The following is a 57,671-nucleotide window of genomic DNA, read 5'->3' as shown; positions in this document are numbered from 1 at the left end:
CGGCATCGCGAATAGCCTGTTTACCTGCGTCATCAAAGCCGGTGGTGCCAATCACCATCCCTTTACCGTGCTGGCGGCAAAACGCCAGATGCGCCAGCGTGCCTTCCGGGCGGGTAAAATCGATGAAAACATCGAAATCATCTTTCACCGCTTCAAGACTGCTTTGCACGGTAACGCCCGTTTTCCCGGCTCCCGCTAACTCTCCGGCATCGCTTCCCAGTAAGGACGAGCCTTCGCGCTCTAACGCGGCACCCAATTGAACACCTTCCATCGCCATGGCGGCCTGGATTAACTGCCGTCCCATGCGGCCACCGGCGCCGGCAATGGCGACACGGATTTGTGCTTCATGCATAGCTATTCTCTTTTATAAAAATTGCGTAAACCGTTTTCAGAGTAACCAGCGCGCCCGGAGGCCGCTAGCTGAAAACACCCATAATTAGAATTTAATGATAAACAGAGGGGAATATCAGTAAAAGACATGATTCATCCCGCAGGATGAATCATTGCTGGATCACAGGAAAGAAGTCAAACTTACTCAGTATGGCGCAAAATGATGGGAAAACGACGGAAATACGAGCAGAAATCAGCCAGTCTGCGTAGATATTTTCGCGAGTGTGGTTTTATGGCACGAGCGTGTAGTTGACGATCATTTGCCCTTTTTTCATCTTCACCTGAGTAATCGTCACCGGTCCAATCTCAGAGAGATGGGCAACATGCGTCCCTCCGCAGGGATAAGCGAGGAGATGACCAAATCCAACCTGCCGCAACCCGTCGGTGAATGTCACTTGTCTGGCGAGATTGTCTGCCTGCCAGGCGTTGATTTTCTCCTGCAACGATAGCGTATCCGGTAACGTGCCGTTTTCACCGGCGGCGAAAGTAATGCGCCCCTCATTGGGCCAATGATGTGCTTTCACCGGGAGCCAGCCAAACGCTGTACCCGCCAGGCCGATAAGATGTCCTGCCGAGTGCAGGCGGGCGTGCAGTTGACGCAACGCGATATCCACACGCAGGTTCACGATACCGGGGAGGAGCGGTTTTGCCACGATGTGCACCACATCGTCACCGCGCGCGAGGACTGTTTCAACCCGCTCATCTTCAATCCAGCCCGCATCCGCAGGCTGCCCGCCTCCCTGCGGGTGAAAAAGGGTTCTATCCAGTACCACCGCGTACCGTCCATCCGGCTCAGCCGAGCAACTCAGTAAGTTAGCCTGGCCTTCAGTGTTATCGCTGGTGTAATAAAGACGTTCAGTCATGATTGCTCTCCTCTTGATGGGAAGAGTATATTCACTTTACTGACGTCGATAATCCTGCGCTGGTTCAATGCATCTTTGCCTGGTACGCACAAATGAACCCTAATCTTCTTCCCGACCTTGCCACCTTTGTGTTGATTATCGACCAGGGGAGCTTCTCCGCCGCCGCCAAAGCCTCGGGTGCTACGCCTTCCGCTATTAGCCGCAGCGCTTCACGCCTCGAGAAGGCGTTGGGCAGTAAGTTGCTGCACCGTACGACGCGCAAGCTGGCGCTCAGCGAAACGGGCAAAATTGTGTATGCACACGCGCAGGAAATGCTGCATGCGGCACAAATGGCTGTCGACTCAGGCAGCAGTCGACAAACCATCGCGCAAGGGCAACTGACCCTCAGCGTGCCGAAAGCGGTGGGGCGATTTGTCATTCATCCACTGATGGCCGAATTCTTTACGCGCTACCCGCAAGTGGACGTCTGCCTTCGGCTGGAAGACCGGTATATGGATTTAATCGACGACGGCGTCGACCTTGCACTGCGCATCAGTCAGTCGCCCTCCCCGGGCCTGTACGGGAAACCGCTGATGCCGGTCAGCCATGTGATATGCGCAACCCCCGAATACTTACGCAAGCACGGTACGCCCGAGCACCCGCAGGCACTGCGCGAGCATAGCTGTATCAGTCTTGGCGAGACACCTGCGGATTCACGTTGGAAGTTTCGACGCGGTGAGCGCATGGAGACTATTCAGACTCATGGCCGCTACGCCGCCAACCACACCGGTGTACGCCTGGACGCGGTAAAAAAGGATCTGGGAATCGGCAGCCTGCCACTGTTCACCGCCAGCGAGGCACTCGCCAATGGCGAGATTGTCCAGGTACTGCCAGAATGGGAATTTATCAGCGACTACAGCGGGGAACTGTGGCTGCTATGGACGCGCAATCAACATATGCCCGCCAGAATGCGGGCGATGATTGATTATCTCAGCGAGAAGGTGCCGTTGCACAACACCTGATTACAGCGCGCGGGCAAATACCTCTGCCACCCACTGCTGGAAACCTTCAACGTCCAGGCCCAGCGCAACCTGCGCATTTGCCGGATGCCCCAAGCGTCCTTCGATGTCCACCACCGTCGTACCCGAGGTATATTCGCCCTGGGTTTCAACCGCCACGAAACACGGCTGCAGGGTAAACAGTTCCGGGCGCACCAGCCAGGCAATGGCACACAGATCGTGCATTCGCAGCCCCGTATTCATACTGCCGCTACGGTAATGGCTAAACAGCGCATGCAGCATTTTCCCCGTCTGGTTAAGTTGGGGGAGCGTCGCCAGATAGTCCGGGGCAAGCATAGCCTGATTAGTGACATCCAGCCCACACATCACAATCTCCAGCCCGCTCTGGAAGACTTTCGCGGCGGCCTCGGGATCGATAGCAATATTAAACTCGGCGTTGGGTGTGAAGTTCCCGCGCCCGGCAGAGCCGCCCATAATCACCAGACGGTGAATGTTAAATACGCATTCAGGATAATGGGTCAGCAGCAGCGCAATGTTGGTCAGCGGGCCAATTGCCACCAGCGTCACGGGCTGCGGGGCATGCATCAGCGCATCGCGAATCGCCTGGAAGGCGGGTTTTGCCATCGCCTGGCGGTCATGTTCGACAAATTCATACCCTTCCATACCGGACTCGCCGTGCACGGAAGCGGCATCACGCAGCGGCCGCACCAGCGGCATTGATGCTCCCTGCGCTAGCGGAACATCCGCATTCCAGAAGTGCAGCAGTTGCAACGCATTACGGGTGGTTTTTTCCACCGACACATTGCCTGCTACCGTGGTCATTAGTTGCAGATCCAGCTCAGGGGCAAACAGCGCGGCGGCAATAGCGGCGGCATCATCAATGCCGGGATCGGTATCAAGAATGATCGGTAAGCGCATGGTTTCTCCATAAAAAAATGCCAGACGTTAAGTCTGGCATCTTCTCATAATCGTAACCGGAAAGACTTACTCTACTTCACGAACATCCACACGCAGCTCTTTCGGTACTTCGAAAACAATGTTTTCTTCACGGCCTTCCAGCGGAATAGCTTCTCCACCGCCAAGCTCTTGCAGACGAGCAATCACGTTTTGCACCAGGATATCCGGCGCCGAGGCTCCGGCCGTCACGCCTACGCACGTAGCTTCTTTCACCCACGCTTCCTGGATGTCGGTCGCATCGTCAATCAAATACGCTGCTTTCCCCATTCGCTGGGCCAGTTCAGCCAGACGGTTGGAGTTAGAGGAGTTTTTCGAGCCGACCACCAGCACAACATCAGCCTGTTCCGCCAGCGCGCGAACCGCTTCCTGACGGTTGGTGGTGGCATAACAGATATCGTCTTTGCGCGGCCCGACAATTTTCGGGAAGCGTTGGCGCAGCGCGTCAATGACGTCAGAAGTGTCGTCAACGGAAAGCGTTGTCTGCGTCATGAAGGATAATTTGCCTTCATTTTTGACGTCCAGTTTCAGCACATCTTCCGGTGATTCAACCAGATACATTCCCCCTTGCGGGTTGCTGTACTGGCCCATTGTGCCTTCGACTTCCGGGTGACCAGCGTGGCCGATAAGAATCGACTCTTCACCGCGACGGCTGGCGCGGGCAACTTCCATATGCACTTTCGTTACCAGCGGGCAGGTCGCATCAAAAACCGTGAGGTCACGGCCTTTGGCCTCGTTACGTACCGCCTGAGATACGCCATGAGCGGAGAAAATCAGGATCGCGCCATCCGGCACTTCGCTGATTTGCTCGATAAAAATAGCGCCGCGCTCGCGCAGGCTATCCACCACATAGCGGTTATGCACCACTTCATGACGGACATAAATCGGCGCGCCGTAAATAGCCAGCGCGTTTTCCACAATGCTGATAGCGCGGTCTACGCCAGCGCAAAAACCGCGCGGGTTGGCCAACAGGATCTGCATTTTACGCCTCCAGTGCCGGTTCGACTTCCAGCACTTCAATATCAAAATGAACGGTATGCCCGGCCAGCGGATGGTTGAAATCTACCGTGATCGAGTCACCGTTGATTTCGCGGATCACGCCAGGCATCTCACTGCCGTCCATTGCGGTAAAGAGCATGATAGCGCCAATTTCTGGCTCGCCCGCGTCCATAAACTCCCGACGCGAGAAATACTGAATTAAGTCCGGACTTGACACGCCAAAGGCGGCATCCGGTTCCAGAGCAAAAGTGGTTTTATCACCTTCTTTTAGCCCCAGCAGGTGTTGTTCCAGTCCTTCAGACAGAGAACCGTCGCCCAGGCGAAACAGCGCAGGCTTGCCGTTATTGCGGGTTGACTCTGCGGTTGAGCCATCGTCGAGCTTAAGGGTGAAGTGCACCAGCACCGCACTGTTACTCTGTACTGATTTAGACATGCAGGTTGCTCTTTAAAATTGCTGCCGCCTGTTTGCCCGGTGGCGATACGCTTACCGGGCCAACAAGGATCGCAGTATATTGTAGGCCGGATTAGCATAGCGCCATCCGGCATTTTTTTATGCGGCTTTTTTCTCTTTCGACGGCAGGAAGCCTTCGAGAACAATCAATGCCGCGCCGATACAGATAGCAGTATCGGCCAGATTGAAGGTCGCGAAATGCCAGTCGCCGACGTAAAAGTCAATCATATCAACCACGAATCCGTGCCACAGGCGGTCGAACAAGTTGCCCAGTGCACCGCCAATGATTAACGCATACGCGATGTTGTTCAGCTTCTGGGTCGCCTTCGAGCGATACATCATCACCATCAGGATGACGCAAATACCGATGGCGATGCCGGCAAAGAACCAACGTTGCCAGCCGCCGCTGTCGGCTAAGAAGCTAAACGCCGCACCATAGTTACGCGCGTAGTGCAGATTAAGCGACGGAAACAGCGACACCGTATCCCCCAGAGCAAAGTTCTGGAGGATCAGGTATTTGCTGCCTAAATCGATAATCAGCACGACTACCACCAGCCACAGCCAGCGTAGTCCTGTTGAACAAAGAGGCTTACTCATCAGGCAAACTTACGTTGTTCGCCATCACCGGCGATGTTGCTGACACAGCGTCCGCAGATATCTGCATGTTCCGCCACCTGGCCGACGTCGGTAGTGTAATGCCAGCAGCGCGGGCATTTCTCACCTTCGGCTTTGCTCAGTACGATTTTCAGACCTTTGAGCAGTTCGCTCTGCTGAGCATCAGCAGGAGCAGCCGCATAATCCGCAACCGTCGCACCAGAGGTCAGCAGTACAAAACGCAACTCTTCGCCCAGCGCGGTCAGTTTCGCCGCCAGCTCAGGTTCAGCGTACAGGGTCACTGCAGCCTCCAGAGAACCACCGACTTTCTTATCCGCACGCGCCTGTTCGATGACTTTGTTCACTTCACCACGCACTTTCAACAGCTCGTCCCAGAAGGCATCGTTCATCGCTTCGGTTTCGCCTAAGCCAAACAGACCTTCGTACCATTCACCGGTAAAGACATACTTCTCACGATCGCCCGGCAGGTAGCCCCAGATTTCATCGGCGGTGAAGGACATGATCGGCGCCATCCAACGAACCAGCGCTTCAGCGATATGGAACAGCGCTGTCTGGCAGCTACGACGCGCCACGCTGTCCGCTTTCGCGGTGTACTGACGGTCTTTGATGATGTCGAGGTAGAACGAACCCATTTCGACGGAGCAGAAGCGCATCAGGCGCTGTACCACTTCGTGGAAGTCATAGGCTTCATAGGCTTTCAGGATTTCATCCTGCGCCGCTTGCGCACAACCTACCGCCCACCTGTCCAGAACCACCATCTCTTCCGGTTTCACCATGTCTTTAACCGGATCGAACCCGTTCAGGTTCGCCAGCAGGAAGCGCGCGGTGTTACGGATACGACGATAGCTGTCGGCAGCACGTTTCAGAATTTCGTCAGAAACGGCCATTTCACCGGTATAGTCGGTTGAAGCCACCCACAGACGCAGAATATCCGCGCCCAGTTTGTTCATCACATCCTGCGGAGAAACGGTGTTACCGATAGACTTGGACATCTTACGGCCCTGACCATCAACGGTGAAACCGTGAGTCAGTACCTGGCGATAAGGTGCTTTGCCTTTCATGGCGGTGGAGATCATCAGAGATGACATGAACCAGCCACGGTGCTGGTCAGAGCCTTCCAGATACATATCGGCCGCATGGCCTGCAAACTCAGGACGCACGTCCACGACGGAGGAGTGGGTTGAACCAGAGTCGAACCACACGTCCAGCGTATCCGGGACTTTGACATACTGGTCAGCTTCGTCGCCGAGGATATCTTTCGGATCGAGATCCCACCACGCCTGGATGCCGTCAACTTCAACGCGTTTAGCCACTTCTTCCATCAGTTCGATAGCGCGCGGATGCAGCTCTTCGGTGTCTTTGTGAACAAACAGAGACATCGGCACACCCCACGTACGCTGACGGGAGATACACCAGTCAGGACGGTTAGCAACCATCGATTCAATACGCGCCTGGCCCCAGTCCGGGATCCACTGCACGCCTTTGATCTCTTTCAGGGACTGCGCGCGCAGGCCTTTCTGATCCATGCTGACGAACCACTGCGGCGTCGCACGGAAGATGATCGGTGACTTGTGACGCCAGCAGCATGGGTAGCTGTGCTGCATCTTCTCAACGTGCAGCAGCGCACCTTTTTCGCTCAGCAGCGCAACAATTTTGTCGTTGGCTTTAAAGACGTTCACGCCGTCCAGATCCGGATAGGTACCCGCCAGGTATGCGCCGTCCGGGCCAACCGGGTTAGCGATTTCCAGACCGTATTTCTGGCTGATGACGTAGTCATCCGGACCGTGACCGCCAGCGGTATGAACCGCACCGGTACCCGCATCCAGCGTAACGTGATCGCCAAGGATAGCCGGCACATCAAAGCCCATAAACGGATGGGTAAAGCGCAGCAGTTCCAGCTCAGCGCCTTTAACGGTGCCGAGAATGGTGTATTCAGCCGCGCCAATACGCTGCATAACACTTTCAACCAGATCTTTCGCCAGAATCACAGCCTGGCCGTCAATCTGCACCAGCGCATAGTCAAAATCAGGTGCCAGAGAGATTGCGCGGTTCGCCGGTAACGTCCACGGGGTAGTGGTCCAGATAACCAGAGAGATCGGGCCGTTGACGTCAGAAACGCCAAATTTCGCTTTCACCGCATCCTGATCGGCGGCGTGGAACGCCACGTCGATGGACGGGGAGGTTTTGTCATAATACTCAACTTCCGCTTCCGCCAGCGCGGAACGGCAGTCAACGCACCAGTGCACCGGCTTCGCACCTTTGTGCAGGTGACCGTTACCGATGATTTTACCCAGCGCACGAATGATGTTGGCTTCGGTTTTGAAGTCCATGGTCAGGTACGGATGCGACCAGTCGCCCAGTACGCCAAGACGGATAAAGTCTTTACGCTGACCGTCAACCTGGGTCGCTGCGTATTCGCGGCACTTGGCACGGAACTCAGCGGCGGTAAACTTCTCGCCCGGTTTGCCGTATTCCTGCTCTACTTTCAGCTCGATCGGCAGACCGTGGCAGTCCCAGCCCGGAACGTAAGGCGAGTCATAACCCGTGAGTCCTTTGGACTTCACGATAATGTCTTTCAGAATCTTGTTAACCGAGTGACCAATATGAATGCTGCCATTCGCATAAGGAGGGCCATCATGCAGAATGAAGGTTTTTTTGCCTTTTTTGGCCGCACGAATGATGCCGTACAGGTCATCATCAGTCCAACGCGCCAGCATTCCCGGTTCGCGCTTGGCGAGATCGCCGCGCATCGGGAACCCTGTTTCCGGCAAATTCAGGGTTGATTTATAGTCACTCATCAGATTCTCGGTTCCGTATTTAAAACTCGTATAGGCATTAAGCCGGTTTTGTTAGCCCAAAAAATTCACGGGCAGTCAACTCATCACGCGCAATCTGCGCTTTTAGTTCATCCAGCGAGGCAAATCGCTGTTCGCTGCGTATTTTTTTACGCAGTACTACATCTATATGGCGACCATACAGGTCCATTACAACGTCCAATAGATGCACTTCCAACTGTTGGCGTACGCCTGCTACCGTCGGGCGGGTGCCGATGTTGGCGACGCCGGGCAACGGTTTATCGCCCAGTCCCATCACTTCAACTGCATAAACCCCTTTCACCGGAGAAACCTGGCGACGCAGCGGTAAGTTTGCTGTCGGAAAACCGATGGTGCGCCCTAATTCATCACCGTGAACGACACGTCCTGAGATAGTAAAAGGATGCCCAAGCAGGCTTTCGGCCAGTTGCAGGTTATCTTCTGCCAGCGCCTGACGTACCGCGGTGCTGCTAATGCGCACACCGCCTTCGCAGAAGGTTTGGGTGCTGGTGATATCAAAACCATACTCAGCGCCCGCTTCCTGTAATAACAAGAAATCGCCCGCACGGCTAGCGCCAAAGCGGAAATCATCACCAACGGCAAGAAATTGTACACCAAGGCGCTTAACCAGCAGATCGCTGATGAAGGTCTGCGCCGTTAATGCCGCAAAGCGCCTGTCAAAACGCACGCACAGCACGTAGTCCACGCCGCATTCCGCCAGATAACGCAGTTTTTCGCGCAGGCGAGTGAGGCGCGCAGGTGACTTGTCGGTCGCAAACAGCTCCAGCGGCTGCGGCTCGAAAATCATCACCATCACCGGTAAATTGCGTTTGCGCCCTTCTTCCCGTAAACCCTGCAGCAACGCACGGTGGCCACGGTGCACGCCGTCGAAATTACCAATAGTCAGCACACACCCATGCGGGGCCTGACTGAGATTATGTATGCCTCGTATCAGCTTCATGTCTGGCTCAAAACAGTGAAAATCGTGAAAGTATACCCTGTACCGCGGTCAACGTTAACCGGCGATTGTTTCTACGAAACAGAAAGAGGATTGTTTTCATTGTTATGAAACAAATTGCAGACCTTCATGGGCACGCCAATGCAATTTTTCTCGTGGAAAAGCTGTATTCACGCCACGCAAGCTGGTAGAATCCTGCGCCATCACTACGCAACGAGTGCTGCAATTTAAACGGCGCTTATTTGCACAAATCCATTGACAAAAGAAGGCTAAAAGGGCATATTCCTCGGCCTTTGAATTGTCCATATAGAACACATTTGGGAGTTGGACCTTGGCTAATATCAAATCAGCTAAGAAGCGCGCCGTTCAGTCTGAAAAGGCCCGCAAGCACAACGCTAGCCGTCGCTCTATGATGCGTACTTTCATCAAGAAAGTATACGCAGCTATCGAAGCTGGCGACAAAGCTACTGCACTGAAAGCATTTAACGAAATGCAACCAATCGTGGACCGTCAGGCTGCTAAAGGTCTGATCCACAAAAACAAAGCTGCACGTCATAAAGCAAACCTGACTGCACAGATCAACAAACTGGCTTAATCGCCTGCTTGTTGTCGCTTTGTGAAAAAACCCGCGCAAGCGGGTTTTTTTATGCCTGCTATCTGACGTTTTTCTCTTTAGCCACTGATGTTGTTCTCGCTCGTTCACGCTCTTCCTGACCAGCCTGTTTTTTCAGCTATCCCTTCCTCAGTCGCGTCGCGTAATACGTGAAAGTTATTTTCTTTCACTGTTTTCCTTTTTTTATTTCATTATTAAAAAAACTGTGACCACCTTAGCAAATAGAAACATCGTTCATTCAAAAACGAATAAACGCAATCCTGATGTAAGATTTGATAATTGATTGCTGCGGTAAGGTTAACTACTTTTCATGTACACCTTACTCACTCATTTTAATCTGAGGTTAAATTCAGTAACGACATAAAAAATAATATTTAAAACTTGCTTGGAAAGTAGAAGCTGTTTTTCTGGGCGTATCGTTCCAGTATCGGAGTTATTATTATGAGTTCTGTTATTGAGGATACCCAGTCATGCGGGTCAACATCATTATCTTTACTACAGCGTATTAGCTACGGCTCTTTGGATGTGGCGGGTAATCTGCTGTATTGTTTCGGTTCAACTTACATTTTATATTTCTACACAGACGTTGCAGGTATTAGCCTCGCCGTAGCAGGCGTCATCCTGCTGCTGGCACGTATTGTCGATGGCATAGACGCCCCCATATGGGGGATCATCATCGATAAAACGCGTTCGCGTTACGGTAAATGCCGCCCCTGGTTTTTATGGTTGCCATTACCTTTTGCCGTATTCAGCGCCCTGTCATTTTGGTCTCCTGATATCAGTATGACCGGAAAAGCTATCTATGCAGCAATATCTTATATGATTGCTAGCATTCTATTTACCGGACTTAATACACCGCTCAGTGCAATATTACCTCTGATGACCTTATCGCCTAAGGAAAGACTGGTTTTAAATTCCTGGCGAATGACCGGTGGGCAGATTGGGGTTTTATTAATGAATGCGACTGCACTGCCGTTAGTTGCTTTTTTAGGTAACGGAAATGATCATGCGGGTTTTATTTATACGGCGATTATATTTGCCGTAATATCCTGTTCGCTAACGCTTTTCGCCTTTAAAAATATCCGTGAAATGGATACGGATAAAATACAGCAAGAACCTAAATTGCCGATGAAAAAGAGTTTTGCGGCAATGAAAGGCAACTGGCCATGGATCCTGATGGTGCTGGCAAACCTGATCTTCTGGATTGCCCTACAACAACGCTCCACAACGATTGTCTACTATCTGACCTACAATCTCGACCGCAAAGATCTGGTTCCGCTGATTAATAGCCTGGCGACAATTCAGATCCTGTTTATCATCGCTATCCCCTTCTTTAGCAAATACCTGGCTAAAACATGGATATGGGTAGGCGGTCTGCTGGTCGCCACGCTTGGCGGCATCATGATGTGGCTGGCAGCGGACAACATTCCTTTTCTCATCGCCGCCTGGGTACTCGGCAATATCGGCAGCGGTATCGCCTGCTCAATGCCGTTTGCCATGCTGGGCTTCGCAGTCGACTTCGGCGCATGGAAGACGGGTATTAAGGCTACCGGCATTCTTATCGCCTTCGGCAGCACCTTCTGCATCAAGATGGGTAGTGGCCTCGGTACCGCTTTCGCTGCCTGGATCATGAACAGTTTTGGCTATGTCCCCAACCATGCCCAGAGTGCTGCGGGTCTGGAGGGAATTACCTGGGCCTTTATCTGGGCACCCGCCCTACTCTTCGCGCTCGCAGCGATCCCACTACTTTTCTTTCGTAAATACGAAGCGATGGAAGAGAAGATTCGCCACGATCTGGAAACCATCAATTAAAAACGATCTTTACCTTCACCCTCGAAATATGGGAGGCACCACCATGCCATTTATGCAACATGACCCGCGTCGCCTGGTCTGGCAGCAAAACGATCGCTATTTATGGATTGAACCCTGGGGCGAGAACAGCCTGCGCGTACGCAGTGGCCGTCATCTGCCGGTAATGAGAAATGAAGACTGGGCATTGACTGAGCCAGTCGCAGAAAGCCACTGCCACATTGATTATGAGCAACACCAGGCGACGCTGACCAACGGCAAAATTATCGCTATCGTCAATCAAAAAGGACAAGTTACCTTTTACCGTCATCCACACAAACCTCTGTTGCAGGAGTTCTGGCGCTTGCGGGGCGAAATTGGCGAGGATGAATCTTCTCACGGCCAGTACGTCAGCGCACTCAACCTTGAAGGGCGCGAATTCCGACCTATTCAGGGTGGGAAATATTCACTTAAAGCCCGCTTCGAAGCCACCGAAGGGGAAAAAATTTATGGTATGGGGCAGTATCAACAGGCTAACCTGGATCTCAAAGGATGCGTTCTTGAGCTGGCGCAACGTAACTCCCAGGCCTCAGTACCGTTTATGCTCTCCAGTCTGGGCTACGGATTTTTATGGAACAACCCGGCAGTCGGGCGCGTAACCTTTGCCCACAACGTTACCGAATGGGAAGCACAGGTCAGCGAACAGCTGGACTACTGGATCACGGCTGGCGATACCCCGGCAGAAATTAGCCGGGCTTACGCGCTGGCTACCGGCACACCGCCGATGATGCCGGACTACGCCATGGGCTTCTGGCAGTGCAAACTCCGCTATCGGACGCAGGAAGAGCTGCTGGAGGTTGCCCGCGAATATAAGCGCCGCAATCTGCCTATCTCGGTGATCGTTATCGACTTCTTTCACTGGCCGAATCAGGGTGACTGGATGTTCGATGCACGAGACTGGCCCGATCCTGATGCCATGATTGCCGAGCTGAAATCGCTGGGAATTGAGCTGATGGTCTCCGTCTGGCCGACGGTGGATAACCGCACCGAAAGCTATCGGGAGATGCGCGAAAACGGCTGGCTGGTACAAACGGAACGTGGCTTGCCGATCAATATGGATTTCCTCGGCAACACCACTTTCTTTGATGCTACCCATCCGGGTGCGCGGGACTACGTCTGGGGCAAAGCCAAACGCAACTATTATGATAAAGGCGTGAAGCTATTCTGGTTAGACGAAGCCGAACCTGAGTTCAGCGTTTATGACTATGACAACTATCGCTACCATGCCGGGCCGCTACTGGAAGTGGGCAATATCTACCCGCGAATGTACGCCAAAACCTTTTTTGATGGTATGAAAGCCGATGGTGAAGACAAGGTTATCAACCTGCTACGCTGCGCCTGGGCCGGCAGTCAAAAGTATGGCGCACTGGTCTGGTCAGGTGATATTCACTCCTCGTTTAGATCGCTACGCAACCAGTGTGCCGCCGGACTCAATATGGGAATCGCGGGGATCCCGTGGTGGACGACGGATATCGGTGGTTTTCATGGCGGTAATATTCACGACCCACATTTCCATGAACTGCTGATCCGCTGGTTCCAGTGGGGCGTATTTAGCCCGGTGATGCGTCTGCACGGCAACCGCGATCCGCAGATTTTACCGGAACAACCGTACCGGGATGGTATCGCCCAGTGTCCTACCGGTGCACCGAACGAAGTCTGGAGCTACGGTGAGGACGTGTGCGACGTACTGACGGGTTGCCTGGCGTTGCGAGAGAAACTGAAGCCCTATATCAAAGCGCTGATGGAGGAAACCCATAAGTACAATACGCCAGTGATGCGCCCCCTGTTTTTTGATTTCCCCGAACAGGAAACAAGTTGGGCAATCACCGACCAGTACTGTTTTGGTCCTGACCTGCTGATTGCCCCCGTAATGCATGAAGGTATGCGCGAACGTGATGTCTGGCTACCGGAAGGGGAAACATGGACGGATCTTACGACCGGCGAGAGTTATTCGGGAGGGCAAACGTTGCACTATGCCGCGCCATTGAACAGAATTCCGGTATTTATCCGCGAAGGTGGGCAGTATCGTAGCTTATTGAGGCTATAGCATGAAACCGGCTGCGGGTGAGTACCGCAGCCGGAAGTATTACGGTAAGTATGTCTACTGTGGCTTGAACAATGCCGAGTAGTCCGCATTGCAAATACGCTGCACCGCCGGATGCTGGATCATTCTTTCCGCAAATATGGCGTGATACTCTTCCATCACATTTTCTACGCGTCCAATTTCAACAATAGAATCATCAGCATAGAAATTGTGCGAATACAGAGTAGGTGCAACAAAAATAGCATTATGCGTTGCCCCAAACGCTTTCATCAGCGCAGCGTCATCAAATTCGCCGAGGATTTCGACATTCAATCCTTGTGAGTTGATCCAGTTCAGCAGCTTACGTCCGAGCATCGAACGACGTCCAGGGATCAGCAACCGACGTTCCTCAAGGCAGGCCGGGAATGGTTTTTCAGGCAGCGGTTTGGTGCACCAAAAACTCACGCTGCACTCGCCTATCCGCACTGAGAACAACCCTTCCTGCTGCGTAGAATCAATCGGACAGTCGGAGATAATCATATCCAGCTTATGCTGGCTGAGTTGATCCAACAGCATCTCGTGCGTTGACTCAAAACAACGCAGATGGATTTGTTCATCTTCAACCACAGCGGCATCCAGTACGCTGCTGACCAACTGCTTCGATAGCGCATCCGCCACGCCGACATCGAACAGCAAATTAGACTCTTTGCGGTAGTTCACGATATCCAGCATTTCCTGGCTTAAGGTGAACATCTTATCCGCGTAACGAAAAACCAATTCGCCTAACTCACTGGGCTCCAGCCCACGCCCCTTCCGCTTAAACAATTTTCCCTGTAAGCGTTCCTCAAGCGCTTTAATCTGCCCGGTAATGGTCTGCGGTGTCAGATAAAGCGCTTCTGCTGCACCAACCACTGACCCTTCTTTATAGACATGCCAAAAGTAGTACAGATGGTTGTAATTTATATGAGACATACTCTCTCCCTGAAAATTGTCACGAAAGGGTTATCCCGTCAGGCTGATGCGTTCAACCGGGCACGTAACCAGCAGTAACCTATCACTGCCGACAACAAGGAGCCGATCAGGATCCCCAGTTTTGCCCAGTTAATCAGCTCAGGATCGACGTTGCCAAACGCCAGGCTGGCAATAAAAATCGACATCGTAAAGCCAATGCCGCAAAGAATACCGACCGCCATAATCTGCTGGAAATTCGTTCCTTCCGGCAATTGCGCCACCTTGAGGCGTAACGCCAGCCAGCAAAACAGACTGATACCCAACGGCTTACCGATCAACAAACCCGCAATGATCCCCAGCGGTAACACCGAGGTCAGTCCATCAATAGTGACGCCCTGCAGTGAAACGCCCGCGTTGGCGAAAGCAAACAGTGGCAGGATCAGGTATGCCACCCATGGATGCAGAACATGCTCCAGTCGCTTCGCCGGTGAACGCCCGTGTTTTTCCTTCAATGGAATGAAGAAGCCCACGATCACGCCCGCCAGCGTTGCATGCACGCCAGACTTCAGTACGGCAGTCCACAGCACCACGCCGACCAGAATATAAATACCGGTGCGTCTCACTCCGCACAGATTCAATCCTGCCAAAACAAGGATTGCGCACGCAGCAACGCCCAGCGACAGCAGCGAGAGATCGCTGGTATAGAACAGTGCGATGATTACGATAGCGCCGAGGTCATCAATAATCGCCAGCGCCATCAGGAAGATTTTCAACGCCAGTGGTACACGACTGCCCAACAACGCCAGCACACCTAACGCAAAAGCGATATCCGTTGCCGCCGGGATCGCCCACCCTTCACGGGTGATGGGATCGGCATAGTTGAATGCCAGGTACAGCAGCGCCGGGACAATCATGCCCCCGATTGCAGCAATGATCGGGAACGCCGCCTGACGCAGACTGGCCAGCGAACCTTGCATTAACTCGCGCTTTACTTCCAGACCAATCAACAGGAAGAACACCGCCATCAACGCGTCGTTGATCCACAGCAGCATATTTTTGTTGATCTCAAGCGCGCCAACCCGCAGTTGAACGGGCGTTTCCAAAAAGGCGTGGTACCATCCACTGGTAACCCCGATATTTGCCATCAGCATAGCGACCACGGCTGCGATGATCAGAATGATGCCCCCCGAGGCGTCACTACTAAAAAAACGATGCAGATGTTTCACTTTTATTCTCTCTATTGGGTGAATACTTCGTAAATACTATCTTACACCCTCAAAAAGCTCGTTAAAATTAGATTATTTGTGATTGATAGATCGGTTTTTACGATCTATACAGAGAAAGCCGATGAAGATTTTCCGAGCGGAAAACAGAAATAAAAAAGCCTGAGACTTTTCAGTCCCAGGCTTTTTATTCGAGATAAAACTGCGAATTAGCGCGTCAGATCGTCAAAAAACTTCTTCACACCGTCGAAGAAACTTTTGGAGCGCGGACTGTTTTGTTCGCCGGTCGGGCCGCCAAAGCTGTCCTGCAAATCTTTCAGCAGTTGCTTCTGCTTGTCGTTCAGGCCAACTGGGGTTTCAACCACCACGCGGCACAGCAGGTCGCCCTGAGCGCCACCGCGTACAGACTTGACGCCCTTTCCACGCATGCGGAAAAGTTTGCCAGTTTGCGTTTCGCCCGGAATTTTTAGCTTCACGCGACCATCCAGCGTCGGGACTTCAATCTCGCCGCCCAGCGCAGCCATCGCAAAGTTAATCGGTACTTCGCAGTACAGGTTATTGCCTTCACGTTCGAAAATTGGGTGCTGTTTTACCTGCACCTGAACGTACAAATCACCTGCTGGCGCACCATGTTCACCGGCTTCACCTTCGCCCGCTAAACGAATGCGGTCGCCGGTATCAACCCCTGCAGGGATCTTAACGGACAGCGTTTTGCTTTTCTCAACGCGACCATGACCGTGGCATTTGTTGCACGGATCTTTGATCAGCGTACCGCGGCCCTGACAGTGTGGACAGGTCTGCTGTACGGCAAAAAAGCCCTGACGCATCTGTACCTGACCAGAACCGTGACAGGTTGGACAGGTCTGTGGCTGAGTACCTGCCTTCGCACCGCTACCGTGGCAGACGTCACACTCTTCCAGAGTCGGAATACGGATCTCTTTGGTGACGCCACGCACGGCTTCTTCCAGAGTGAGATCCATGTTGTAACGTAAATCAGCACCACGTGAGGCGCGCTGACGACCACGACCGCCGCCAAAGATATCGCCAAACACGTCACCAAAGATATCGCTGAAGTCAGCCCCGCCGCCAAAACCGCCGCCGCCGCCCATGCCGCCTTGCTCAAACGCAGCATGACCGTACTGATCGTAAGCCGCACGTTTTTGCGCATCGGTCAGGATTTCGTACGCTTCTTTGATCTCTTTAAACTTGGCTTCGGCCTCTTTATCACCCTGGTTGCGGTCCGGGTGATATTTCATGGCCAGGCGCTTGTAGGCCTTTTTGATTTCACGCTCTTCCGCTGATTTGGAAACGCCTAAAATCTCGTAATAGTCTTGCTTAGCCATCTCTTTTTATCTGCCCCTAACATGCGTGCACGGGCGGAGAGGAAACCTCTTCGCCCGTGCCAGTAATTACCCGTTCAAAGGGCGATTATTTTTTGTCTTTCACTTCTTCAAACTCGGCGTCGACAACGTCGTCATCTTTCGCGTTGTTTGCAGAAGCATCAGCGCCTGCTGCACCAGCCTGCTGCTGTGCGTGCTGCTGCTGAGCGATTTCCATCAGTTTCTGGGAAACCTGTGCCAGCGCCTGCATTTTCGCTTCGATATCCGCTTTGTCTTCGCCTTTCAGAGAAGTTTCCAGTGCGGTCAGTGCAGACTCGATGGCAGTTTTGTCGTCAGCCGGCAGTTTGTCGCCTGCTTCTTCAACCTGCTTACGAGTGCTGTGCAGCAGATGGTCACCCTGGTTACGAGTCTGAACCAGCTCTTCAAACTTACGGTCAGATTCTGCGTTCGCTTCTGCTTCGCGAACCATTTTCTGAATTTCTTCTTCGTTCAGACCAGAAGAAGCCTTGATGGTGATCTTCTGCTCTTTACCGCTGTTTTTGTCTTTCGCGGAAACGTGCAGGATACCATCGGCATCGATGTCAAAAGTAACTTCGATCTGCGGCATACCGCGCGGAGCCGGGCTGATACCATCCAGGTTAAACTGACCCAGATCTTTGTTATCAGCGGCGCGTTTACGTTCACCCTGCAGCACGTGGATGGTTACCGCAGACTGGTTGTCTTCAGCGGTAGAGAACACCTGGCTGTGCTTGGTCGGGATAGTGGTGTTTTTCGCGATCAGTGGAGTCATCACGCCACCCATGGTTTCGATACCCAGAGACAGCGGGGTAACGTCCAGCAGCAGCACGTCTTTCACATCACCGGTCAATACACCACCCTGAACGGCAGCACCGATTGCCACTGCTTCGTCCGGGTTAACGTCTTTACGCGGCTCTTTACCGAAGAACTCAGCAACTTTCTTCTGTACCATCGGCATACGAGTCTGACCACCGACCAGGATAACGTCCTGAACGTCGGAAACAGACAGACCAGCATCCTGCAGAGCAACTTTCAGCGGCTCGATAGAACGGTTAACCAGGTCTTCAACCAGGCTTTCCAGTTTCGCACGGGTCACTTTGATGTTCATGTGTTTCGGACCAGTCGCGTCTGCAGTAATGTACGGCAGGTTCACGTCGGTCTGCTGAGCGGAAGACAGTTCGATCTTCGCTTTCTCAGCGGCTTCTTTCAGACGCTGCATCGCCAGCGGGTCATTACGCAGATCGATACCCTGATCTTTCTTAAATTCGTCAACCAGGTAGTTGATCATACGGCTGTCGAAGTCTTCACCACCCAGGTGGGTATCACCGTTGGTTGCCAGAACTTCGAAGGTTTTTTCGCCGTCAACTTCGTCGATTTCGATAATAGAGATATCGAAAGTACCACCACCGAGGTCATAAACCGCGATAGTACGGTTGCCGACTTCTTTATCCAGACCGTAAGCCAGTGCCGCTGCGGTCGGTTCGTTGATGATACGTTTTACTTCCAGACCTGCGATACGGCCAGCATCTTTGGTTGCCTGACGCTGAGCATCGTTGAAGTATGCAGGTACGGTGATAACCGCTTCAGTTACCGGTTCGCCCAGGTAATCTTCAGCCGTTTTCTTCATTTTTTTCAGCACTTCAGCAGAAATCTGCGGCGGTGCCATTTTCTGACCTTTTACGTCAATCCATGCATCACCGTTGTCAGCACCGATGATTTTGTACGGCATGATGGCTTCATCACGCTGTACTTCTTCGTCCTGGAAGCGGCGGCCAATCAGGCGTTTAATCGCAAACAGGGTGTTTTGCGGGTTTGTCACTGCCTGACGTTTAGCCGGCTGACCAACCAGAGTTTCACCATCCTGGGTATAAGCAATGATAGAAGGCGTGGTGCGATCGCCCTCGGCGTTCTCCAGCACACGTGCAGTAGTGCCATCCATAATCGCTACACAAGAGTTGGTAGTACCCAGGTCGATACCAATAATTTTACCCATCTAAACGTCTCCACTAAAAATTCGGTCATCATGTGGTTGTGAATCTGTAATAAGGGCGAAACGTGCGGTTTCAACTACCCTGAATCGTTTTTTTTCAGACTCACCACTGCGGTTGTCTACAAGATGGGGTCGTAACCCACGTCATCAAGGGGGGCATGAAAATTTTTTTTAGCACAGTGGCGATAAAATTAAGGTAAAAAGGCAGAAAGGCAAAAAAACGAATAGTTTCCAATCAAAATCAATTCACAAAACAAATCAAAACCAGCACGGTCATTCATGTGAAAATTGTAATAAAAAGAAAAGATTACGACCATGAAACGGTTTCCCGTCGGCGGTAAGATGGTCTGATGTCACACACTTTTACAGCCGTCAAAGAGAAATTCCATGAAATCCGTGTTAACCCTTTCCACCAGCCTGCTTATGGGCCTGCTGCTGAGCAGCGCCGCGCACGCTAACGATCATAAAGTTCTGGGTATGATTGCGATGCCCCGCAACGCAACCAACGATCTCACGCTGAGAATTCCCGTTTGCCGGGTAGTGAAGCGCATTCAGCTCACCGCCGATCGCGGCGATATTAAACTTAACGGCGCATCCGTCTACTTCAAAGCAGTACGCACTTCCAGCCAAAGCCTGAACGTCCCGTCATCCATTAAAGAGGGACAAACGACTAATTGGATCACTATTAATAGCGATAACGACAATAAACGTTGCGTGTCTAAAATCACCTTCTCAGGCCAGTCAGTAAACTCCTCTGACATGGCAACGCTGAAAGTTATTGGCGACGATTAATTCTGCACATTTTGATTCAGAAGCCATAGAAAACATGCGGGGCCGACACGCGGTTGATGCGAAAGCCTTTGAACTGGAATAACCACTGCCGCGCCCATGACGCAGCGCAATCTGGCGATGGGTATTTCTCACCAGATCGTCCACCAAATCTCTCAGATCCCGGCGGCACTTCAAATCGTCTGTCTTAGCAAAATGATCAACCACGCGTAAGCGTGATGTCCATCACAGGGAAAATAATTCATTTTCCCTTCGTTAGATCATAGACAGTGCCCTCTCCCCTGATTATCATGCCGCGCCCCGAAGACAGTGATCGTTATTTGGGGAAACTATTTCACCATTCAATCAATGATGATTTTGAGGAATTATGGGCAACACTAAGTTGGCTAATCCGGCACCGCTGGGCCTGATGGGCTTTGGCATGACCACCATTCTGCTTAACCTGCACAACGCGGGTTTCTTCGCCTTTGACGTTATTATTCTGGCGATGGGCATTTTCTACGGCGGTATCGCGCAAATATTTGCCGGTCTGCTGGAATATAAAAAAGGCAACACCTTCGGTTTAACCGCCTTTACCTCCTACGGTTCGTTCTGGCTGACGCTGGTTGCAATCCTGATCATGCCGAAAATGGGCCTGGCGGATGCAACCAATGGTCAGTTCCTGGGCGTATACCTGGGTCTGTGGGGCGTGTTCACACTGTTCATGTTCTTCGGCACGCTGAAAGCTAACCGCGCGTTGCAGTTTGTCTTCCTGAGCCTGACAGTGCTGTTCGCACTGCTGGCGGTCGGCAACATTGCAGGTAACGAAGCGATCATTCACGTTGCTGGCTGGATTGGCTTAGTGTGTGGCGCAAGCGCCATTTACCTGGCGATGGGTGAAGTGCTGAACGAACAGTTTGGCCGTACCATCCTGCCGATCGGTGAAGCGCACTAATCTGAGGCTATCCCCCCGAACGGGGGGATATTCCTTACAAGCGCTGTAACTCTCCCTGCACGCTCGTATCGCGATGATAAATATCCTGTCGCAGCCAAATCCCCAGACCTAATCCCACCAGCGATAACGCCAGCACATACCAGGCCGGAGCCATTGGCGACACGCTCATTAACATCGTCACGGCGATTGGCGTCAGACCACCAAAAATGGCGTACGACACGTTGTAAGAAAAGGAGATTCCGGTAAAGCGGACCTCCGCCGGAAACGCCCGCACCATCACATAAGGCACAGCCCCCACCACGCCAACGCACAACCCTACCAGCCCGTATAACAAGAACAAGTGCTGAGGATGGCTGCCGGTCAGATGATAGAAAAACCAGCTTGAACAGGCCAGCAGCAGGCTGCCGACAATAAAGGTTTTGCTGGCGCCGACCCGGTCGACAATAAACCCGGCCATCAGACAGCCGACGCACAGCATAATGGTCGCGACACTGTTGGCTTGTAACGTCAACGCCGGTGCAAAACCATACTGCTTCTGCAACCAGACTGGCGACATCAGGATCACCACCACAATCCCGGCCGATAACAGCCAGGTCAGCAGCATGGAAATAACCACCGCTTTTTTATGTTTGCTCACCACCGACTTCACCGGTAGCTCTTGCGCCAGCGCTTTACGCTGCTGCATTTCGAGGAAGATGGGCGTTTCCTGCAACCAGCGACGCAGGTACATCGCCACCAGCCCAAACACGCCCCCCAGCAGGAACGGGATACGCCAGCCGTAGTCATGCACCGCCTGTTGCGTCAGGCTGGTATTCACCAACGTCGCAACCACCGATCCCAGCAGAATCCCCACCGTCAGCCCGGCGGTCAGCGTGCCACAGGCAATGCCGATGCGGCGCTCCGGTACGTGCTCTGCCACGAACACCCACGCGCCCGGCACTTCTCCGCCGATGGCAGCGCCTTGCAAAATGCGCATCAGGAGTAACAGCAGCGGCGCGAGGATCCCCATTGAGGCGTAGGTAGGCAAAAGACCAATCGCCAGCGTCGGTATCGCCATCAGCAAAATGCTCAGGGTGAACATTTTCTTACGCCCGACCAGATCGCCAAAGTGCGCCATGATGATGCCACCCAGTGGACGCGCCAGATATCCGGCGGCAAAAATGCCGAAGGTTTGCACCTGACGTAGCCATTCAGGAATGTCTGCCGGGAAGAAGAGTTCGCCAACAACAGCGGCAAAGAAGACGAAGATAATGAAATCATAAAACTCAAGCGCACCGCCGAGGGCAGCAAGCGTAAGAGTTTTATAATCCTGGCGATTCAGCGGTCGAGTGTGTTGTGACATAGCAAACCATGAGTCAGTGGAGTTATTGAATCTGTCTGTCGATATATGTAAAGCAAAAATTACTATATCGTAAACAATTCAATACTCCACTGTCATTGGCACTTATGTCGCGATCGGGCTACTTTCAGGCGTTTGTATCGCGGATTGCGCTTTTAGGACGAAAAGATGCTACAACAGCCGGTGCAGTTTCCACATACGGCCCATCCAGCAGCTGTATACAATACGGTACACTTGCAAATATACCCGGCACGATAACCTTACCGTCGCCATCTTTCACGCCTTCCAGCGTTTCTTTGATCGATTTCGGCTGCCCTGGCAGATTCAGAATCAACGCCTGTTTACGAATCACACCAACCTGGCGGGAGAGAATAGCCGTTGGCACAAAGTGCAGGCTTATCTGGCGCATCTGCTCGCCAAAGCCCGGCATCTGGCGGTCGGCTACGGCCAGCGTGGCATCAGGCGTTACATCGCGGCGGGCCGGCCCCGTTCCGCCGGTAGTCAGCACCAGATGACAGCTCATTTCATCCACCAGCTCGCATAAGGTCTGTTCGATGATCGCCTGTTCATCCGGGATCAGTCGCGTTTGCAGCTCAAAAGGGGTGGTAAGGGCAGATGCCAACCACTCTTCAAGGGCCGGGATACCTTTATCCTGGTAAACGCCGCTGGAAGCACGGTCAGAAATGGAAACCAGGCCAATGCGTAAAGTATTCATGATTATTCCGTTTAAACAGTCTCGTTAAACAGAATGATACACTGCGAAGGGAAGGACAGACAGGTTTCAGAAGAGGTAGCGTGACCCATATCAGGGCCACGCATTAATGATTACAGCAGATCGCCGATCATTTTTTCCAGTTTACCCTGGTCTACAGCAAACTTACGGATACCGTCCGCCAGTTTGTCTACAGCCATCGGATCCTGGTTGTGCTGCCACAGGAACTCAGCTTCGGTGATGCGTGCAGGACGCGCTTTCACTTCACCAGAGAAGGACAGTTTACGTTCGATAGTGCCTTCGCTTTCCGCCAGTTCTTTCAGCAGTGCCGGTGCAATCGTCAGACGATCGCAGCCTGCCAGCTCAATGATTTCGCCGACGTTACGGAAGCTCGCACCCATCACCACGGTTTCGTAACCGTGCTGTTTGTAGTACTCATAGATTTCCGTTACGGAAACCACACCCGGATCTTCTGCCGGTGCATACTCTTTCTTGTCAGTGTTGGCTTTGTACCAGTCCAGAATACGACCAACAAACGGAGAAATCAGGTATACGCCAGCTTCTGCACATGCGCGCGCCTGCGCGAAGGAGAACAGCAGAGTCAGGTTACAGTTGATACCTTCTTTTTCCAGCTGCTCAGCGGCACGGATGCCCTGCCAGGTTGAAGCCAGTTTGATCAGAATGCGATCGTTGCTGATGCCAGCATCGTTGTACATTTTGATCAGACGTTTTGCTTTCGCGATGGACGCGTCGGTGTCGTAGGACAGACGAGCGTCAACTTCAGTAGAAATACGACCCGGAACCAGTTTCAGGATCTCCAGACCGATATTTACTGCCAGTTTGTCGGTCGCGTCGACGATCTGCTGTGCGCGGTCGTTGCTCTGCTGCTTAGCCCAGGCTACAGCGTCATCAATCAGCTTGCGGTATTCTGGGATCTGCGCTGCGTTAAGAATGAGAGAAGGGTTAGTTGTGGCATCCTGAGGCTGATACAGCTTCATTGCCGCGATGTCTCCGGTGTCGGCCACTACTGTGGTGAACTGACGAAGGGAGGTCAATTTGTCCGTCATGATAGCGATTCTCTTTAAACAGCTTGTTAGGGGGATGTAACCGATCTTCCCTGATGATAGCACGACGCACTCTCAGCGCAACCGCCTGGATCGTCCGACCCGCCGCTCAGCCCTGATTACGCATCTCACAGCTCGTGATGCGCAATTAAGGATATACCCATTGTTATGGTAAACTCCCGCAATCAATCACCTTATAAGGTATATACTGGTCGATAATTGGTAGCGCTTACACGGGATTATTCGCGCTTACCGGCATCAACAAGAGGGATGTTAATGCCTGATTTTTTCTCATTTATTAATGAAATACTCTGGGGATCGGTGATGATCTACCTCCTGCTTGGCGCAGGATGTTGGTTCACCTGGCGTACAGGGTTCGTGCAGTTCCGCTATATTCGCCAGTTTGGCAAAAGTCTTAAAAACAGCATCAGCCCGCAGCCGGGCGGTTTAACTTCTTTTCAGGCTCTGTGCACCAGTCTTGCCGCGCGCGTCGGTAGCGGAAATCTGGCGGGTGTGGCGTTGGCGATCGCTGCCGGTGGCGCGGGAGCCATTTTCTGGATGTGGGTCTCGGCGGTCATTGGTATGGCAACCTCATTCGCCGAATGTTCCCTTGCCCAGCTGTATAAAGAGCGCGACAGCAAGGGACAGTTTCGCGGCGGTCCTGCATGGTATATGGCCCGTGGATTGGGCATGCGCTGGATGGGCGTGCTGTTTGCCATCTTTTTACTCATTGCCTATGGCCTGATTTTTAACAGCGTGCAGGCAAACTCAGTCTCTCGTGCGTTGACCTTTGCTTTTGACATCCCTCCCCTCTTCTCCGGTATCGCACTGGCAATAGTGTCATTACTGGTCATCGTCGGCGGCATTAAAGGCGTTGCCCGCCTGATGCAATGGTTTGTTCCGATGATGGCGCTGCTGTGGATCGGTTGTAGCCTCGTCATCTGCCTTTGGCATTTCGGACAGCTCCCCGGCATTATCATGACCATCATAAAAAGCGCCTTTGGCTGGCAGGAAGCCGCGGCCGGTGCAGCCGGGTATACGCTAAGCCAGGCCATTGCCAGCGGTTTTCAGCGCGGTATGTTCTCTAATGAAGCCGGAATGGGCTCAACTCCGAACGCGGCTGCCTCGGCAGCATCCTGGCCGCCACACCCTGCAGCACAAGGCATTGTGCAAATGATTGGTGTATTGGGCGATACGCTAATTCTTTGTACGGCCAGCGCAATGATCATTTTACTGGCGGGTAATGGCACCACTTATGTGCCAATGGAAGGCATCCAGTTGCTGCAACGAGCCATGGTCTCGCTGACGGGTGAATGGGGGGCCGGATTCGTTGCCTTAATAGTGATTCTGTTTGCCTTTAGCTCTATCGTCGCCAACTACATTTATGCGGAAAACAACCTCATTTTCCTGAAACTGGACAACATCCGGGTTATCTGGTTATTACGTATTGCCACCGTTTGCACCGTCATTGGTGGTACGTTAATCAGTTTTCCGCTGGTCTGGCAACTTGCCGACATCATCATGGCCTGTATGGCCATTACTAACCTGACGGCGATTCTGCTGCTTTCTCCGGTTGTACATACCATCGCCAGCGACTATCTGCGCCAGAGAAAACTCGGGGTGCGCCCGGAATTCGATCCGCGCCGTTATCCTGATATCAGACAACAGCTTGCGCCCGATAGCTGGGATGAAACGCCGCGCGAATAGCGCGGCAATCGCAACCATCGATCAATTCAGTCGTTTTTTTTGCTAAAGTCGCAGTAAATTTCCTGCAAGGACTGGATATGCTGATTCTGATTTCACCTGCAAAAACGCTCGACTACCAAAGCCCGCTGGCAACGACACGTCATACGCTGCCCGAGTTGCTGGATCACTCTCAGCAGCTTATTCACGTGGCACGCCAACTCTCTGCACCGCAGATTGGCAAGCTCATGGGGATTAGCGACAAGCTGGCGGATCTGAACGCCACCCGTTTCCATGACTGGCAGCCTGACTTCACGCCGGACAATGCACGTCAGGCCATTCTGGCGTTTAAAGGCGACGTCTATACAGGGTTGCAGGCTGAAACCTTCAGCGAGGCGGATTTCGACTTCGCTCAACAGCATTTACGGATGCTGTCCGGGTTGTACGGCGTTTTGCGTCCGCTGGATTTGATGCAGCCATACCGTCTGGAGATGGGCATTCGTCTGGCCAATGCGAAGGGTAAAGATCTCTACCAGTTCTGGGGAGATACCATCACCGATAAACTTAACGAAGCGCTGGAAGCGCAAGGCGACAGCGTGGTGATCAACCTCGCCTCGGATGAGTATTTTAAATCCGTGAAGCCGAAAAAACTCAACGCTGAGCTTATCAAACCGGTCTTCCTCGACGAGAAGAACGGTAAGTTTAAAGTCATCAGCTTCTATGCCAAAAAAGCGCGCGGCCTGATGAGTCGCTACATTATTGAGAACCGCTTAACGCAACCGGAGCAGCTGACCGCATTTAACAGCGAAGGCTACTTCTTTGATGAAGAAGCATCAGGAAACGGCGAACTGGTGTTTAAACGCCACGAGCAATAGTAAAAAGGCCGGATGACGGCTAACGCCTTATCCGGCCTACAGGTTTTGTCGGCCCGCTATGCAAAGCGCCAGCGGGCACAACCGTTAACCGCGGGTCATCATCAGCTTGCGCAGTTCAGCAAAATCAGCTGGCAGGTGATGAGAAAGCAGCGGCAGGTCCGCACGTTCCGCCAGTTCTTTTGGCAACGCCAGCGTCAGGTCAAGAATCTCTTCAACGCTTTCTTTAAACTTCGCCGGATGCGCAGTACCAAGGAACAGGCCGTACTCGCCAGGATTCAGTTGGTCACGCAGCGCTCGGTAAGCCACCGCCGCATGCGGTTCTGAGGTGTAGCCTATCTCATGTAACTCACGCATCGTGTCCTGAGTCGTCGCATCGTCAACAGCGGCATAACCCAGCTCATTCAGACGCCAGATTTTACGGCGGAACAGTTCTTCCACGCGCGGCCAGTTGTTCGGCTGGCTGACATCCATCGCATTCGACAACGTTGCCTGAGTCGCTTTTGGTGCCCACTCACCTTCTGCAAGGAAGCGCGGAACCGTATCATTAACGTTAGTCGCCGCGATAAAACGCTTCACCGGCAAGCCCAGTGATTTCGCCAGCAGCCCGGCGGTCAGATCGCCAAAGTTACCGCTGGGAACGGAAATCACCAGTTGATTACGCGCCTCTTGCGGCAGTTGGGCCACAGCCTCAAAGTAGTAACAGATTTGCGCCAACAGACGGCTGATGTTAATTGAGTTAGCCGAGTTCAGCCCCAGAGCCACCTTCAGCTCTTCGTCATCAAACGCCTGTTTCACCAGCGCCTGGCAGGCATCAAAATCGCCATCAATCGCCACAGTTTCAATGTTACCGCCCAGCGTACAGAACAGTTTTTCCTGTAATGGGCTGATCTTGCCGTTCGGGTAGAGGATCACCACGCGCACATTTTTCAGGCCATAAAAGGCATGCGCAACCGCCGCCCCGGTGTCTCCGGAGGTCGCCGTCAGAATCGTTACCGGTTTGTCACCACTGATGTGCGTCAGCATCTGCGCCATAAAGCGCCCGCCAAAGTCTTTAAATGCAAGCGTAGGGCCGTGGAACAGTTCCAGACAGCCGACATCCTCGGCAACCTGGGCAACCGGAGCCGGAAAGGCAAATGCCGCACGCACGCGCTCTTCCAGAATTTCCTGAGGGATCTCATCACCAATAAATGCGGACAGGATCTTCGCGCTGCGGCTAACGAAGTCCTGGTTCAGCATCTCATCCACTTCTGTCAGATTGAATTCCGGTAGATCGTGCGGAAAAAACAATCCCTGATTCTTGCCCAGTCCTTGCGTAACAGCCTGTGCAAAGCTGACCTGTTCGTTGTGATCTTTCAGATTATACAGTTTCATTGATTATCCCAGTACCCGTGCGCCCGCCGTGTCCAGCCGGCAAATATGAACAAAGCCTTCCTGATTTTGCAGGTAATTTTTACCCAGCCAATCTGCTACGCGCTGTGCCGTATCCGGCTTATCGCACAAAGCGAACAGCGTCGGCCCAGACCCAGATATACCGCTGGCCAGCGCGCCAATTTCTGCGACCGCCTGACGCGCCTGGCTAAAGCCTGGCAGCAAGCGGGTACGATACGGCTCAGCAATGACATCTTTCATCAGCTTCGCGGCCAGAAGAGGCTGACGGGAATAGCAGGCATGGATGAATCCAGCCAGATGCCGCCCGTGAGCGATACAGTCCTGACGGCGATACTGCGCTGGGAGAATCGCCCGCGCTTCAGCCGTCGACACTTTAATCCCTGGATACGCCAGTACCCACAGCCACTCATCAAAGCCTGGCACCTGCTGGCTAATAATGCCGTTTTCTTCAATCATTAACTGCATACCGCCCAAAAAGCACGGGGCGACGTTATCGTAATGAATACTGCCGGAGATACGCCCTTCAAGTTCGCCCATTATCGCTAACAGGCGCGTATCGTTGAGCGGCTTACCGCAATGTTCGTTCATAGCGACCAGCGCCGCCACGACGGAACAGGCGCTGGAGCCTAACCCGGAGCCAATCGGCATATTTTTTTCCAGTGTCATCGCCACCGGAACGGTTTTACCCAGCTCCTGGCAGAATCGCTCCCAACACTGGTAGACAATATTTTCACGTGGCTCGGACGGCAGTTTGTTGGCAAAGCGCCCAAGGTTGTTCAGGCTGAACTGGTCAGCCGCCTCAACGGACACCACATCACCCAACAGCGAACCGTCCACCGGAGTTACCGCCGCACCGAGTACATCAAACCCGACGCTCATATTGGCACTGGAAGCCGGGGCATAAACTCTCACCATGTCAGACTCCTAACTTCCATGAAAGGGTGCGTAGCAGGTCGGCAAAGACGCCCGCCGCCGTCACATCGTTACCTGCGCCATATCCGCGCAGAACCAACGGTAACGGCTGATAATAGTGGCTATAGAACGCCAGCGCGTTTTCACCGTTTTTCACTTTAAACAGCGGATCGTTGCCGTCTACTGCATCAATTTTCACGCGACAAACACCGTCCTCTTCGATATTGCCAACATAGCGCAATACTTTTCCCTCATCACGGGCTTTCGCCACGCGCGCGGCAAAGACGTCATCCAGCTGCGACAATTTCGCCATAAACGCGGAAACATCACCGGAGTCATCAAACTCTTTTGGCAGGACCGGCTCAATGACAATGTCAGAAAGCTCCAGCTCACGACCAGTTTCACGGGCCAGGATCAGCAGCTTACGCGCCACGTCCGTACCGGAAAGATCGTCACGCGGATCGGGTTCGGTATAGCCCATCTCACGCGCCAGGGTGGTGGCCTGCGAGAAGCTCATGCCTTCATCCAGCTTGCCGAAAATAAACGACAGTGAGCCAGAAAGGATGCCTGAAAAACGTTGCAGTTCATCACCTGCGCTGAGCAGATTTTGCAGGTTTTCAATAACCGGCAAGCCCGCGCCCACGTTGGTGTCGTACAGGAATTTACGACGAGACTTCGCGGCGGCAAAACGCAGCTGATGATAGTAATCCATCGACGACGTGTTGGCCTTTTTGTTCGGCGTAACCACGTGGAAGCCTTCACGCAAGAAGTCGGCATATTGATCCGCTACCGCCTGGCTTGACGTACAGTCGACAATCACCGGATTGAGCAGATGGTATTCTTTCACCAGACGAATTAAGCGCCCAAGGTTGAAAGGCTCTTTCGCGCTCTCCAGCTCCGACTGCCAGTTTTCCAGATTCAGACCGTGGACGTTGGTCAGCAGGGCCTTCGAGTTCGCCACACCGCACACGCGCAGATCGATATGCTTCTTTTTGAGCCAGGTTTGCTGACGTTTAAGCTGCTCCAGCAGCGCACCGCCCACGCCGCCTACGCCAATCACAAACACTTCAATCACCTGGTCGGTGTTGAACAGCATCTGATGGGTCACGCGTACGCCGGTGGTCGCGTCATCGTTATTCACCACCACCGAAATAGAACGCTCAGACGAGCCCTGGGCGATCGCTACAATATTGATGTTCGCACGAGCCAGCGCGGCAAAGAACTTCGCCGAGATGCCGCGCAGGGTGCGCATACCATCACCAACAACAGAGATGATGGCCAGACGCTCAGTCACCGCCAGCGGCTCCAGCAGGCCTTCTTTCAGCTCGAGGTAGAATTCATCCTGCATAGCGCGTTGTGCACGCGCGCAGTCGCCCTGCGGGACGCAGAAGCTGATGCTGTATTCAGAAGAGGATTGGGTGATCAGCACTACCGAGATGCCCGCACGCGACATTGCGGCAAAAACGCGCGCCGCCATGCCCACCATGCCTTTCATTCCAGGGCCGGAAACGCTAAACATCGCCATGTTATTGAGGTTAGAAATACCTTTTACCGGCAAATCATCGTCATCACTGCTGGCACCGATCAGCGTACCGGGCGCTTGCGGATTGCCGGTATTTTTAATCAGGCACGGGATCTGGAACTGGGCAATAGGGGTAATGGTGCGCGGGTGCAGCACTTTAGCGCCGAAGTAAGAAAGCTCCATCGCTTCCTGATAAGACATCGACTTAAGCAGTCGGGCGTCGGGTACCTGACGCGGATCGCAAGTATATACACCGTCGACATCGGTCCAGATTTCACAACAATCGGCACGCAAACAGGCGGCCAGTACGGCGGCAGAGTAGTCAGAGCCATTACGCCCCAACACCACTAACTCACCTTTTTCATTTCCAGCGGTAAACCCTGCCATCAGAATCATGTGGTCCGCAGGAATACGGCTGGCGGCGATGCGGCGCGTAGATTCGGCGATATCAACGGTAGATTCGAGGTAATGGCCGACAGCCAGCAATTTCTCCACCGGGTCGATGACCGTTACGTTATGCCCGCGTGCTTCCAGCAGGCCGGCCATGATAGCAATCGACATTTTTTCACCACGGCAGATAAGCGCGGCGTTGATACTGTCCGGGCACTGTCCCAGCAGGCTGATGCCGTGCAGGACGTGCTTAATCTGGGCAAATTCTTGTTCAACAAAGGCTTTGAGCTGCGCCAGCGGAAAACCTGGTTGCTCGGCGGCAAGACCCACCAGCAGCTCGGAGAAAATGCGTTCGGCGTCGCTGATATTAGCTAATGCATCCTGACCACCGATGGTCTTCTCAATCATTGCCACCAGATGGTTGGTAATTTTTGCGGGGGCAGAGAGAACGGTCGCGACCTGCCCCTGTCTGGCATTGCTTTCCAGAATATCGGCAACCCGCAGAAAGCGCTCTGCATTTGCCACTGATGTACCGCCGAACTTCAACACTCGCATGGTTTACCTCATTGCCTTTGGTCGAAAAAAAAGCCCGCACTGTTTAGGTGCGGGCTTTTTCTTGTGTTTCCTGTACGCGTCAGCCCGCACCGTTACCTGTGGTAATGGTGATGGTTGTAGTAATGGTGATGCTGATGCGTTTCATGATGTTGTGTGCTCTGTAATTATTTATTATCTGTCCTGTATTCTTTTAGGGTTAAAGTATCTGCTGACCTAAGTCAATAAATTTTTAAATTGATCACATTCCGAAACTTGTTCATGAGCAACTGCTTGCCCTTTTACTTTCAACCAATACAGCATGCCGAACCCACTTGAACCAAGAACAAAACACTACACAACAAAAATTGTTCGACATTTTATTTTGTGATGTTTTTTTCAATATCATGTAAAAAACGGTGCAACATTGCCGTGTCTCGCTGCCCCAACAGACCCATTCGCTGTTGCAACCAGTCCGTCAGCTTGATGTCGTCAGAAACGTTCAGCGTGGCTAATAAACGCAAAACGCGTGCGCGCAATGCCTGCAGCTGAAGCTCATCCGTCACCTCAACGTTTTTGGCCGGTTGTTGTATTAAACCTGCTAATTGATAGCAATACACCATCACCGCCTGCCCCAAATTGAGTGAAGGATAGTCAGCGACCATCGGTACACCAGTGAGTACATCTGCCAGCGCTAATTCTTCATTGGTCAGCCCCGAATCTTCACGACCAAACACCAGCGCTGCATGTTCCATCCACGTGGATTTCTCCTGTAACAGGGGAACCAGTTCGACCGGGGTGGCGTAATAATGGAACTTCGCCCGGCTACGCGCGGTGGTCGCAACGGTAAAATCAACGTCGTGAAGCGCATCGGCTAACGTTGGAAAAACGTTAATATTATCAATAATGTCGCCAGATCCATGCGCGACCCATCGCGTGGCGGGTTCCAGGTGCGCCTCGCTGTCAACGATACGTAATTGAGTGAATCCCATGGTCTTCATCGCACGGGCAGCCGCACCAATATTTTCCGCTCTGGCAGGGGCAACCAGAATAATTGTTAAACGCATTTCGATACTCTTTTTGGTCAGTCTGCAAGTAATAATGTGACGCAAGTCAACATATTACGCAGCGCGAATTTACATTTTTTTAACAGAAGTCACTGAAAAAGGATTTCGCATCCGGTAAAAAATGCTAAACTATTTCCAAACTGTACTATTGCTTTTTATGTTAACAAAAGTTGTATATCCCTCTGTTTATCCATGACAATTTATTTTAAAATGGATCGCATTGGTTGGATTCATTACATTTATTAATTAGCTCGTGCAACTAGTTGTAATATTGCAATTTTGTGATGAAAGCAAACATTTGGATACGTTGATTTCATCAAACTGTTAACGTGCTACAATTGAACTTGATATATGTCAACGAAGCGTAGTTTTATTGGGTGTCCGGCATGTCTTAGCCTGTTATGTTGCTGTTAAAATGGTTAGGATGACAGCCGTTTTTGACACTGTCGGGTCCAGAGGGAAACTACCCACGACCAAGCTAATGATGTTGTTGACGTTGATGGAAAGTGCATCAAGAACGCAATTACGTACTTTAGTCATGTTACGCCGATCATGTTAATTTACGGCATGCATCAGGCAGGTCAGGGACTTTTGTACTTCCTGTTTCGATTTAGTTGGCAATTTAGGTAGCAAACATGCAGACCCCGCACATTCTTATCGTTGAAGACGAGTTAGTAACACGCAACACGTTGAAAAGCATTTTCGAAGCAGAAGGCTATGATGTATTCGAAGCGACAGATGGCGCGGAAATGCATCAGATTCTCTCTGAATATGACATCAACCTTGTGATTATGGATATCAATCTGCCTGGGAAAAATGGCCTCCTGTTAGCGCGCGAACTTCGCGAACAAGCTAACGTTGCGCTGATGTTCCTGACGGGCCGTGATAACGAAGTCGATAAAATTCTCGGCCTCGAAATCGGCGCAGACGATTACATCACCAAGCCGTTTAACCCGCGCGAACTGACTATCCGTGCTCGTAACCTGCTGTCCCGTACCATGAACTTGGGTACTGTCAGCGAAGAACGCCGTAGCGTCGAAAGCTACAAGTTCAACGGCTGGGAGCTGGACATCAACAGCCGCTCTCTGATTGGTCCTGACGGCGAGCAGTATAAACTGCCACGCAGCGAATTCCGTGCAATGCTTCACTTCTGTGAGAATCCGGGCAAAATCCAGTCTCGCGCAGAACTGCTGAAAAAAATGACCGGTCGCGAACTGAAGCCGCATGACCGTACCGTTGACGTGACTATCCGCCGCATTCGTAAACATTTCGAATCTACGCCGGATACGCCAGAAATCATCGCCACCATTCACGGTGAAGGCTACCGTTTCTGCGGCGACCTGCAGGATTAATTCAATCCTTACAGGTAAAAAAACGGCGCATTATGCGCCGTTTTTCATTTCCCCACCGCCCTATTTCCATAAGCGAAACTCGTCACTCTGCGCAGGCAGAGGCTCCGGAATTTCTGTCGGCTTTGGTTTTGGCTGTGCCAGCGAGTGCCAGTCAAGATGACGCGTCAGGAACATCACGCCACACAACGCGACCAACAGCACGCCGGTTCCCAGCAGTAAAGAGCTGTCCTGTGAACGTAGCAGCACCCACATCACCCCATCCAACCCCAGCAGCGCCACGGTGAATAAAATACTGTTCCGCCAACTCTGTAATATCGCCTGCAGATACACCCCGTTCATCAACGCCCCCACCAGGCTTGCCGTAATCCACGCCGCCGTAAAACCAATGTGCTCAGACAATGCCAGTAGCAGCAGATAAAACATCACCAGCGATAGCCCCACCAGCAGATACTGCATCGGGTGCAGACGCAGGCTGGTCATACTTTCAAGCACGAAGAAAGACATAAAGGTCAGTACAATCAGCAGGATGGCATACTTGGTAGCCCTGTCCGTTAACTGATACTGATCCGCTGGCGTGGCGACGGCAACGCTAAATGCAGGCATTCCCTTCCAGCCAATCTTTTCGCCATCAAAGCGTTCGCCGAGGTTATTCGCGAACCAGCTGCTCTGCCACTGGGCCTTAAATCCTGATTCGCTGATTTCGCGCTTCGCCGGGAGGAAATCCCCCAGAAAGTTGGGATGCGGCCAGTTGCTGGTTAAGGTCATTTCACTGTTACGGCCAACCGGAACAACGGAGAAATCTCCGGTTCCGCTCAAATTCAGCGACAGCGCCATGCTCAGGTTTTGCTCCGCCCAGCTCACGTCAGGTAGCGGAATGTGGATCCCTTGAGCTCCTCCATCCAGCCCCGTCCCTGGCTCAACGGCCAGCGATTCCCCATTGACCTGCAGCGCTTGCACCACACCAATCCCGCGCGCATCCCCCACGCCAACCACGATAAACGGTTTGCCGACGCTGACGTTGGGATGGTTTAAATCGCGCAAGCGTTCGGCGTTAAACTCAGCCTTCACCGAGAGGTCATTGTGCCAGACCTGGCCTTCGTAAATACCGATTTTACGCGCTTCAACGTTCTGATTCCCCTCAACCACCAGCGACTCCGGCAGCCAGAAATGGATATAGCTGCGCTTACGCTGGATCTGTTTGTCGCCTTCCAGCTCGATATACAGTTCCGTCACCGGGACGGCAATCAGCGGCCCGACCATCTTTTGCGGCCCGCTGGTGCTCTGACGAATAGCATCTTCGACTTCATCACGATAATCCGATCGCTCAACGATTATCTGCCTGACCATCGTCAGTGGAATTAACAGCAGTAATATTGCGCCGCCTAAGGTGACGATTTTCCAAAACAGGGGTGATTTAAACATAGCGTTCTCCTTTGCAATATCAGCAAGGTAGAACAGCTATGTGCGGAGAATTTGAAGTTATGTGAAGTGACGGTGAAGCGTAAACGAGGCCTGTGCACCGCCCTCTGGTCGGTTAGATAATGTCACCGTACCTTCATGCAGTCGTGCAACTTCACTGACAAACGCCAGCCCCAAACCGCTGCTCTTGTGTCCATTCTTGCGAGGCAGCGAGTAGAAGCGCTCAAAAATACGCGGCAACGCAAAATCAGGGATCCCGCTACCGCTGTCGGTAACCTGCAATGTGACCAGCTCCTCCTGCTGATGCGCGCTTAACGTAATCGTCCCGCCCTGTGGCGTGAAGTCGATAGCGTTGTCGAGCAAGTTCCCCAATGCCTGCTCCAGTAACGCGGGATCGGCAGCGACGCTAAGCGATGAAGGCAGAATGGTCAGCGTAATGTTTTTTGCCGCCAGCTGCACGCTACGCGCCTCTTTGAGCTGAGCAAAAAGCGTATCTACTTCCACTGCCGTCAACGTAATGTCCTGTCGATTCTCCAGTCGCGCCTGGCGCAGCAAAGTTTCGACCAGCGCCTGCATACGCGCATTTTGCGTCAGAATATTATCGGTAAAACGCGCTACCACGTTTGGCGGCGGGCCTTCGCGCAATATCTCTGCCGCGCCACGAATGGCCGCCAGCGGACTTTTCAGCTCATGCGTTAACGCGTAGACATATTGCTCAATGTAGTTCTTGCCTTCGAGCTTCAGACGCATACTTTCCAGCGCCTGCGCCAGTTTGCGTAACTCGCTGCTGCCTAAATCAGGCAGTGGGACGGGGCGATTCTCGGTAACGGAGTCGGCATAACGCGCCAGCCGGGCAATGGATCGGTTTATCCACCATACCATCCCGAAGCCAATCACCAGGGCAATGCCCAGCAATACGGCGCTGGCCCACAGCATTCGCCGTTCACTGCGTTTAATCACCGGTGCCATCGCCGCATTTGGTTTGCCGACACTGAGCACGCCGATAATACGCCCACCGTCTACGATCGGCGCGGCAACGTACATCACCGAGCTTTCCGGATCGTTCGGGTTTTGCGGCGTGCTGCGGGCGCCATACTGCCCACGCAGCGTTAACCACACATCGTTCCAGCGGGAGTAGTCCTGACCGACGGCCTGGTTAGCTGAATCAAACAACACCTTGCCCTGCGCGTCCGTCATGTAGACATGGTATTCATTACGCACTTTGTTAATGCCGCTGATGTTGGCATTAAATGGGCGGTTATGCAGCTGCGCAAATGCCTGCGCCAGCTTGCCGTTAGCCGGTGAGTCAGAGAGCACGTCATCACGCGCCAGTGCAGCCAGCAGCGTGGCGGTATCAATTAGAGTACCTTCGGTCGCCCGACGAACGCCTGGCTTAATTTCCTGCACAAAGATCGACAGAACAAACCAGGCGGCGACCGCGACAATCAGAAAATAGCCGAGCAGCAAACGCATGCCAATGCGCATCAGCAGTTCCTCAGGCTGTATCCCATACCGCGATGTGTATTGATGGGGGAAAGTTCCGGATTGATAGCCCGCAGCTTGGCGCGCAGCGTTTTGATGTGAGTATCAACCGTTCTGTCAAAGGTATCCTGCGCGTCTGCCCAGACTAAATCCATCAGCTGCTGGCGAGAGTAAATACGTCCCGGCGACATCAGCAATGTTTTCAGCAGCAGGAATTCATAACGCGTCAGGTTCAACGGCATGCTGAACCAGGTAATCTGCGCGGCCAGCTCATTAAGTTCAAAATCCCCACAGCGTGTCATCGATGAAGGCGTGGAGAATTTTTGCACCCGCCGCAGCAGCGTACGCACACGAGCGCACACCTCGCGCGGCGAGAAAGGCTTGGCAACATAGTCATCTGCGCCAATTTCCAGCCCCAACAGGCGATCCACTTCATCGCTGCGCGCGGTCAGAAAGAGGATCGGCAACGCCGGGTGGCGTTCCAGTAAACGTCGGCACAGTTCAAAACCGCTGATATCCGGTAGCCCGACATCCAGAATGATGGCATCAGGGCATTGCTGGCGAGATTTCTCCAGCACGGGAAATCCGCGCTCAAACGCCTCTACGCTAAACCCTTCTTGTTGCAGCATGTAGATAAGCGTATCAGCGATTCCCTGCTCATCCTCAACCAACCAGATCAACGGCTGTTGCATTGTGCTTCCTTGTTATTGCCGCCACGGCATGATGGGTACCGCACTGATGGCATTTTTGGGCGATCCATCGACAACTTTATCTGAATACGCCAGATAGGCCAGCGCATTACGTTTCGCATCGTAAAAACGCACGACCTGTAAAGATTTAAACACCAGCGAGGTACGTTTCTTAAATACCACTTCGCCCTGAGCTTTACCGTTCTTGATTCTGTCGCTCAGTTCTACCGGCCCAACCTGCTGGCAAGAGATAGCGGCATCGGAGGTATCTTCCGCCAGCCCCAGTCCACCTTTGATGCCGCCGGTCTTCGCACGACTCACGTAACAGGTCACATTGGTAACATCCGGATCGTCAAACGCTTCGACCACAATTTTATGATCCGGCCCAAACATTTTGAACACCGTATCGACAGATCCAATCTGCTCCGCATGGGCGACCTGCGCCAACATCAGCAGAATTGAGGAAATGACTAAGCTCTTATATTTCATATTGTTACCATTCTTAAAAGTTGTTCTGCGTAATTATTAAACATTCTAAGATAAAATGTATACAGATCACAGGATTACAATAATCACGCTTTCGTATGTCCGAAAAAAGCACTTATGAGCAAAAAAAACACTGAATGCTAAAACAGCAAAAAATGCTATTATCCTCATACCTGACGTCAGGTACTCGTTGTTGAAAGGATGAGGATATTTTATGGATCAGGCTGGCATTATTCGCGACCTATTAATCTGGCTGGAAGGTCATCTGGATCAGCCTTTGTCGCTTGACAATGTGGCGGCAAAAGCGGGCTATTCCAAGTGGCACCTGCAGAGAATGTTTAAGGACGTGACGGGCCATGCTATTGGCGCCTATATCCGCGCCCGTCGTTTATCGAAATCCGCAGTGGCGCTGCGCCTGACTGCGCGTCCAATTTTGGATATTGCGCTGCAATATCGCTTCGACTCTCAACAAACTTTTACTCGCGCATTCAAGAAACAATTTTCGCAGACACCAGCGCTGTATCGCCGTTCACCGGAATGGAGTGCGTTTGGTATTCGCCCGCCAATGCGACTGGGTGAATTTGCGATGCCTGCGCACGAGTTCGTTACGCTGGAAGATACGCAACTGCTCGGCACCACGCAAAGCTATTCCTGCTCGCTGGAACAGATTTCAGATTTCCGTCATGAAATGCGTATTCAGTTCTGGCGCGACTTCCTTGCTCAGGCTCCGGCGATCCCGCCAGTGCTGTACGGGCTTAACGAAACGCGTCCGAGCATTGAAAAAGATGACGAACAGGAAGTGTTTTACACCACAGCACTGACGCCGGAGCAGGCCAATGGCTATGTGCCGTCGGCGCAGCCTATCCTGTTACAGGGTGGCGAGTACGTGATGTTTACCTACGAAGGGCTGGGAACCGGCGTGCAAGAGTTTATCCTGACGGTTTACGGCACATGCATGCCGATGCTGAACCTGACGCGCCGTAAAGGACAGGATATCGAGCGATACTACCCGGCAGAAGATGCCAAAGCGGGAGATCGCCCGATCAACCTGCGCTGCGAATTCCTGATTCCGATTCGCCGCTAGCGCTGTAGTTCATCCAACGCAGGGGCGTCCAGATGTGAGATGTCCCCTGCAGTTTCAACGACCCATCCCGGCGCCAGCCATAAGCTTTCCTGGTAATCAACGCGAGAAATAGAACAGTTGCGCAGACGCAAGCGACGTTCAGCCCATGCCGGTAATCCCAGAATTGTGCTCACCAGGCAACCCAGCGCGATACCGTGGCTGACAAGCAGTGGACGACTTCCCGGCGGCAGCCCCAGACAGGATGCCAGCGCCGCATTGACGCGATCGCTCAGCTCCTGCATCGATTCCCCTTCCGGAATACGACCATCCACCGTGCCGTTCACCAACTGGCGACGCCAGCCCTCTTCCTCTGGCGTCAGCGTATCGATGTGACGTTTTTCCAGCACCCCCATATTCAGCTCACGCAGACGAGAATCATAGGTGATATCACAGCCGCAGGCCTGGGCGATGATTTCTGCGGTGCGTCGTGTACGACCAAGATCGCTACTGATGACATGCGTAATACCAAACGAGCGGGCGCGTTCTCCCACCTGCATGGCTTGTTGTTCACCTTTAGCGGTTAGTGGGCTGTCTGACTGGCCTTGAATACGTCGCTCGGCGTTCCACTGCGTTTCGCCATGGCGAACAAGGTATACCTGTAACATGCTTTTTTTCCGTTATATACTCGTCATACTTTGAGTAGACTCTGCGATGAATTTTCAAACTGAGCTTAATTATGCACAAGGTTATCTCTGCGACCACCAATCCTGCCAAAATTCAGGCAATTCTGCGGGCATTTGAAGAGATTTTCGGGGAAGGATCCTGCCATATTGAACCCGTCGCCGTCGAGAGTGGCGTGCCGGAACAACCTTTCGGAAACCAGGAAACGCGCACTGGCGCACGAAATCGCGTTGATAACGCTCGCCGCCTGCACCCGCAGGCTGATTTCTGGGTCGCCATTGAAGCAGGAATTGACGATGATGCCACCTTCAGTTGGGTGGTGATTGATAACGGCATTCAGCGCGGTGAAGCCCGTTCAGCCACGCTGCCATTGCCGACTGTCATTCTCGACAGAGTCCGTAAAGGTGAAGCGCTCGGCCCGGTGATGTCGGACTATACGGGTATTGATGAAATTGGCCGTAAAGAAGGCGCAATCGGCGTTTTTACCGCGGGCAAGCTGACGCGCTCAAGCGTCTATCACCAGGCGGTGATTCTGGCGCTCAGCCCGTTTCATAACGCGGTGTATTTATAGCATTGTGCCGGATGTTCAATCGTAGGCCGGATAAGGCAAAGCCGCATCCGGCGGATCAATTTTTCCCGAGCAACACCTGCTCCAGCCACTGACGCAAATCCACCGGTGCGGATTTGAGGCTGTTCGACCCTCGCGTAATAGTGGCAATCCCCGCCCCGAGCTCGTTTTTAAGCTCACGCTGGCTCATCTCGCCGCGCAGCAGCTCTTCAATGATACGCACACGCGTGCCCAACGCTTCACGCTCATCCGGCGTTAACATCAAATTGAGCAGCGGCAGGTGTAAATCTTGTTCGTAGGCGTGTTTAAGCAGATCGACAAAACGTAACCACTCCTGGTGACGTTGTTCTGCCATCTCTGCTGAATAGGGTGATTGCTGAGTCATAAGATATCGCCATCGTTGCGGGGGAAGCGTGCTTGCTTCCCCCTTTTGTACTCTTTAACGAGTACGATAGCATAACACAATCGACACGATCAGTAACGACGTTGCCATTCTGCGTCGCTCATCAACTCCGGTTTATCGCCGAGGAAATAGCGATAGTACGCATCATAAGCCAGCACATTCTTCACGTAACCACGCGTCTCTGAGAATGGAATACTTTCGACAAACGCCACAGCATCAATGCGGCCAGCGCTATTGCCAAGCCAGGTGCGAACGCGTCCAGGACCGGCGTTATAGGCTGCCGACGCAAAGATGCGGTTATTGCCGAATTGCTGATATACGTACTGCAAATAGCTGGTACCAATGTTGATGTTGGTATCAGGATCCAGTAGCTGGCTCGGACTGCTGTAACCTGGAATCGAGAACATTTTCACCGTATGCGTCGCCGTGCCTGGCATAATCTGCATCAGCCCGCTGGCGCCGACCGGTGATTTCACTTTCGGGTTCCAGGCGCTTTCCTGACGCGCTATCGCCATCGCATAGCTTGGCTGAATATCTTTGTCGCTGGTGTAACGGGTAAACAGATCTTTATAGGCCAATGGGAAGCGCTCTTCCAGATGATCCCACAGCTTACCGGCGATCGTCGCCTGAACGCTCAGATCCCACCAGTGATTGTTGAACGCGTAACGTGCCAACTGAGCCTGCTCGGACTTGGTACGGCTGGTAACCAGATTCGCCCATTCACTGCGCGCGGTATTATCCATGTTCCAGTACATTAGCTCGCGTACGCGTGCCATTTCTGGCCCCTGAGTCAGCGCAGAATCAACGTTCGCTGGCGCTTTATCCACTTTCAGCTCGTACTCTTCGCCCAGCCGCTGTGCCGCCACCATCGGATAGAAACCTCGCTGCTGCATGAGCTGGTGCAGTATCTCTTTGGCTTCCGCATCACGTCCGCGCTCCAGCAGCAGATCAGCCTGCCAGTAGCGCCACTCGTCTTTTTCTTTTGCTTCCATTGGCAGACGCGCCAGCCACGTATTCAGGCCACGACGATCGCCGGTTCCCAGCGCCATGCGCACGCGACGCTCCACAAGCGAGGTGGAATTGGAGCGCATAATCGCATCATCACGCCATTTGGCCTGCTCGTCGGTGACGTCATTGCCCATCAGGCGCCAGGCAACAATGTCGCGCAGCTCCTGGGTTTGCTCGTCATTGAGCTGTTGCGCCTGCACCAGGGACGGGATCATCAGGCGGGCGTTTTCCACATCCTGACGCGCCACGCTGGCAAAGGCGACCGCCGCCATCTGTCGGGTGAAATCCGTGGCGCCGGTGGTACGTGCAAAAGTCATCACCGAATTCGGATCGTTGGCCAGCGAGATGATCGCAGAGGCAATGGTTTGGTATTGCGCGGGCATCTGTCCGGCCAGCGCCGTCACCAGACCGGTATTCCCGGCTTTCATCGCCAGACGAATACGCTCCAGATACGCCAGCGGATCCTGAGTGCCTGAGGCGCGCCATACGCCAAATAATTTGTCACAGGCATTCGGCTGACTTTTCCCGGTCAACCACAGCTCTTTCGCGCCCTGCCAGGCTTCTTCGGTTTGCCCGGTACTCCATTTCGCGAAGTAATAGTTACATTGCGCTTCCGTGGTACCCGGTTTTTCCGGGCTGAACGCCAGCAGTCCGCGCCAGTCTTCGCGGCGCGCCAGTTCATTCACGAAACGCGATTGCAGCGTACGCGCAGGGGGCAGTGTCGGATTGGCACGCACAAAATTGGTAACGGTAATGGTGGGCTGATTCATCAGATCGTCAGTGATCTGACGATATTCCAGATACGGGTACAGAGGATAGTTCTTCAGGCCGGGCATCATCTGCTCTACGACATCCATCTGTCGGTTGTCCCAGGCTTGCTTGATTTGCGCATAACGATTGCGCTGCTCATCCAGGGAGTCGGCTCGCGCCACCTGACTGACCGTCAGCAGACATACGCTGGCTGCCAGCAGGCGCCAGGTAAATTGATTGGCTTTGTCCACAAGCTCTTCCTCTTCTCATGTTACGTCTGTGCAGCATCATGCCGCTTAATTAATTCATGCTAACCAGACATTGCAGAATGCGCCACGTCACGGACACTTTTTTACTTTTGTTGCGAGTGGGATCTGCTGGCTGGGATTGGGCAATGAAAAAGGCTACACTTCGCCTTTGATAACTATTTACCAATAATTAGCCCTAAATAATTCAAGTTGCAGCAAGGCGGCGAGGAAGTGAATCCCCTGAGCGTACAAAAGTACGTGACTGGGGTGAACGACACAGCCAACGCATCTGCGGCTTGAAGTATGACGGGATAAACATAGAGGCGAGTCCAACGTGGCCCAATTCGTTTATACCATGCATCGTGTCGGCAAGGTCGTTCCGCCGAAACGTCATATTCTTAAAAACATCTCACTGAGCTTCTTCCCGGGCGCCAAAATCGGTGTTCTCGGTCTGAACGGTGCGGGTAAATCTACCCTGCTGCGCATCATGGCCGGTATTGATACCGATATCGAAGGTGAAGCTCGCCCACAGCCAGGCATTAAAATCGGTTACCTGCCGCAGGAACCAAAACTGAACCCAGAACATACCGTTCGTGAATCCGTTGAAGAAGCGGTTGCCGAAGTGGTTAGTGCACTGAAAGGTCTGGATGAAGTTTACGCCAAGTACGCCGAGCCGGACGCCGACTTCGATAAACTGGCCGCACAACAGGGCAAGTTTGAAGAAATTATCCAGGCGCACGACGGCCATAACCTGAACGTGCAGCTTGAGCGTGCCGCTGACGCCCTGCGTCTGCCGGACTGGGACGCTAAAATTGAGAATCTCTCCGGTGGTGAACGCCGCCGCGTTGCGCTGTGCCGCCTGCTGCTGGAAAAACCAGACATGCTGCTGCTCGACGAACCGACCAACCACCTGGATGCAGAATCCGTCGCGTGGCTGGAACGCTTCCTGCACGATTTCGAAGGCACCGTAGTGGCGATTACCCACGACCGTTACTTCCTCGACAACGTTGCGGGCTGGATCCTGGAGCTGGACCGTGGTGAAGGTATTCCGTGGGAAGGTAACTACTCTTCCTGGCTGGAGCAGAAAGATCAGCGTCTGGCCCAGGAAGCTTCTCAGGAAGCGGCTCGCCGTAAATCCATTGAGAAAGAGCTGGAGTGGGTGCGTCAGGGCGCTAAAGGTCGTCAGTCTAAGGGTAAAGCCCGTCTGGCACGCTTTGAAGAGCTGAACAACACCGAATACCAGAAACGTAACGAAACCAACGAACTGTTTATTCCACCTGGAGCACGCCTGGGCGATAAAGTCGTTGAAGTCACCAATCTGCGTAAATCCTACGGCGATCGCGTTCTGATCGACGATCTGAGTTTCTCCGTACCGAAAGGCGCAATTGTCGGCATCATCGGTCCGAACGGCGCGGGTAAATCTACCCTGTTCCGTATGATGTCCGGTCAGGAACAGCCTGACAGCGGCACCATCACGCTGGGTGAAACCGTCAAACTGGCCTCCGTTGACCAGTTCCGTGACGCCATGGACAACAGCAAAACCGTGTGGGAAGAAGTTTCCGGCGGGCTGGATATCATGCGAATCGGCAACACCGAGATGCCAAGCCGTGCCTACGTGGGCCGCTTCAACTTCAAAGGTGTGGATCAGGGCAAACGCGTCGGCGAGCTGTCCGGTGGTGAGCGTGGTCGTCTGCACCTGGCGAAGCTGCTGCAGGTTGGCGGCAACATGCTGCTGCTCGATGAACCAACCAACGACCTGGATATCGAGACCCTGCGCGCGCTGGAAAACGCCCTGCTGGAATTCCCGGGCTGCGCGATGGTTATCTCGCACGACCGTTGGTTCCTCGACCGTATCGCCACCCACATTCTGGATTACCAGGATGAAGGTAAGGTTGAGTTCTTCGAAGGTAACTTTACCGAATACGAAGAGTACAAGAAACGTACGCTGGGCGCCGATGCGCTGGAGCCGAAACGTATTAAGTACAAGCGTATTTCTAAGTAATTAGCGTTAAGTGCCGGATGGCGGCGTTACGCCTTATCCGGCCTACGAGGTTAGTGCGACTTGTAGGTCGGATAAGCGCAGCGCCATCCTGTCTATGAGGTTAGTGCGACTTGTAGGCCGGACAAGCGCAGCGCCATCCTGTCTACGAGGTTAGTGCGACTTGTAGGCCGGATAAGCGCAGCGCCATCCGGCATTAAAACCTACCTCTGCTCGCCCATCAACTCTTTCACCAACTCCACGCAGCGCAGGAAGCGACCGTCGTAGTCAGGCTCCTGAACGTGCACGAAATTGATATTGTTTTCCTGCAGCATCTCGACCAGCAGCGTCTGAAACGCTTTTCTGTCAACTGAGCTTCCAAGGCTGCGTAAGCCATCCGCCACCCACGGGGTGTTGTTTTCCAACAGGATCACCAGGTCGAAGCGATACTCATCAATAAGCGCTTGCACAAACGGATGTTCACGCCCTTCATACTTTTTACAGAAGGCCTGAGTGGTTACGAAATCGGTGTCGATGAACGCCACTTTATTGGCGTACTTAACAGCAAAGTCAATGTATTGCGCTTGTCCTAAGGCGATTTTATCGTAGTCAGAATACTGCAACGCCATCTCATCGCCGCCCAAATGGGAGAAGACATAATCACGCCCGTATTCCCACGCACTGGTGGTATTAAAAATATTGGCGAGCTTGTTCACCAGCGTCGATTTACCGCTCGACTCCCCGCCGAGGATCGCCACGGTGCGCACGAAAAACGGCTTCACTTCGGTCGGAATGTACTCCCAGTAGCGAAACGGGTTTTCACGGATTTGCCCGCCGCTGATGCTCATGAACGTTCGCTTGGGATCCACCAGCACAGTTTCGATCCCCAGATGTTCGAGATACTGCGGGGCATCTGATTCTTCAGAGGTGTAGATCCAGTTTGGCTGGATCCCTTTCTCCTGCATAAACGTTTTGATCCCGTTGCTCCACACGTCCCAGCCGTGCGGATACGGCTCCATGCCTTCTTCGTTGAAGGCATGAATACGGATATTTTTCTGATACTTAAAGGTTTGCAGCAGCCAGCGTAAACGATCGGGCACCGTAGGCTGTTGCGACATGGCACTGTCTTCAAACAGGCTGCGATCGCGCGTGTCGTCATAACCCATGATGATATGCAGTTCATCGACCTGACTACAGGCGCGCTGGATAAGATAGATATGGCCGGTGTGCAGCGGATAAAACTTGCCGAATACCACACCGATATTTTTCTGCTGGCGCGGAAACTCCAGACCGAGAAAGCGGTGCAACGCCTCCAGCTTCTGCGCGCTGGGGCTTTTGATTTTGGCATTCAGCAGTTGGCTTAGGTATCCCTTGGTCATGCCACTGGCATCCGCCACCTGTTGCAGGGTACAGCCCTTTTGCTTTATGGCGGTTTTCAGATATTCAAATGACACAAGAGCCTCCTGCTGGAAAAATCGCGTAACACTGCCTGATGGCGCTTCGCTTATCAGGCCTACAAAATCAGTATGTACGGGTATTTGATTATAGGTCGTCAAACACGCTTAACGCATCCGCAAGCTTCTTAACGCCAAAGACCTGCATGCCTTCCGGTACTTTTTTCGGTACGTTAGCGGCAGGGACAATCGCCCGGCGAAAGCCGTGCTTCGCCGCTTCCGAAATACGCTCCTGCCCGCTGGGTACCGGACGGATTTCGCCCGCCAACCCCACTTCGCCAAAGACCACTAAATCCTGTGGCAGCGGTCTGTCACGCAGGCTGGAGACCATTGCCAGCAGCAACGCCAGGTCGGCGCTGGTTTCGGTGACTTTTACGCCGCCGACTACGTTAACAAACACGTCCTGATCCGCCATCTGCAAGCCACCGTGACGATGTAGCACCGCCAGCAGAATAGCCAGACGGTTCTGTTCCAGACCGACCGCCACGCGACGCGGGTTCGCCATCATTGAGTGATCGACCAGCGCCTGAATCTCTACCAGCAGCGGGCGCGTACCTTCCCAGACCACCATCACCGAACTGCCGGAGGTGACCTCATCGCCACGGCTTAAGAAGATAGCGGAAGGGTTGCTGACTTCACGCAGGCCCTGTTCGGTCATGGCAAAGACGCCCAGTTCGTTCACCGCGCCAAAGCGGTTTTTATGGCTACGCAGAGTACGGAAACGAGAATCGGCGTCACCGTCGAGCAGTACCGAACAGTCAATACAGTGCTCCAGCACCTTCGGCCCGGCCAGCGAGCCGTCTTTGGTGACGTGGCCGACCATCACAATCGCCACGCCGCGCGTTTTGGCAAAACGCGTCAGGTAAGCCGCCGTTTCACGCACCTGCGCCACGCTGCCCGGCGAAGACTGAATATCCGCCATGTGCATTACCTGAATGGAGTCGATCACCATCAGCTTCGGCTGTTCTTCTTCGGCAATCAGGCAAATTTGTTCGATACTGGTTTCCGACAGCATATTCAGATTCGCTGTCGGCAAACCGAGCCGGTGCGCACGCATCGCCACCTGCTGCAGTGACTCTTCACCGGTGACGTACAGAGTTTTCATCTGCTCAGCGAGCTTGCACAGCGTTTGCAGCAGCAGCGTTGATTTCCCCGCGCCGGGGTTACCGCCAATCAGAATAGCGCTGCCGGGTACCACACCGCCGCCCAGCACGCGGTCAAACTCTTTAAATCCAGTGGAAAAACGCGGTAGTTCTTCAAGGCTGATGTCAGACAGCTTCTGCACTTTTGCCACGCCTGCATTCCCGGCATAGCCACTGAGCCGCTCGTTACGCGCCACCGTTGGCGATGCGGCAAGGCGCACCTCGGTAATGGTATTCCATGCCTGACAGGCGCTGCATTGCCCCTGCCAGCGCGGGTAATCGGCCCCGCATTCATTACAAACAAAGGCGCGTTTTGGAGCTTTGGCCACGTTTTACCTCTTTCGTTAACGCTTTTGCCGGATGGCGCAGGCGCTTATCCGGCCTACGGACACCTTGCCATCGGGCAATTTAATCATTTCTGGTTCATGCTGCCGGAGAGAATGCAGAACACGCCCATCAGGTCAGCGTGGCGGATAGTAATCTCCGTCTTTTCATTCACTTTCGGTTTAGCATGATACGCAATACCCAGCCCAGCCGTTTTGATCATCGGCAGATCGTTAGCACCGTCGCCGATCGCCACCGTCTGCGCCATCGGGATCTCATATTCTTGTGCCAGGCGGGTCAGGGTATTGGCTTTGTACTGGGCATCGACGATATCGCCGATCACGTTGCCGGTAAATTTACCGTCCATGATCTCCAGCTCGTTTGCTACAGCCGCCGTCAGACGCAGTTTATTACGCAGGTAATCGGCAAAGAAGGTAAAGCCGCCAGAGGCAATAGCCACTTTCCAGCCGAGCGTTTCCAGTTTTAACACCAGCTGTGTCAGGCCTGGCATCAGCGGTAGCGTTTCGCGCACCTGGTGCAGAATATTGGCATCAGCGCCCTTCAGCGTCGCCACGCGACTACGCAGGCTGGCGGTAAAGTCCAGTTCGCCGCGCATTGCGCGTTCCGTGACTTCCGCAACCATCTCACCGGTTCCAGCCAGTTTAGCAATTTCATCAATGCATTCGATCTGGATTGCCGTTGAGTCCATGTCCATCACCAGTAAACCCGGTGTGCGCAGATGCGGAATTTTGCCTAACGGGGCAACATCCAGTTTGGCATCATGCGCCAGTTTTGCCGCGCGCGGCGTTAACGAACCCGCCAGGCGAATCACCTGATAATCCTCGACGCACCAGGCAGCAACAATCACCATCGCTGCACCCAGTTTGCTCTGGTATTGCGTTAAACGTTGTTTATCCAGCCCACGACCGTACAGCAGCCAGCCACTGCGGCCCGCGTGGTAGTCCAGCGGCATGACTTCATCGCCACTTAAAGAGAGAGGCAGACCTGGCCACAGAGAAACATCTTCAGGTAGATCGCACCAGGTTATGTTAGGCATTAAAGCTCCTGTAAAATCGTTCGGGTCGGAATCATCAGGGGAAAATAACGCATGAGGCTACCCTGTAACCAGCGCTTCTGGCAACATTAAGTCTCAAATTTTCAGCAGGTGGAATATGGCTCGCGCAAAACTGAAATTCCGACTTCATCGTGCAGTGATTGTATTGTTCTGTCTTGCTCTGCTCGTCGCCCTGATGCAGGGCGCATCCTGGTTTAGTCAAAGTCACCAGCAGCAGCGTAATCCGCAGCTCGAAGAGCTGGCCCGTACGCTGGCCCGCCAGGTGGCGCTAAATGTTGCTCCGCTAATGCGTACCGAAACGCCGGATGAAAAACGCATCAAAGCGGTACTCACACAGCTGACGGAAAGTAGCCGTATTCTGGACGCTGGCGTGTACGATGAACAGGGAGACCTGATTACGCGTACCGGCGAGAGCGTCAACGTTCGTGACCGACTGGCGCTCGACGGCAAAAAAGCCGGGGGTTATTTTAACCAGCAGATTGTCGAACCCATTCAGGGGAAAAATGGTCCACTGGGCTATTTGCGTCTGACGCTGGATACCCACACCCTCGCCACCGAGGCGAAGCAGGTAGATAACACCACCAATATCTTACGCCTGATGCTGCTGCTGGCGCTGGCGATTGGCGTCGTGCTCACCCGTACCTTATTGCAAGGCAAGCGTACCCGCTGGCAGCAATCCCCTTTCCTGTTGACCGCCAACAAACCGGTGCAGGAAGAAGACAACGAGAAAAAAGAGTAAAAGCAGTAAAAACTGTAAAACAGAAGGGAAATCAACCATGACTACACTACGCCTGCTTATCTCAGACTCTTACGATCCGTGGTTTAACCTCGCGGTCGAAGAGTGCATTTTTCGCCAGATGCCCGCCACGCAGCGCGTCCTGTTCTTGTGGCGTAACGCCGATACGGTGGTGATTGGCCGGGCGCAAAACCCGTGGAAAGAGTGTAATACCCGCCGTATGGAGGAAGACAACGTGCGGCTCGCCCGCCGTAGCAGCGGCGGCGGCGCGGTGTTCCATGACTTAGGCAATACCTGCTTTACCTTTATGGCCGGTAAACCGGAATACGACAAAACCATTTCCACCGCGATTGTCCTCAACGCATTGAATTCTCTGGGTGTGACGGCAGATGCCTCCGGGCGTAACGATCTGGTTGTGAAAACGCCAGACGGCGATCGCAAGGTTTCAGGCTCTGCTTATCGGGAAACGAAAGATCGCGGATTCCACCACGGCACGCTGCTGCTAAATGCCGATCTCAGCCGCCTGGCAAATTATCTCAATCCCGACAAAAAGAAACTCGCGGCAAAGGGGATCACCTCTGTCCGTTCACGGGTGGCGAATTTGACGGAGCTGTTACCGGGCATCACCCATGAACAGGTCTGTCAGGCCATCACGGAAGCCTTTTTTGCTCATTATGGCGAACGCGTTGAAGCGGAAGTGATCTCACCAGATAAAACGCCGGACCTGCCAAATTTTGCCGAAACCTTTGCCCGCCAGAGCAGTTGGGAATGGAATTTTGGTCAGGCACCTGCTTTCTCGCATCTGCTGGACGAGCGTTTCACCTGGGGTGGCGTTGAGCTGCATTTCGACGTCGAAAAAGGTCATATCACGCGCACACAGGTGTTTACCGACAGTCTCAATCCCGCGCCGTTAGAAGCGCTGGCGGAGCGGCTACAGGGCAGCCAGTATCGCGCCGATGTTTTACAGCAGACTTGCGAAGCGCTGGTTACGGAATATCCGGATCAGGAAAACGAGCTGCGTGAACTGGCAGCGTGGGTGGCGAAGGCCGTGCGTTAAGCGATTAGTGGCGAATTGCCGGATGGCGGCTGCGCCTTATCCGGCCTACAAGACCGCTCCTGTAGGCCTGACAAGCGAACCGCCATCAGGCATTAATAGCGGCATTCCCGTAGGCCCGGTAAGCGAAGCGCCACCGGGCCACAACAACCCTTACTCTTTATCGCCCAGCAGAACGGATTCCAGCGCGATTTTGATCATGTCGTTGAAGGTCGTCTGACGTTCAGCGGCAGTGGTCTGCTCGTGAGTACGGATATGGTCGGAAACGGTGCAGATGGTCAGCGCTTTTGCACCAAATTCCGCAGCAACACCGTAGATGCCCGCCGCTTCCATTTCCACGCCCAGCACGCCGTATTTTTCCATCACGTCGAACATTTCACCGTCCGGAGAGTAGAACAGGTCAGCAGAGAACAGGTTGCCCACGCGCGCGTCTACACCCAGTGCTTTTGCCGCATCAACCGCGTTACGCACCATGTCGAAGTCAGCAATAGCAGCGAAGTCATGATCTTTAAAACGGATACGGTTCACCTTGGAGTCGGTGCAAGCGCCCATACCGATAACCACGTCACGCAGTTTAACGTCCATACGCACAGCGCCGCAGGAGCCTACGCGAATGATTTTCTTCACGCCGAAATCGGTGATCAGCTCTTTGGTGTAGATGGAGCAGGACGGGATACCCATACCGTGACCCATAACGGAGATCTTACGGCCTTTGTAAGTACCGGTGAAACCTAACATGCCGCGAACGTTGTTCACTTCACGAACATCTTCGAGGAAAGTTTCAGCAATATGCTTTGCACGCAGCGGGTCGCCCGGCATCAATACGACGTCAGCGAAATCACCCATTTCTGCATTAATATGTGGAGTTGCCATTTTTTGTCCTTATTTCGTTGTTATTGCCTGATGGCGGCTACGCCTTATCAGGCCTACAAAACGTATGCAAAACAGTGAAATACCCTAAGGATTTCGCGTTGTAGGAAGGCGACGAATTCGTGAATCCCCGGGAGCATAGATTCACTATGTGACCGGGGTGATCGAATGAAGTCAACGCATCTACAGCGCGAAAGACAACGGGTATTACAGCATGTTTTTACCGTAGTCCATCGGTGACGTACCAAAGTAGCTCGCCAGCGTCTGACCGATATCCGCGAAGGTTTCACGGTGACCTAAAGAACCTGGTTTCACTTTCGGGCCGTAGACCAGTACCGGGATGTGTTCACGGGTGTGGTCAGTGCCGGTCCAGCTTGGGTCGCAGCCGTGGTCAGCGGTCAGGATCAGAATGTCATCTTCACCCACCAGCTCCATCAGCTCAGGCAGACGGCGGTCGAACAGTTCCAGGCCCGCAGCATAACCGGCGATATCGCGACGATGTCCCCAGGAAGAGTCGAAATCAACGAAGTTGGTGAAGACGATGGTCTTATCACCTGCTTCTTTCATCTCTTTGATGGTGGCGTCGAACAGCGCGTCCAGACCGGTGGCTTTCACTTTTTTGGTGATGCCGCAGTTAGCGTAGATATCCGCAATTTTACCGACGGAAACCACGTGACCGTCTTTTTCGTCGACCAATTTCTGCAGCACGGTCGGTGCTGGCGGCTCAACGGCCAGGTCGTGACGGTTACCGGTACGCTGGAAGTTACCGGCTTTATCACCGATGAACGGACGTGCGATAACACGACCGATGTTGTAACCACCTTCGGTCAGCTCTTCACGTGCGATTTCGCACAGCTCGTAGAGTTTATCCAGGCCAAACGTCTCTTCGTGGCAGGCAATCTGGAACACGGAGTCAGCGGAGGTATAGAAAATCGGCTTGCCGGTTTTCATATGCTCTTCACCCAGCTGATCCAGGATCACGGTACCGGAAGAGTGGCAGTTGCCGAGGTAGCCTGGCAGGTTGGCACGTTTTACCAGTTTATCCAGCAGTTCCTGCGGGAAGCTGTTTTCATGATCGGAGAAATATCCCCAGTCAAACAGAACCGGGACACCCGCGATTTCCCAGTGGCCGGACGGCGTGTCTTTCCCGGAAGAAAGTTCATGCGCCCATGCGTAGGCACCAATCACTTCCGCGTTACCGTCCATACCAGCAGCAATTTTACCGGTAGAACCTTCGTGAGCTTTCACCAGGCCCAGACGGGTCAGGTTAGGCAGATTCAGTGGACCTTTGCGACCATTGTCAGCTTCACCTTTCGCACAGGCTTCTGCAATGTGTCCCATAGTGTCTGAACCTACGTCGCCAAAGCGATCCGCATCTTCAGTCGCACCAATACCAAAGGAGTCCAGCACCATAATAAATGCACGTTTCATCTTGTTCTCCATACATCTGCGCCGCAAAAAAGCGATCAGATCAGTATACAGTTATTCGGTAATACGACGATAGACTGTCGGTGTAATTTCTGGCGCTTTATCGTCAAGGCTAATTGCCGCTTTGACCGCTTTCGCCGCTTCCTGCCAGCTGGCTTCGTCTTTCGCGTGGATCACCGCCAGCGGGCGTTGTCCGTCTACGCTGTCGCCCAGACGCGCCATATCGCTAAAGCCAACGCTGTAATCAATGGTGTCCGAAGCCTGACGACGACCGCCGCCCATGGAAACGACCGCCATCCCCAGCGCACGGGTATCCATCGCGCTGACAAAGCCTTCGGTATCAGCATATACCGCTTTGCTGAGCATTGCCGTCGGCAGATACTTCGCATAATTTTCGACGAAATCGGTCGGGCCTTTTTGCGCCGCAACCATGCGACCAAAAATCTCTGCCGCTTTACCGTTGTCCAGCACGGTCTGCAATTTCGCACGGGCTTCGGCGTCATCTTTCGCCAGATTGCCGGAGATCAGCATTTCCACGCACAGCGCCATGGTGACGTCTAACAGACGTGGATTGCGGTATTCACCGGTCAGGAACTGCACCGCTTCGCGAACTTCGACCGCGTTACCTGCGCTGGAGGCCAGCACCTGATTCATATCGGTTAACAGCGCGGTGGTACGTACACCCGCACCGTTTGCCACACCGACAATCGCTTCAGCAAGAGCTTCAGAAAGCTCGTAGGTCGGCATAAAGGCGCCGCTGCCCACTTTCACATCCATCACTAGCGCATCCAGCCCTTCCGCCAGTTTTTTCGCCAGAATGGAACCGGTAATCAGCGGGATGGAATCCACCGTCGCGGTAATATCGCGGGTGGCATAAAAACGTTTATCCGCCGGTGCGAGCGAGCTGGTTTGCCCAATAATCGCCACACCCACGTCTTTAATAATTTCACGGAAGCGCGCGTCGTCCGGGAAGATGTCAAATCCAGGAATCGCTTCCAGTTTATCGAGTGTACCGCCGGTATGCCCCAGGCCACGCCCGGAGATCATCGGAATATAGCCGCCGCACGCTGCGACCATCGGGCCTAACATCAGTGACGTTACGTCACCTACACCGCCGGTAGAGTGTTTATCCACAATCGGGCCGTTCAGCTGCAGGCTTTTCCAGTCCAGCACGGTTCCTGAATCACGCATTGCCATGGTCAGCGAAACTCGCTCAGGCATTGTCATATCGTGGAAGAAAATGGTCATCGCCAGGGCGGCGATTTGCCCTTCAGAGATGGTGTTGTCGCGAATACCATTGATAAAGAAACGAATTTCTTCATCGCTCAGCGCATGACCATCACGTTTTTTACGAATAATTTCTTGTGCGAGAAACACGGTAACCCCCAGGGGAAAAGAGTAGAAGGCCGTTGTAGGCCGGGTAAGCAACGCGCCACCCGGCAGTCGTCTTAATGCCGGATGGCGGCTACGCCTTATCCGGCCTACGTCGCTACAGCTCCGGCAATATAAGGCTTAGTAGCTGCTTGCGCTCTTACCGTCGCCGTGACCCAGCGCTTTCAGCAGGCTCGCCAGCAGGCTGGATGCGCCAAAACGGTAGTGACGAGAATCAGCCCAGTCAGCGCCAAACAGTTCATCGGCAATCGCCAGGAACTGCTGTGCATCTTCTGCAGTGCGCACGCCACCAGCCGGTTTGAAACCTACAGTTTTAGAAACACCCATGTCGCGGATCACTTCCATCATGATGCGTGCGCTTTCCGGCGTCGCATTGACCGGCACTTTACCGGTAGAAGTTTTGATGAAATCAGCACCGGCTTTGATGGAGATTTCAGACGCTTTGCGAATCAGTGCTTCTTCTTTCAGCTCACCGGTTTCGATGATGACTTTCAGCAGCACGTTTGCCGCCGCACACGCGTCTTTACAGGCTTTAACCAGATCGAAACCAATCTGCTCGTTACCGGCGATCAGCGCACGGTACGGGAACACCACGTCAACTTCATCTGCGCCGTAAGCAATCGCCGCGCGGGTTTCAGCCAGCGCAATCTCGATGTCGTCGTTGCCATGCGGGAAGTTGGTTACGGTTGCAATGCGGATGTCCGGCGTGCCCTGCTCTTTCAGGGTCTTACGCGCAATAGGGATGAAACGCGGATAGATACAGATTGCGGCAGTGTTGCCAACCGGGGTCTTCGCCTGATGACACAGCGCGATCACTTTTTCATTGGTGTCGTCGTCATTCAGGGTGGTCAGGTCCATCAGTTTCAGTGCACGCAGGCTGCTTGCTGTTAAATCGGTCATAACATTCTCCAACGGCATCGCCGTATAAAATTTCACCTTGCGAGTTTGTTAGTATTCTAACATCCGCTCGCTATTACACTTCGATATACATCACAGTTAATGAAAACCACATACAGATTTGCATTACTCTAATGAGATCTACTTCAAATAAATCACCTTTTCTAAAGGGATGCGGTGGCATCAGGCGCATCCGGATCAAAGGTTGCGGCGGCGTTGCTTTCTACAATGGAGTTACACCTTCGGGATAAAAAGGAATCAACGATGCCCACTTCAAGCGAACTCGCGCTGCAACAGCGTTGCCAACAAATCGTGACCAGCCCAGTGCTCAGCCCTGAGCAGAAACGCCACTTTCTGGCGCTGGAAGCTGAAAACGCGCTGCCTTACCCGCAACTGCCTGCACAGGCACGTCAGGCGCTGGATGATGGGGTAATCTGCGATATGTACGAAGGTCATGCCCCGTTCAAACCGCGCTATGTTTTACCCGATTACGCGCGTTTTCTGGCCAATGGCTCATCGTGGCTGGAGCTGGAAGGCGCCAGGGATCTTGATGACGCGTTGTCCTTACTCACTATTCTTTACCACCATGTTCCGTCAGTGACGTCGATGCCGGTTTATCTCGGTCAGCTCGATGCCCTGCTGCAACCGTATGTTAGAATTCTAACACAAGACGAGATCGATATTCGAATAAAACGTTTCTGGCGTTATCTCGACAGAACCCTGCCAGACGCGTTTATGCATGCCAATATCGGCCCCGCCGATACACCAGTCACCCGTGCAATTTTACGCGCAGATGCAGAGTTAAAGCAGGTTTCGCCTAATCTGACATTCATTTATGACCCGCAAATCACACCTGACGATCTGCTGCTCAACGTGGCGCAAAATATCTGCGAGTGCAGTAAGCCGCATATTTCCAATGGCCCTGAAAATGATAAAATTTTCACAAAAGGTCAGTATGGCGTCGTCAGTTGTTACAACTCTTTGCCGCTCGCCGGGGGTGGAAGCACGCTGGTCAGGCTTAATCTGAAAGCCATCGCAGAGCGCAGCACCTCTGTCGATGACTTCTTTACTTGCACCCTACCGCACTACTGCCAGCAGCAAATCGCCATCATTGATTCACGATGTGAATTCCTCTATGAGAAATCACATTTCTTTGAGAATAGCTTCCTCGTGCAGGAAGGGTTGATTGATCCCGAACGTTTTGTGCCTATGTTCGGGATGTATGGTCTGGCGGAGGCGGTGAACCTGCTGTGCGATAAGGCGGGACAGAATGCGCGCTATGGGAAAGATGAGTTCGCCAATCAACTCGGCTATCGTATTAGCGCCTACCTGGCGGAGTTTGTCGAAAATACCCCGGTGAAATATGGCTGGAAGCAGCGCGCGATGCTGCATGCACAGTCGGGGATCAGTTCTGACATCGGCACCACGCCAGGTGCACGCCTGCCTTACGGCGATGAGCCGGACCCGATCACCCATCTGCAAACCGTCGCACCACATCACGCGTTTTATCACGCCGGAATCAGCGACATTCTCACGCTGGATGAAACCATCAAGCGTAATCCTCAGGCGCTGGTGCAGTTGTGCCTCGGGGCGTTTAAAGCCGGAATGCGCGAGTTTACCGCCAACGTGAGCGGCAACGATCTGGTCCGTGTCACCGGGTATATGGTGCGCCTGTCGGATCTGGAAAAGTATCGCGCCGAAGGGTCGCGAACCAACACCACCTGGCTTGGCGAAGAAGCCGCGCGCAATACGCGCATTCTGGAACGACAACCTCGCGTGATTAGCCATGAACAGCAGATGCGCTTTAGTAAGTAGGCTTATTCCTTTCTCCTGCGTCGACGGGCCGGGCAGTCGCCTGGCTCTGTTTCTGCAAGGATGTAATCTGCGCTGTAAAAATTGCCACAATCCGTGGACGATGGGACGCTGCAACGACTGCGGGGAGTGTGTGCTGCATTGCCCGCATGAGGCGCTGAGCCTGAGCGCAGGGAAAGTGTGGTGGCAGTCCGATGTGTGTCAGCAGTGTGACACCTGCCTGCACATGTGCCCCCAGCAGGCCACGCCGATGGCGCAGAGTATGAGCGTTGATGAAGTGCTGCAACATATTCGTAAAGCGTCACTGTTTATCGAAGGGATAACCGTTAGTGGCGGTGAAGCGACTACCCAGCTCCCCTTTATTGTGGCGCTATTTACCGCGATAAAAACCGATCCGCAGTTGCAACACCTGACCTGCATGGTCGACAGCAACGGCATGCTGAGCGAAACCGGCTGGCAGAAGCTGCTGCCGGTGTGCGACGGCGTAATGCTGGATTTAAAAGCCTGGGACAGCACGTGTCATCGGCAGCTTACCGGCCGCGATAACACGCTGATTAAACAAAGCATTACCTTTTTGTCCGGGCAGAGAAAACTGGCGGAACTCCGCCTACTGGTTATTCCTGGTCAGGAAGATTATCTACAGCATATCGATGCGCTGGCGGCGTTTATCAAACGCACCGGTGACGTACCGGTACGGCTGAATGCCTTTCATGCGCACGGGGTGTATGGCGAAGCGAAGGACTGGCCGAGCGCCACGCCGAAGGATGTGGAACACCTGGCGCAAAGATTGCGCGAGCGCAGAGTGGATAATTTGATCTTCCCGGCGCTGTACCTGTGATTGCCGGATGCGGCGACATCATTTGCAGGCCGGAGAAAAAACAGCCGCCATCCGGCAAAGTTATGCCTGATGCGCTTTGCTTATCAGGCCTACGAAACACACACTTTTGTAGGCCGGATAAGACGCAGCCGCGATCCGGCGAAGTTATGCCTGATGCGCTTTGCTTATCAGGCCTACGAAGCACACACTTTTGTAGATACTGTTATCGCCTGCAAGCCTTTTCAGGTTCCGCGGTTACGGATAGCAGGCACGACCAGTCACAGCGCCG

The 57,671-nt window shown here is 53.2% G+C and carries 52 protein-coding genes, 1 pseudogene and 1 other annotated feature (1 of these 54 running past the window's edge); of the genes and pseudogenes, 17 read left to right on the top strand and 36 right to left on the bottom strand.

The window, feature by feature from the left end; translation table 11 throughout:
- Window positions 1-352 carry the 5' portion of a 4-hydroxy-tetrahydrodipicolinate reductase gene (gene dapB / locus OGX83_RS01375; protein ID WP_286587246.1) on the bottom strand. The gene continues 470 nt to the left of window position 1, outside the view, so only the first 352 of its 822 coding nucleotides appear in the window; its start codon is at window positions 350-352; its stop codon lies beyond the left edge, outside the window.
- A 268-nt stretch (window positions 353-620) separates the two neighbouring features.
- Window positions 621-1,253 (bottom strand): alanyl-tRNA editing protein, encoded by a 633-nt coding sequence (locus tag OGX83_RS01370; RefSeq protein WP_286587245.1) that lies wholly within the window; start codon window positions 1,251-1,253, stop codon window positions 621-623.
- 92 nt (window positions 1,254-1,345) lie between these two features.
- On the opposite strand from OGX83_RS01370, the gene OGX83_RS01365 reads away from it, so the two are divergent.
- Window positions 1,346-2,254, top strand: a complete 909-nt coding sequence (locus tag OGX83_RS01365) for a LysR family transcriptional regulator (protein WP_032942336.1) — start codon at window positions 1,346-1,348, stop codon at window positions 2,252-2,254.
- Here OGX83_RS01365 and rihC read toward each other — a convergent pair whose 3' ends face one another.
- The 7 genes and pseudogenes from rihC to OGX83_RS01330 form a co-directional block, all read right to left on the bottom strand.
- Entirely contained in the window at window positions 2,255-3,169 is a 915-nt protein-coding gene (rihC, locus tag OGX83_RS01360; RefSeq protein ID WP_286587244.1) for a ribonucleoside hydrolase RihC, read from the bottom strand.
- A 66-nt stretch (window positions 3,170-3,235) separates the two neighbouring features.
- Window positions 3,236-4,186, bottom strand: a complete 951-nt coding sequence (ispH, locus tag OGX83_RS01355; protein WP_043018372.1) for a 4-hydroxy-3-methylbut-2-enyl diphosphate reductase — start codon at window positions 4,184-4,186, stop codon at window positions 3,236-3,238.
- A gap of 1 nt (window position 4,187) precedes the next feature.
- Window positions 4,188-4,637, bottom strand: coding sequence for an FKBP-type peptidyl-prolyl cis-trans isomerase (gene fkpB / locus OGX83_RS01350; RefSeq protein ID WP_003018929.1), 450 nt, complete (start codon window positions 4,635-4,637; stop codon window positions 4,188-4,190).
- Between the two features lie 117 nt (window positions 4,638-4,754).
- The gene (gene lspA, locus OGX83_RS01345; protein WP_003018932.1) at window positions 4,755-5,252 is read right to left on the bottom strand and encodes a signal peptidase II; all 498 of its coding nucleotides are present in this window, start codon (window positions 5,250-5,252) and stop codon (window positions 4,755-4,757) included.
- Complete coding sequence (ileS, locus tag OGX83_RS01340; RefSeq protein WP_003829724.1) at window positions 5,252-8,068, bottom strand: isoleucine--tRNA ligase; 2,817 nt, start codon at window positions 8,066-8,068, stop codon at window positions 5,252-5,254. The genes lspA and ileS overlap by 1 nt, the downstream gene beginning before the upstream one ends.
- Before the next feature lie 37 nt (window positions 8,069-8,105).
- Window positions 8,106-9,044: a bifunctional riboflavin kinase/FAD synthetase gene (ribF, locus tag OGX83_RS01335; protein WP_003829725.1), complete on the bottom strand. Its 939-nt coding sequence runs from the start codon at window positions 9,042-9,044 to the stop codon at window positions 8,106-8,108.
- A gap of 7 nt (window positions 9,045-9,051) precedes the next feature.
- Window positions 9,052-9,267: pseudogene (locus OGX83_RS01330) on the bottom strand (DUF2575 domain-containing protein).
- Between the two features lie 105 nt (window positions 9,268-9,372).
- On the opposite strand from OGX83_RS01330, the gene rpsT reads away from it, so the two are divergent.
- The 3 genes from rpsT (at window position 9,373) to OGX83_RS01315 (ending at window position 13,549) form a co-directional block, all read left to right on the top strand.
- Window positions 9,373-9,636, top strand: coding sequence for a 30S ribosomal protein S20 (gene rpsT, locus OGX83_RS01325; RefSeq protein ID WP_003018940.1), 264 nt, complete (start codon window positions 9,373-9,375; stop codon window positions 9,634-9,636).
- Window positions 9,637-10,095: 459 nt separating this feature from the next.
- Window positions 10,096-11,466, top strand: coding sequence for an MFS transporter (locus OGX83_RS01320; protein ID WP_186413753.1), 1,371 nt, complete (start codon window positions 10,096-10,098; stop codon window positions 11,464-11,466).
- 43 nt (window positions 11,467-11,509) lie between these two features.
- On the top strand, window positions 11,510-13,549 hold the full coding sequence (locus tag OGX83_RS01315; RefSeq protein WP_286587243.1) for a glycoside hydrolase family 31 protein: 2,040 nt from the start codon (window positions 11,510-11,512) through the stop codon (window positions 13,547-13,549).
- A gap of 54 nt (window positions 13,550-13,603) precedes the next feature.
- Here the strand turns inward: OGX83_RS01315 and nhaR are convergent, their stop codons facing one another.
- From nhaR to dnaK, 4 genes are all read right to left on the bottom strand, one after another.
- Entirely contained in the window at window positions 13,604-14,497 is an 894-nt protein-coding gene (gene nhaR / locus OGX83_RS01310) for a transcriptional activator NhaR (protein ID WP_032942332.1), read from the bottom strand.
- 38 nt (window positions 14,498-14,535) lie between these two features.
- A complete protein-coding gene (gene nhaA, locus OGX83_RS01305; protein ID WP_137378059.1) occupies window positions 14,536-15,702 on the bottom strand; it encodes a Na+/H+ antiporter NhaA in 1,167 nt (388 codons plus the stop codon).
- Between the two features lie 206 nt (window positions 15,703-15,908).
- Window positions 15,909-17,042, bottom strand: a complete 1,134-nt coding sequence (gene dnaJ / locus OGX83_RS01300; protein ID WP_008786151.1) for a molecular chaperone DnaJ — start codon at window positions 17,040-17,042, stop codon at window positions 15,909-15,911.
- Between the two features lie 85 nt (window positions 17,043-17,127).
- The gene (gene dnaK, locus OGX83_RS01295) at window positions 17,128-19,050 is read right to left on the bottom strand and encodes a molecular chaperone DnaK (RefSeq protein WP_003829739.1); all 1,923 of its coding nucleotides are present in this window, start codon (window positions 19,048-19,050) and stop codon (window positions 17,128-17,130) included.
- Between the two features lie 384 nt (window positions 19,051-19,434).
- On the opposite strand from dnaK, the gene OGX83_RS01290 reads away from it, so the two are divergent.
- The gene (locus OGX83_RS01290) at window positions 19,435-19,839 is read left to right on the top strand and encodes a DUF2541 family protein (RefSeq protein WP_057066993.1); all 405 of its coding nucleotides are present in this window, start codon (window positions 19,435-19,437) and stop codon (window positions 19,837-19,839) included.
- 364 nt (window positions 19,840-20,203) lie between these two features.
- Entirely contained in the window at window positions 20,204-20,770 is a 567-nt protein-coding gene (gene satP / locus OGX83_RS01285) for an acetate uptake transporter (protein WP_003829744.1), read from the top strand.
- Window positions 20,771-20,804: 34 nt separating this feature from the next.
- Here satP and OGX83_RS01280 read toward each other — a convergent pair whose 3' ends face one another.
- From OGX83_RS01280 to tal, 3 genes are all read right to left on the bottom strand, one after another.
- Window positions 20,805-22,112, bottom strand: coding sequence for an MFS transporter (locus OGX83_RS01280; RefSeq protein ID WP_286587242.1), 1,308 nt, complete (start codon window positions 22,110-22,112; stop codon window positions 20,805-20,807).
- Window positions 22,113-22,236: 124 nt separating this feature from the next.
- Window positions 22,237-22,824, bottom strand: a complete 588-nt coding sequence (gene mog, locus OGX83_RS01275) for a molybdopterin adenylyltransferase (RefSeq protein WP_286573936.1) — start codon at window positions 22,822-22,824, stop codon at window positions 22,237-22,239.
- A 110-nt stretch (window positions 22,825-22,934) separates the two neighbouring features.
- Window positions 22,935-23,888 carry a transaldolase gene (gene tal / locus OGX83_RS01270; protein ID WP_003829752.1) on the bottom strand — a complete coding sequence of 318 codons (954 nt, stop codon included), beginning with the start codon at window positions 23,886-23,888 and terminating at the stop codon, window positions 22,935-22,937.
- Window positions 23,889-24,161: 273 nt separating this feature from the next.
- Here tal and OGX83_RS01265 point away from each other — a divergent pair, with 273 nt between their 5' ends.
- A complete protein-coding gene (locus OGX83_RS01265) occupies window positions 24,162-25,592 on the top strand; it encodes an alanine/glycine:cation symporter family protein (protein ID WP_020996236.1) in 1,431 nt (476 codons plus the stop codon).
- A gap of 77 nt (window positions 25,593-25,669) precedes the next feature.
- Entirely contained in the window at window positions 25,670-26,443 is a 774-nt protein-coding gene (gene yaaA / locus OGX83_RS01260; RefSeq protein WP_032942329.1) for a peroxide stress protein YaaA, read from the top strand.
- A gap of 84 nt (window positions 26,444-26,527) precedes the next feature.
- Here yaaA and thrC read toward each other — a convergent pair whose 3' ends face one another.
- The 6 genes from thrC to yjjY form a co-directional block, all read right to left on the bottom strand.
- Window positions 26,528-27,814, bottom strand: coding sequence for a threonine synthase (thrC, locus tag OGX83_RS01255; protein ID WP_195994969.1), 1,287 nt, complete (start codon window positions 27,812-27,814; stop codon window positions 26,528-26,530).
- 3 nt (window positions 27,815-27,817) lie between these two features.
- A complete protein-coding gene (gene thrB / locus OGX83_RS01250) occupies window positions 27,818-28,747 on the bottom strand; it encodes a homoserine kinase (protein ID WP_008786144.1) in 930 nt (309 codons plus the stop codon).
- A gap of 1 nt (window position 28,748) precedes the next feature.
- Window positions 28,749-31,211, bottom strand: coding sequence for a bifunctional aspartate kinase/homoserine dehydrogenase I (gene thrA, locus OGX83_RS01245; protein WP_003829761.1), 2,463 nt, complete (start codon window positions 31,209-31,211; stop codon window positions 28,749-28,751).
- A 23-nt stretch (window positions 31,212-31,234) separates the two neighbouring features.
- Window positions 31,235-31,361: a sequence feature (Thr leader region), on the bottom strand.
- On the bottom strand, window positions 31,291-31,356 hold the full coding sequence (thrL, locus tag OGX83_RS01240; RefSeq protein WP_032337689.1) for a thr operon leader peptide: 66 nt from the start codon (window positions 31,354-31,356) through the stop codon (window positions 31,291-31,293). It overlaps the preceding feature by 66 nt.
- A 206-nt stretch (window positions 31,362-31,567) precedes the next feature.
- Entirely contained in the window at window positions 31,568-32,254 is a 687-nt protein-coding gene (locus tag OGX83_RS01235) for a tRNA/rRNA methyltransferase (protein WP_003829762.1), read from the bottom strand.
- 399 nt (window positions 32,255-32,653) lie between these two features.
- Window positions 32,654-32,794 (bottom strand): YjjY family protein, encoded by a 141-nt coding sequence (gene yjjY / locus OGX83_RS01230; protein ID WP_042998021.1) that lies wholly within the window; start codon window positions 32,792-32,794, stop codon window positions 32,654-32,656.
- A 95-nt stretch (window positions 32,795-32,889) separates the two neighbouring features.
- Here yjjY and arcA point away from each other — a divergent pair, with 95 nt between their 5' ends.
- Window positions 32,890-33,606 (top strand): two-component system response regulator ArcA, encoded by a 717-nt coding sequence (arcA, locus tag OGX83_RS01225; RefSeq protein ID WP_001194359.1) that lies wholly within the window; start codon window positions 32,890-32,892, stop codon window positions 33,604-33,606.
- 60 nt (window positions 33,607-33,666) lie between these two features.
- Here the strand turns inward: arcA and creD are convergent, their stop codons facing one another.
- The 4 genes from creD to creA are packed head-to-tail and all read right to left on the bottom strand — an operon-like array spanning window position 33,667 to window position 37,685.
- The gene (gene creD, locus OGX83_RS01220; protein WP_153687634.1) at window positions 33,667-35,028 is read right to left on the bottom strand and encodes a cell envelope integrity protein CreD; all 1,362 of its coding nucleotides are present in this window, start codon (window positions 35,026-35,028) and stop codon (window positions 33,667-33,669) included.
- Window positions 35,029-35,085: 57 nt separating this feature from the next.
- Window positions 35,086-36,510: a two-component system sensor histidine kinase CreC gene (gene creC, locus OGX83_RS01215; protein WP_153687635.1), complete on the bottom strand. Its 1,425-nt coding sequence runs from the start codon at window positions 36,508-36,510 to the stop codon at window positions 35,086-35,088.
- Entirely contained in the window at window positions 36,510-37,199 is a 690-nt protein-coding gene (gene creB / locus OGX83_RS01210) for a two-component system response regulator CreB (protein ID WP_003829928.1), read from the bottom strand. Before creB ends, creC begins: the two co-directional genes overlap by 1 nt.
- Window positions 37,200-37,211: 12 nt before the next feature.
- Window positions 37,212-37,685, bottom strand: coding sequence for a protein CreA (gene creA, locus OGX83_RS01205; protein ID WP_003018998.1), 474 nt, complete (start codon window positions 37,683-37,685; stop codon window positions 37,212-37,214).
- Window positions 37,686-37,896: 211 nt separating this feature from the next.
- Between creA and robA the strand changes: the two genes are divergently transcribed.
- On the top strand, window positions 37,897-38,766 hold the full coding sequence (gene robA / locus OGX83_RS01200) for an MDR efflux pump AcrAB transcriptional activator RobA (RefSeq protein ID WP_048214985.1): 870 nt from the start codon (window positions 37,897-37,899) through the stop codon (window positions 38,764-38,766).
- On the opposite strand, the gene gpmB is transcribed toward robA, so the two are convergent.
- Window positions 38,763-39,410 (bottom strand): 2,3-diphosphoglycerate-dependent phosphoglycerate mutase GpmB, encoded by a 648-nt coding sequence (gene gpmB, locus OGX83_RS01195; protein ID WP_286587241.1) that lies wholly within the window; start codon window positions 39,408-39,410, stop codon window positions 38,763-38,765. The two genes, robA and gpmB, sit on opposite strands and share 4 nt — an antisense overlap.
- A 71-nt stretch (window positions 39,411-39,481) precedes the next feature.
- Here gpmB and yjjX point away from each other — a divergent pair, with 71 nt between their 5' ends.
- Entirely contained in the window at window positions 39,482-39,997 is a 516-nt protein-coding gene (yjjX, locus tag OGX83_RS01190; RefSeq protein ID WP_008786139.1) for an inosine/xanthosine triphosphatase, read from the top strand.
- A gap of 55 nt (window positions 39,998-40,052) precedes the next feature.
- Here yjjX and trpR read toward each other — a convergent pair whose 3' ends face one another.
- Both trpR and sltY read right to left on the bottom strand, forming a co-directional pair.
- Window positions 40,053-40,379: a trp operon repressor gene (gene trpR / locus OGX83_RS01185; protein ID WP_003837292.1), complete on the bottom strand. Its 327-nt coding sequence runs from the start codon at window positions 40,377-40,379 to the stop codon at window positions 40,053-40,055.
- A gap of 89 nt (window positions 40,380-40,468) precedes the next feature.
- Window positions 40,469-42,406 carry a murein transglycosylase gene (sltY, locus tag OGX83_RS01180; RefSeq protein ID WP_286587240.1) on the bottom strand — a complete coding sequence of 646 codons (1,938 nt, stop codon included), beginning with the start codon at window positions 42,404-42,406 and terminating at the stop codon, window positions 40,469-40,471.
- A gap of 331 nt (window positions 42,407-42,737) precedes the next feature.
- Between sltY and ettA the strand changes: the two genes are divergently transcribed.
- Complete coding sequence (ettA, locus tag OGX83_RS01175) at window positions 42,738-44,405, top strand: energy-dependent translational throttle protein EttA (protein ID WP_003829940.1); 1,668 nt, start codon at window positions 42,738-42,740, stop codon at window positions 44,403-44,405.
- 200 nt (window positions 44,406-44,605) lie between these two features.
- On the opposite strand, the gene nadR is transcribed toward ettA, so the two are convergent.
- From nadR to serB, 3 genes are all read right to left on the bottom strand, one after another.
- Window positions 44,606-45,835, bottom strand: coding sequence for a multifunctional transcriptional regulator/nicotinamide-nucleotide adenylyltransferase/ribosylnicotinamide kinase NadR (gene nadR, locus OGX83_RS01170; RefSeq protein WP_003829942.1), 1,230 nt, complete (start codon window positions 45,833-45,835; stop codon window positions 44,606-44,608).
- Window positions 45,836-45,923: 88 nt separating this feature from the next.
- On the bottom strand, window positions 45,924-47,306 hold the full coding sequence (gene radA, locus OGX83_RS01165; protein ID WP_003829944.1) for a DNA repair protein RadA: 1,383 nt from the start codon (window positions 47,304-47,306) through the stop codon (window positions 45,924-45,926).
- An 83-nt stretch (window positions 47,307-47,389) separates the two neighbouring features.
- Complete coding sequence (gene serB, locus OGX83_RS01160) at window positions 47,390-48,358, bottom strand: phosphoserine phosphatase (RefSeq protein WP_003829946.1); 969 nt, start codon at window positions 48,356-48,358, stop codon at window positions 47,390-47,392.
- A gap of 115 nt (window positions 48,359-48,473) precedes the next feature.
- On the opposite strand from serB, the gene OGX83_RS01155 reads away from it, so the two are divergent.
- Window positions 48,474-49,115: a YtjB family periplasmic protein gene (locus OGX83_RS01155; RefSeq protein WP_003829948.1), complete on the top strand. Its 642-nt coding sequence runs from the start codon at window positions 48,474-48,476 to the stop codon at window positions 49,113-49,115.
- Window positions 49,116-49,152: 37 nt separating this feature from the next.
- Window positions 49,153-50,169, top strand: a complete 1,017-nt coding sequence (lplA, locus tag OGX83_RS01150; protein WP_234103074.1) for a lipoate--protein ligase — start codon at window positions 49,153-49,155, stop codon at window positions 50,167-50,169.
- Window positions 50,170-50,319: 150 nt separating this feature from the next.
- Here the strand turns inward: lplA and deoD are convergent, their stop codons facing one another.
- The 4 genes from deoD to deoC form a co-directional block, all read right to left on the bottom strand.
- A complete protein-coding gene (gene deoD, locus OGX83_RS01145) occupies window positions 50,320-51,039 on the bottom strand; it encodes a purine-nucleoside phosphorylase (RefSeq protein WP_000224864.1) in 720 nt (239 codons plus the stop codon).
- Between the two features lie 204 nt (window positions 51,040-51,243).
- On the bottom strand, window positions 51,244-52,467 hold the full coding sequence (gene deoB / locus OGX83_RS01140; RefSeq protein WP_003019037.1) for a phosphopentomutase: 1,224 nt from the start codon (window positions 52,465-52,467) through the stop codon (window positions 51,244-51,246).
- 51 nt (window positions 52,468-52,518) lie between these two features.
- On the bottom strand, window positions 52,519-53,841 hold the full coding sequence (deoA, locus tag OGX83_RS01135) for a thymidine phosphorylase (RefSeq protein ID WP_003845626.1): 1,323 nt from the start codon (window positions 53,839-53,841) through the stop codon (window positions 52,519-52,521).
- A 135-nt stretch (window positions 53,842-53,976) separates the two neighbouring features.
- Window positions 53,977-54,756 (bottom strand): deoxyribose-phosphate aldolase, encoded by a 780-nt coding sequence (deoC, locus tag OGX83_RS01130; RefSeq protein WP_003019042.1) that lies wholly within the window; start codon window positions 54,754-54,756, stop codon window positions 53,977-53,979.
- Between the two features lie 261 nt (window positions 54,757-55,017).
- On the opposite strand from deoC, the gene OGX83_RS01125 reads away from it, so the two are divergent.
- The 3 genes from OGX83_RS01125 to OGX83_RS01115 all read left to right on the top strand — a co-directional run.
- A complete protein-coding gene (locus tag OGX83_RS01125) occupies window positions 55,018-56,568 on the top strand; it encodes a YjjI family glycine radical enzyme (protein WP_286587239.1) in 1,551 nt (516 codons plus the stop codon).
- Window positions 56,540-57,403, top strand: coding sequence for a YjjW family glycine radical enzyme activase (locus OGX83_RS01120; protein ID WP_071446020.1), 864 nt, complete (start codon window positions 56,540-56,542; stop codon window positions 57,401-57,403). Before OGX83_RS01125 ends, OGX83_RS01120 begins: the two co-directional genes overlap by 29 nt.
- A gap of 69 nt (window positions 57,404-57,472) precedes the next feature.
- A partial coding sequence (locus OGX83_RS01115) for a hypothetical protein (protein WP_286587238.1) occupies window positions 57,473-57,671 on the top strand: 199 nt, incomplete at its 3' end.

The sequence above is a fragment of the Citrobacter sp. Cpo074 genome, from assembly GCF_030332745.1.
Taxonomy (GTDB): domain Bacteria; phylum Pseudomonadota; class Gammaproteobacteria; order Enterobacterales; family Enterobacteriaceae; genus Citrobacter; species Citrobacter portucalensis.
Note: the sequence above shows the minus strand (reverse complement) of the source record. Positions and strands in the feature narration are given on the sequence as shown.

What these genes read in the sequence shown, in the direction of transcription:
- OGX83_RS01370 (WP_286587245.1), bottom strand. Translation starts at nt 1,253, where the DNA reads ATGACTGAACGTCTTTATTACACCAGCGATAACACTGAAGGCCAGGCT.
- OGX83_RS01365 (WP_032942336.1), top strand. Translation starts at nt 1,346, where the DNA reads ATGAACCCTAATCTTCTTCCCGACCTTGCCACCTTTGTGTTGATTATC.
- rihC (WP_286587244.1), bottom strand. Translation starts at nt 3,169, where the DNA reads ATGCGCTTACCGATCATTCTTGATACCGATCCCGGCATTGATGATGCC.
- ispH (WP_043018372.1), bottom strand. Translation starts at nt 4,186, where the DNA reads ATGCAGATCCTGTTGGCCAACCCGCGCGGTTTTTGCGCTGGCGTAGAC.
- fkpB (WP_003018929.1), bottom strand. Translation starts at nt 4,637, where the DNA reads ATGTCTAAATCAGTACAGAGTAACAGTGCGGTGCTGGTGCACTTCACC.
- lspA (WP_003018932.1), bottom strand. Translation starts at nt 5,252, where the DNA reads ATGAGTAAGCCTCTTTGTTCAACAGGACTACGCTGGCTGTGGCTGGTG.
- ileS (WP_003829724.1), bottom strand. Translation starts at nt 8,068, where the DNA reads ATGAGTGACTATAAATCAACCCTGAATTTGCCGGAAACAGGGTTCCCG.
- ribF (WP_003829725.1), bottom strand. Translation starts at nt 9,044, where the DNA reads ATGAAGCTGATACGAGGCATACATAATCTCAGTCAGGCCCCGCATGGG.
- OGX83_RS01320 (WP_186413753.1), top strand. Translation starts at nt 10,096, where the DNA reads ATGAGTTCTGTTATTGAGGATACCCAGTCATGCGGGTCAACATCATTA.
- OGX83_RS01315 (WP_286587243.1), top strand. Translation starts at nt 11,510, where the DNA reads ATGCCATTTATGCAACATGACCCGCGTCGCCTGGTCTGGCAGCAAAAC.
- nhaR (WP_032942332.1), bottom strand. Translation starts at nt 14,497, where the DNA reads ATGTCTCATATAAATTACAACCATCTGTACTACTTTTGGCATGTCTAT.
- dnaJ (WP_008786151.1), bottom strand. Translation starts at nt 17,042, where the DNA reads ATGGCTAAGCAAGACTATTACGAGATTTTAGGCGTTTCCAAATCAGCG.
- dnaK (WP_003829739.1), bottom strand. Translation starts at nt 19,050, where the DNA reads ATGGGTAAAATTATTGGTATCGACCTGGGTACTACCAACTCTTGTGTA.
- OGX83_RS01290 (WP_057066993.1), top strand. Translation starts at nt 19,435, where the DNA reads ATGAAATCCGTGTTAACCCTTTCCACCAGCCTGCTTATGGGCCTGCTG.
- satP (WP_003829744.1), top strand. Translation starts at nt 20,204, where the DNA reads ATGGGCAACACTAAGTTGGCTAATCCGGCACCGCTGGGCCTGATGGGC.
- OGX83_RS01280 (WP_286587242.1), bottom strand. Translation starts at nt 22,112, where the DNA reads ATGTCACAACACACTCGACCGCTGAATCGCCAGGATTATAAAACTCTT.
- mog (WP_286573936.1), bottom strand. Translation starts at nt 22,824, where the DNA reads ATGAATACTTTACGCATTGGCCTGGTTTCCATTTCTGACCGTGCTTCC.
- tal (WP_003829752.1), bottom strand. Translation starts at nt 23,888, where the DNA reads ATGACGGACAAATTGACCTCCCTTCGTCAGTTCACCACAGTAGTGGCC.
- OGX83_RS01265 (WP_020996236.1), top strand. Translation starts at nt 24,162, where the DNA reads ATGCCTGATTTTTTCTCATTTATTAATGAAATACTCTGGGGATCGGTG.
- yaaA (WP_032942329.1), top strand. Translation starts at nt 25,670, where the DNA reads ATGCTGATTCTGATTTCACCTGCAAAAACGCTCGACTACCAAAGCCCG.
- thrC (WP_195994969.1), bottom strand. Translation starts at nt 27,814, where the DNA reads ATGAAACTGTATAATCTGAAAGATCACAACGAACAGGTCAGCTTTGCA.
- thrB (WP_008786144.1), bottom strand. Translation starts at nt 28,747, where the DNA reads ATGGTGAGAGTTTATGCCCCGGCTTCCAGTGCCAATATGAGCGTCGGG.
- thrA (WP_003829761.1), bottom strand. Translation starts at nt 31,211, where the DNA reads ATGCGAGTGTTGAAGTTCGGCGGTACATCAGTGGCAAATGCAGAGCGC.
- OGX83_RS01235 (WP_003829762.1), bottom strand. Translation starts at nt 32,254, where the DNA reads ATGCGTTTAACAATTATTCTGGTTGCCCCTGCCAGAGCGGAAAATATT.
- yjjY (WP_042998021.1), bottom strand. Translation starts at nt 32,794, where the DNA reads ATGACTAAAGTACGTAATTGCGTTCTTGATGCACTTTCCATCAACGTC.
- arcA (WP_001194359.1), top strand. Translation starts at nt 32,890, where the DNA reads ATGCAGACCCCGCACATTCTTATCGTTGAAGACGAGTTAGTAACACGC.
- creD (WP_153687634.1), bottom strand. Translation starts at nt 35,028, where the DNA reads ATGTTTAAATCACCCCTGTTTTGGAAAATCGTCACCTTAGGCGGCGCA.
- creC (WP_153687635.1), bottom strand. Translation starts at nt 36,510, where the DNA reads ATGCGCATTGGCATGCGTTTGCTGCTCGGCTATTTTCTGATTGTCGCG.
- creB (WP_003829928.1), bottom strand. Translation starts at nt 37,199, where the DNA reads ATGCAACAGCCGTTGATCTGGTTGGTTGAGGATGAGCAGGGAATCGCT.
- creA (WP_003018998.1), bottom strand. Translation starts at nt 37,685, where the DNA reads ATGAAATATAAGAGCTTAGTCATTTCCTCAATTCTGCTGATGTTGGCG.
- robA (WP_048214985.1), top strand. Translation starts at nt 37,897, where the DNA reads ATGGATCAGGCTGGCATTATTCGCGACCTATTAATCTGGCTGGAAGGT.
- gpmB (WP_286587241.1), bottom strand. Translation starts at nt 39,410, where the DNA reads ATGTTACAGGTATACCTTGTTCGCCATGGCGAAACGCAGTGGAACGCC.
- yjjX (WP_008786139.1), top strand. Translation starts at nt 39,482, where the DNA reads ATGCACAAGGTTATCTCTGCGACCACCAATCCTGCCAAAATTCAGGCA.
- trpR (WP_003837292.1), bottom strand. Translation starts at nt 40,379, where the DNA reads ATGACTCAGCAATCACCCTATTCAGCAGAGATGGCAGAACAACGTCAC.
- serB (WP_003829946.1), bottom strand. Translation starts at nt 48,358, where the DNA reads ATGCCTAACATAACCTGGTGCGATCTACCTGAAGATGTTTCTCTGTGG.
- OGX83_RS01155 (WP_003829948.1), top strand. Translation starts at nt 48,474, where the DNA reads ATGGCTCGCGCAAAACTGAAATTCCGACTTCATCGTGCAGTGATTGTA.
- lplA (WP_234103074.1), top strand. Translation starts at nt 49,153, where the DNA reads ATGACTACACTACGCCTGCTTATCTCAGACTCTTACGATCCGTGGTTT.
- deoD (WP_000224864.1), bottom strand. Translation starts at nt 51,039, where the DNA reads ATGGCAACTCCACATATTAATGCAGAAATGGGTGATTTCGCTGACGTC.
- deoB (WP_003019037.1), bottom strand. Translation starts at nt 52,467, where the DNA reads ATGAAACGTGCATTTATTATGGTGCTGGACTCCTTTGGTATTGGTGCG.
- deoC (WP_003019042.1), bottom strand. Translation starts at nt 54,756, where the DNA reads ATGACCGATTTAACAGCAAGCAGCCTGCGTGCACTGAAACTGATGGAC.
- OGX83_RS01125 (WP_286587239.1), top strand. Translation starts at nt 55,018, where the DNA reads ATGCCCACTTCAAGCGAACTCGCGCTGCAACAGCGTTGCCAACAAATC.
- OGX83_RS01120 (WP_071446020.1), top strand. Translation starts at nt 56,540, where the DNA reads ATGAACAGCAGATGCGCTTTAGTAAGTAGGCTTATTCCTTTCTCCTGC.